We start from the raw sequence: 56,964 nt of genomic DNA, 5'->3' as shown, positions 1-56,964 counted from the left end.
CGTTAAGCGTGGCGCTGCCGGTACAGAAGCAGGCTACCCGTAGCTGATCGATCACCACCTGGAAGTGTGCGGCCACTGCCGCGCTGGAGATGGTGGCGCTGCTCAGCACGCCCGCAGCCTGACCCACCAGCATTGCGCCCAGACGCAGCGCTTTCGCCACGTCGATGCCGTCACTAACGCCGCCCGATGCGATTAACGGCATCTGCGGCAGCGCCTGATGGAGATCGCTTAGCGCCTGTGCGGTGGGGATCCCCCAGTCAGCAAAGGCCATCGCTACGGCGCGGGCATGCGGCGTGGCGGCGCGTTCGCCCTCTACCGCCGCCCAGCTGGTGCCGCCTGCGCCTGCCACATCCAGCATTGCCACGCCCGCATCCGCCAGTTGGCGCGCAACCGTAACCGAGAGGCCCGCGCCCACCTCTTTTACCACCACCGGCACCGGCAGTGCGTTAACCGTTTTTCCGATAGCCGCCAGCACGCCGCGCCAGTCACGGTCGCCGCCGCTCTGCAACGCCTCCTGGAGGGGATTCAGATGGATAATCAGCGCATCCGCTTCGATCATATCCACCGCCCGGCGCGCATAGTCCAGCCCTTCCCGGCTGGCGATCTGCGCCGCGCCAAGATTCGCCAGCAGCGCGATATCCGGCGCGACCTGACGCAGTTCACGGGTCAGGCCCCAGTTATCAGGGCTTTCCAGCGCCACGCGCTGCGAGCCGACGCCCATCGCCAGCCCCAGCGCCTGCGCCGCCTGTGCCAGATGCAGGTTAATGGTTTTCGCCCGGCTGGCTCCGCCGGTCATGGAGCTGATCAGCAGCGGCGCATGCAGCTTTTTGCCGAACAGCGCGCTGCTTAAGTCGATCTCATCAAGGTTCAGCTCCGGCATCGCGCAGTGCTCAAAACGCCACTGCTCAAAGCCGGTCGCCTGTTTTTTCACGCTACGGGCCGCATTCAGGACAATATCCAGATGATCGTTTTTGCGTTGGGTTAGATCCTTCATTAACACTCCGGTAGCGATGAGATCCTGTTTTGGCTGAACAGCGCCATCTGTTTATCAAACCAGGCGTGCATAAAACGTCGCGTGGAGGCACCCCGATCGCAGGCGCAGGAGAGGTGCTCATCGGCGCTGCGCAGATGATCGTGCAGCCGCTGATGTACCGCTTCGGCTCCCAGCATCGCCACCAGCGTTGCTTTGCCGCTGTCTTTATTAATGTCTTTGCCTGTGCCGCTCAGGCCGTCGGCCAGGTCATCCATCAGCTGGAACGCCTGCCCCAGATCCTGAGCAAAACAGCGCAGCCGCTGACGTGCCTGCGGCGAGGCATTGGCGACGATCGCCGCCATTTGTAGCGTGGCATCGAACAGGCGGCTGGTTTTCAGTTCATTGGTAAGCAGGATGGTTTCGGCGCTGCGCGCTTCGCCGCTCTCATTAAGGTCAAGATACTGACCCTGCACCAGCCCTTGCAGGCCCACGGCGGTGGAGAGTTCGGCAACCGCCTCGGCTTTACAGGCGGGCGACAGCGATTGCGCCTCTGCCACTACGCCAAAGGCGCGACTGAGCAGCGCCACCGCCGCCAGGATAGCGACGTTTTCGCCATACTGCCGATGGATGGTCGGGCGGCCCCGACGCAGCTGGGCGTTATCCATGCAGGGCATATCATCCAGCATCAGCGAAGCGGCATGCACCATTTCCACGGCGCAGGCGAGGTCAAGCAGGCCGGGCTGTTCGATGTCACAACCTAAATCGCCGGCGGCCAGCACCAGCAGTAATGGACGCACTCGCTTACCCGATGCCAGCGTCCCTTCGCGCATCGCGCTGTAGACCAGATCCTGCTGCTCACCGGCAGGCAGCAGCTGATCGAGGCGGTGTTGCAGCGCTTCACGTAGCGTCTGCAGTTCATCTTCATGATTGGCGTTCATCGTTGCTGTCCCTGGTTCCTCATCGTAACTATGTCAACAGAAGATGCTGAATGCGCATGGTGACGGCAGATGGAGAGCCGCAGCGACCTGTATGACAGTGGACCAGAGGCAAAAACAGCCGCGGTTGCACGCGCATTTCTGCCTCGCTGTGTTTGCAAAGCGTAGCGCAATATCCAGAAATTTCCTTTTACGCAGCAATGGCATTACAACCTTTACATGCAGTTAACAGCCTTATGTCAGCAGCTGTTGCAGCAGCGCGATAACCTGCTGCACCTCGCTTTGGGTGAGCGCGCCATCTTTGGCAAAGCGCACCCGACCCTGCTTATCCAGCACTATTACCGCCGAGTCACCTTCGGTTAACTGCCAGGCGCGCCGAACCGCGCCCTCCTCATCCACCACGAACAGCGCGGTGGGCGTCTTCTGTTTGCTGCTTTCCAGGCTGCGTCGCACGAACATTGCGCTGCCGGGGATTGCGTCATCTGTATTAACGATAGTCGTTATCTGGAACTTTTCGGCGGGGAAACGGGCGTTTTCGATAGCGCCGATCACCGCCGCGTTGCGCTCTTTGGCGGAGAGGCGGCCCGCCATATGCAGCACCACGCCCACCTTGCCGCTGAGCTGCGCGCTGTTCCAGTTCTGCCAGGCGGGCTCGCCCTGTTGCAGCACCAGCTCGCCCCGATCCGTGACGCCAACCGGCGCAACATGCTCGCCGTCAATGAAGTTATGGGCTGAGGTAAAAAATGGCAGTGCGCAGAGCAGCAGCACAGGGAGACGCGGTGTCATGGGTTTCTCCAGGATTAAAAGGGAAGCTTCATGACTATAAGCAAAGGTGCCGCGTTTCGCCTGATGAATAGCCAAATAGTGATTTGCATATTATTGAACTGGCATGGTTGATTATGGGATGCTGTTACAGGTTGAGTTAACGCTTACTGTCCCGCTATCGCAGCATAATCAGGATACCCCATGCGCTTTTATCAGGCTGACCCGACGCTGGAGAACTACTGGCGTGGCGTGATCCTTTTTGGCAACAACGTCGCTTCCTATAAGTTCGCCCTCGCTCATGCGCTGTACGATTTGCATCCGCAGGGCCAGGCGCTGATCACCCTGGAGGCGCTGGCCGCCCCGTTCGCCCGCCATCTGTGCGCGCATTTACAGGATGCGCCGAAGCAGACCACCTCCAGCCGCAGCCAGTTTCTGGATGCCTGCATGCGGTTTAATCAGGGTGAGCTTAGCGAAGCGCAGCTCACTGAGATCACCGTAAAACGCGGTTTTGCCAACGTGATCGATGCTTTTCACCACGTGAACCGCGCCGAGATCGGCAAGCGCTTTTTTATTGATGAGCGTAAAACCGCTAAAGGCATCCGCCTGACCGATGATTTTTATCGCCTCACCGAGAGCCAGCAGTTCATGAATTTGATCCATGAGACCGATGCGCGCTGGAGGCTGGTAGAACAGGCGTGGGCGATGGGCGTTTCACGTAATCTGGTGGCGGTTGAGTATGACAGCGAGCAGCAGATGCTGTTTAGCCGCCCGCGCGACCGACGCATTAACATTACCAGCTGTCGCAACAGCCTGAACGGTTACCAGAAGGGCCGCTGTTTCTACTGCTATCGCGATATCAGCCTGACGCCCGGTGATGAGAACCTGGCGGACGTGGACCACTTTCTGCCGTGGAGCCTGCAGGATAAGGTGAGTAATATTAACGGCGTCTGGAACCTGGTGCTGGCCTGCCAGACCTGCAACCGGGGCGAGAACGGCAAGTTTGCGCGCATCCCTTCCCTGCGGCTGCTGGAGCGCCTGCATCATCGCAACGAGTACTTTATTAACAGCCGCCTGCCGCTGCATGAGACGCTGGTTAACCAGACCGGCAGCCAGCCCGCTCAGCGACACGCTTTTTTACAGCGAGCCTGGCAGACCGGCCTGAACACGCTGATCCATCAATGGGAGCCGGAGGCAGAGGGAGACGCGATATTCTGATGAGCATTAACTATTACCAACAGCATGCGCAGCGTTTTTTTGACGAGACGGTGCGGGTGGATATGTCAGCGTTACATGACCGCTTTCTGGCTTATCTGTCGCCCGGCGCGCGGATTCTGGATGCGGGCTGCGGCTCCGGGCGCGACGCCAGCGCTTTTCTGGCGCGCGGCTATGCGGTGGAGGCGTTTGATGCCTCATTTGAGATGGCGCAACGCGCCGCTGCCCTGACCGGCCTGCCGGTGTCGGTGATGCGTTTTGAGGATTTCAGCGCGCCTGCGCGCTATGACGGCATCTGGTGCTGTGCTTCGCTGCTGCACGTGGCCGAAGCGGATTTGCCGGCAGTGTTTGCCCGCCTGGCAAACGCGCTGAAGCCGAACGGGGTTTGGTATCTTTCATTCAAGCTGGGGCGCGGCGAACGCGAGAAGGACGGCAGGCGGTTTACCGACATGGACGAGGCGCGGCTACGGGAGCTGATGCGCGCGCTGCCCGAGCTGAAGGTTAAAGCACTGTGGCAGACGGCAGATAAGCGCGTGGGCCGGGATGAGGCATGGGTAAACGGGCTGGTGATGAAGGTGGGTTGAGCGGCGCAGGAAGCCTGCAGTATTGGGGGCAAGATTTAGTTTTTATGTTTTGTGTCACACGCCCCTCAATAAATATGTCTCGTTTGTTTCCTGGCCTGCCGGTCAATGTCAGCCTGACAATCTATATATTTATCTCTAAGTTAGTCGCTTACCCTGTTAAGGATATTGTCCAGATGCGCTGCAAGCTGGTGCTTCTGCAGATAAGCGTTGACCTCTCGCGCCCAGGCCTGGCCTTCGCCGAGAACAGCGCGGCAATGGGTTGAAGCATAAAAATAGCGTGTATCAAAAAGGTTAATCAGCGTCTGGTTGACGCCTTCAATACTGCACTGCGAATTTTTAAGCTGCTGCTGTTCCAGCGCCCGGATAATACGCGCCTGATGCTCAGGATCGGAGTGATACTCCCTTTCATTGAGTTCGCTCAGCACCAGGAACATTGGTGGAACGCCTTCTTCAATGGCAGCCTGCAACCGGTAATGTCCATCAAGGATCACGAATGATGCCAGGCCACCGATATACCAGACCAGCACCGGAGGCAACGTGCCCTCACGGCATTTTTTACGCCACCACTTCAGCCTTCCTGCATCGACGTTAATTGGATAGCGCCCGAGCAGCAGATTTCCGCCCCACCACCAGTCCACCAGCCTGACTTTTTCCGGGCTGGCTAAGTCAGGTAAATCTTCCCCATAAAGCATCCAGTCACAGTTGATATTGCCGTCGCTGGCGGGCGAGTGAAAGCGCCAGCTCTGTACGGGTCCTGGCTGCCGATAAGGATAAGGCGCGGTGGGTTTAACCGGCATCATTGGCCTGAGTAACCAACGACGAGCAGGTAGTAAAGGCGCTGGCGCATTCATTAGCTGACGAGCAAAGTAGCGACACCACTCCCCGGTCCAGCTATGTGCCTCTTTCTTTCCGATCGATTCGATATCGCCTGAGGTGACCGGAGGCAATAAGCTGCGCTGGTGAGGATGTTCGCTGTTAAACACCAACCATGCTCCGGAATGATCTTTCAGCATCGTGGCCCAGAACAGGGTCTCTTTTTGGAACTGGAGCGCCATACGTCCATGATGCCCGCTGAGCATTTCCATGGCATGTTCGGAGGCTGCCTGCTTCTGAACTGTCAGCTCCAGACCCTGCCAGGTATTGTTTCGATCAAGAAGATCTTTCCACCAGTATTGCGCCATTGGTTCTTCCCTGAGATTTGTCTGCGAAGAGTGTAAAACAGAATGGAGATACTGCCTATGCCAGATAATGGGGGCATTTTATCCGCTATAAAGGTTAAATTGCGTTTATCCCTTCTAGCGGTTAATGTGGATTTATCCTCTATAGAGGGTTTTATCTATATATCCGTTAGAAGGGATAATAATGAAAGTGACATCTCCGGCTTTATTGGCGAATGCGGTTAAAGACCAACGCAAAATTAACAAGTTGACTCAGGCAAAGACAGCTGAGCTTGTTGGGATCAAGCAGGCAACCGTCTCTGATTTTGAAAACAGACCTGAATCCACCAAATTGGAGACATTGTTCAAGATCCTGTCAGCTTTGGATCTGGAGCTACAGGTGGTGAAAAAGGGATCGACGCTGGATAAAGAAAAAATCTGGCCGAAGGAGTGGTAAAAGATGCGAAAACAAATACTGACCGTCGCAATGAATGGCGACGTGGTAGGCAACCTATACCGGGACGGCAGCGGTGCAATGTCATTTCAGTACGCCCCCGAATGGTTAGCTGAACCTGGTTCACGCGCAATCTCATTATCACTTCCTCTCCAGCACAGTAGACTCAGAGGAAAAGAGGTCTTCAACTTCTTTAGTAATCTGCTGCCAGATTCCGAGGCGATTATTACCAGAATGCAGTCGCGCTTCCATGTGGAAACGGCACACCCTTTCGATTTATTAGCCAGTGTCGGGCGTGACTGCGTAGGCGCTATTCAGCTTTATCCACCCGAAAATGAAATGCCCTCTGTAATGGAAATGCAGGCGGAACCGCTGGATTGCGCACAGATTGAAGCGCTGCTCGATAGTTATCAAATGGCGCCTTTGGGAATGGAAGAAGGTGCTGATTTTCGTATCTCATTAGCCGGAGCACAAGAAAAAACGGCTCTGCTCTGGTATCAGGGCCGCTGGCAAAGGCCGAAGGGCAGCACGCCAACCAGCCATATTTTTAAACTCCCGATTGGCAGAATAGAACAGAACAATATTGATCTGCGCGAAAGCTGTGAAAACGAATGGCTTTGTCTACGTATTGCCCGGGAATTCGGCTTTCCAGTGGCTAATGCAGAGCTGGCCATATTTGGTCAAAAAAAGGTGTTGATTGTTGAGCGTTTTGACCGCAGGTGGTCCCATGATGGCTGGCTGATGCGTCTGCCTCAGGAGGATTTTTGCCAGGCGTTAGGGATTGCTCCGGCACTAAAATATGAAGCGCACGGAGGCCCTGGGATCGCGGATGCGATGAAACTGCTGTTAGGCTCACGTTCTGCTACTCAAGACCGCGCAATGTTTTTTAAATCGCAGATCCTCTTCTGGATGCTGGCCGCTATAGATGGTCACGGGAAGAATTTCAGTTTGTTCATCGAGCCAGAAACATCGTTTCGTATGACCCCCTTATATGATGTTATGTCCGCGTTCCCACTCTTTGAAACGGGTGGTATACCTCGAAAAAAAGCAAAAATGGCTATGGCATTACAAGGGAAAAATCGGCAGTATCATTTCGCGATGATTCAGCCGCGTCATTTTATTAGCACCTCCGCACATGTTGGATTTTCTCAGAATCTTGCTTCCAAACTCATGCAACAGATGGCTGTGCGTACAGAGGAAGTCATTGCTAAGGTTGCGACAGAGTTACCCATAGATTTCCCTGAACATATCAGCAGCGCTATATTCAATGGTTTATCCAGCCAGGCGGCGCGGATAATCAGAGGATAAATATAGGTAGCTCTGGGCTGAGAGTATGAATAAGAGAATTTATTAGTGCAGGGTGGAGACGATAGGGAACGTTGCCTCATTATTTGCTGAATTAACTGGAGTCAGCTGAATTCGCATCAGGATAAAAATATCAAATTAAATATTAAATAACCTGACATGACTAACCGAGGTTGTATCTAATATTGGGAAGAGCAATTTCTACCGAATAAAATTAGTAGTAATTAAATAATTTTCATAGTGTGGCGTAGCGATGTCGTAAGCGACCAAATAATGCTTGCCTGGATTAAACGTATAGTTAAAAACCGGCAGGCATTCGCCTTTAGCTGTATAAATCGGTTTATTATCAAACTGCTTGATAAATTTATCGCCTGTATCGCTGTAAATCTGTATGGCGGTGATTTTCTCTCCAGCGTTCATTTTTGATGCAATACACACATGATTGTCTTTAATTGTAGTCGTTGTGCTAACGCGTGGGGCGGCTCTGTCACCCTGCCCAGGGCAGCCTGTGAGGAGTAATACTGCTGTTAATACCAGGAATTTATTCATAGTTGCCTTAGTTCCTGCCGGTAACAATTTTTTGATAAAGCGAAGCTATATCGCGCAGGTTATCTTTTCCTTTATATCTTCCTGCACGCCCGGGTTGCTGATAATAATGCCATGTATCGATTCTGATACTCAGTTATTTAGCACCTTTGTCAACTCCACTTCCCTCGTGGTGGCGTTAAAGTACAGATAGAAAAGATCTCTATTTGACTGATCTGATTTCGACCAGATCTCCTTTTCACCCAAGCTACGTTTTTCCTTTGCGTAACCCAGCTTTTCAAGGTAATAGCGTAACGGTTCTGTCCCGGTAGCCCCTTTAAAGATAATACTACTCGAAGGCGCGTAACCATCGCCGGGGTGCGACTCGAAATAGAAATCGTCCGTTATACGTGGGGCGTTTTCAATGTCCTTGTCCGTCAGAGTGTGGTAGTTGAAGAAATCATTCTCTTTGTAGACTGTTGTTTCACCAGTGCCAGACGCAACGAGCCAGACAAACAGCCACACGAGAATAAATACGGTGACAGCTAACAGGGCGCACCACTTCAAGACTTTTAACAGGATTGTCATTTCTTCGCTCCCACGAAAGAGAGCGATGTTCCATCATTTGTAATGACTTTAACCATCCCGGATGTAAAATCGTCCCACGGTTTAAGCCATGTCATAAAATGAGGTAGGTTCACTGCGTACGGCTGGTGACGCATACAAGCATCATCAGGATCAGGAAATAGAATCGGACGGAATCCACGGTTTTTATGAGAGCCAATCGCCCCGTAGTAATCCCAGCGGCGGACGGCGGCATCATAGCTCACGGGTTTGAGCCGATAACCATACCGACCCGGTATGATAGCCCGATAGAATCCGAACAGGTCAGAAACCAAGTCCTCACCACTAAAGCCGCTGTCGGTATACCACGAGAATGACCGCAAGCTTTGCAGCCCTTCAAATCTGGATGCGGTGTTCATCATCATAGCCAGCATGATCCTGTTAATATCTTCGGTGCTCCGGCCACGCTTAATTTCCCAGCGAGAGAATTTTCCGACACCAAGCCGCGATGTAAACTTGATGATACCCATATCCTGCCGATACATGACTAAATAAGATGGCTTACCGCTACGCTCCCCCTCAACGAATTGATGTCTAAGCGCAGCCACGTCATTGCCACGGGCATGTCCCATATCAACCCAGCCCAGCACTTCGGTGTAAACTATCCCCCTATCGAGTACGTCAAATAACGCCCCATCCTTTATCTCTCTTCTGGTGCTCACGCTTTGATCTCCTTATCGACTCTGGCCGCCAATGTTATAGCCTGTTTTTCAGTCAGTCCAGACAGTGGACAATAAAGCCTTATTGCCTGTTGGTGGTAAGACAACGTGCGGAGCCGTCAGGCGACAACATCAGGGATATGTCAGACAGTGAAATTTATCAGGATGACCATGTACCCGAAGGAGCGAGGCCGAACCGCTGGCAGAGCTTGCATGTGATCTGCAAGTACCTTGCTCCGCTGCACTTCGCAAGGAGCGTACCACCATAAACCTGTTTATTCCCTGCAACGTCATCTCGACGTGTGGCATAGGGGGAGCATCGGCGAAAAATGCGCTTCACTGTAAGTGTTTGGTATGCAGTTTAGAGACGGCGGCGCGTCTTCCGGCTTCAAAGGGAAATGCGATACAAGGTTGAGCCCGTAACTATTTGCTACTGCGTGCTAACATACCAAAGCCATTAACAAACACAGTGGCTTTTATACGTGATGAAGAATTAACTTTTTCTAATGATCAATGAGACAGGGCTTTAACATTAACTAATTGATTTAAAAATAAAGTACTGAATGCGAAGGCCGGGCTCGAATAACCAATTAAACTATTGTTTTATACTGTAATTACAACAATTAATTTATTGAATGCCTCCTTTTGTGCCCCCTGGTTTTTTTAAGCGATCGTCTGCTGCCAGATGCTCTATACAATTGAAAAACACCCTTTTAGCAAACTTTTCGGCTTATAGGTTAGGATCCGATGAACGGAACCTAACCGAAGAATGTGCTTTCCGACAGGGAGATGTTGTCAAACTGATTAGCTGAAAAGCCAACGACCAGCTTTTGCTGATTCAATGAGCATACGAAGCGTCAGAGGCTTTGGTTCAACACTGGGGACTTTATGAGATTTAGGTCTTAAGAAGTTAGGCAGCAAGCCTTTTTCATAAGGCCAATATGCAATGAAGTCGAATTCGCTATTATCAACGTTAAAACGTTCAAAATAATCCTTCATAATTTCATCACCTGTTTCCCTGGCCCAGGGATATTTTCCTGTCGAGAGGCTGGTTTCAAGCGTTAACTCAGGCTTTTCTCTTGAGAAAAGGGGTTTAGAATTATAGTTATTGTCATACCATTCCAAAACAGCGCTTTCTGTCGTGTCTTTTACCATAGCTTGTCATCTTTCTTTGCAATCAGGTTATAGTTATGGTTCGTTTTCCATGCGATTTGAGCCACATCAGTCATTATAAAACCTATCCCAAGTATAGGTATCCAGCGTCCAGCAAAAGCACCCAAGTTAGTAACGTAAGTAAACTTTAGCCGTTTAATGCTCTCAGTTGTGAGGGTGTGTAACCATCCCGCATAATCATCCCATTCACATTCAGAGATCTTCCGGCATACTCACTCTGCCAACGAAGGTGATCGCTATGCGTAAAGCCCGTTTTACTGAGCATCAAATTATTACTGTGATTAAGTCAGTTGAAGCCGGACGAACAGTGAAAGATGGCTGCCGCGAGGCCGGAATCTCTGAAGCCACGTACTACAACTGGAAGTCTTAATACGGTGGCAGGGATACCCGTGGAATCACAACGGATCCAACGTATTTACTGTCTGCTGAAGCTGAATTTTCGTTGTAAAGGCAAACAGCGTCTACCGGTGCGTAACCCATCTCCGCTGGCTACACTGTTTCTATCACTTTTCCAGCTGTATGCTATGCGAGAAGTTTATCCTATATATTGTTATATTATTTGCCATTTAAGATTCTTACCCCTGATATCTCAGCAAAATACGGATTTCTACGCAAGGAGAGCGAAAATGACATTTCCAAGGCAGTTTTCAAAGGATGTTCCGGATTACGGCTTTGCCCGTAGTCTTGGTCTTGCCTCAGGCGGTGATATTGATTTTACTGCTCTGGCCAGCCAGCTGGACTGTAGCCGGAACTTGAGTCAGGTCGGAATTATTTATTCAGACGGTGCACGCCAGTGGTTAGTAAGACCATCAAGGCGGATCGCGACACCAAACGAAAGTTCAGTAAGTCATGTAGTGGTAACAAAAGTTAACCCCTCATTGAATAATCCAGTTCAGGCAACGACTAATACAATACAGTCGCCATCATTAGCGACTGAAATTGGTTCGACGGCGATCTCTTGCGGGGCCGCAATTCTCACTGTCGTGCTTGCTGCGGGTGCGGGAATGGCGGTTCCTCTCACCGCAGGCACTTCTGGTGCAGTTGCCGCTGTGATTATCGCTGGTGGTGTAGCGACAGGAATTCAATGTGTAAATGGAATCGGTCGGCTTTCGCTCATTACCATGAATCATAATGACTATGTCGTATGGATGGATTCTCAGGAGTGGTACACGGCAACGAGTACTGTTCTTGATGCGATTTCTCTTGCCGGGGCGACTGCAGGTCTAAAAAGCGCAGCATTAACTTACCGACTGCTTAATCGTTCGACGTCTGAGAGTTTACTCTCTCTACTGCAAAAAATGAGCCGAGCCGATCGCACCCGATTGACAGAAGAACTTATTCGTATCCGAAATCCTGGCATTTCTAATGCAGGTATAAAAGCGGCATTGAAAGCTGGCGTTTACCCTAAACGTTATCCTTCAGAAGCATTGCAGTTGCTCTTACAACGTGAGTTAATGAATGCCATTGCAAACTCGTCGGCATTTGTCGGTAGCGCAATCTCGGGTACTATCAGAAACCCTCAGAATATTACGCAATCCGGTAAATATATTTTTGGTTTGATTCAGTCGTTCTCATTTACAGGAAGTTATTGACCCGAGCATGTTGAAATATATTAAAAAAAGCCTTGCGTTAAGTGCTGTTGTTAAAACTAAAATGGCGACCGATGAGACGCAACGACTTGAGTGGCTAAAAGAGCGGTTAAAAAGCCGGTTCGGGGCACCCTTTGGTGTATATATGACAGGTATCCCCCTGGCTATCAGTACGATACTTTCCATTTTCTCCTACGCTATGCCGCAGGCCTCTGTCTGGATGCTGCTGTTTCGTTGGTTAGAACTACCTGAATATAAAGTGCTGATGGGGTTATTTCTTGCGGCAGTAGTGTATTGCGTGGTTATTATTAGTACGATGTTACTGACTGCGCGCGGCTCTTTGGTTGGATTCAAGTTGCACCTTGCCGTTATAACACTGACAGGCATAATAGCTATTTTCTATTTTATCTCTGCCTGGTTTTCTCTCTTATCCGGCTCCGTTAATAATTACACGCCGCAAATAACATCTGTCTTAGGGCTGGTATTCTTCATTCTGAATATAATGTGGATGAATTCGCCGGTTTTCTTCCGGTCAATAGCGTTGACGTTACATAATCGGGTATGGCGCAAGCAGCTGAAAACAGAGGCACAGCATATAATAGGAGGCAAAGGTTAATCTTGTACTTTAGCGTTAAGCTACTGGATGCTGCAGATATTTTCACTGCAGCCAGTTCAGCTCTATTCATTTAATATCACTCGCCGGAAAGCCTACTGCAAGCAGTTTCAGCGCCAGTCTGCGCACCGTCAACAAGAAATCATAAGCTGTCGTTTCCCAAAGCTCCGGTAAGAAATCGTGGCCATATCGATTTTTAAACTCCTCATCCAAATGGTCTTTGTAGCAATCTATAAAATCATCAACTTCTACTGCCAACTCGTTCAACATCCATTCCGGCGCAACCTTTATGAATAACCCGATGATACCTTCAACCGTGTCCTCATCATCATTAATGATGTCGTAATCCTGATTAAAATATCCCTGAATCAACTGATCGAGGTGATGGAAGTTTTGCATAATTCACCTATGGGGTTGGAAAGGCAGTAAGGATATAGTAAGGCTTTCCGTTATATTCCTGAATATCAATGACGATACGGACAGCATGCATACTGATTCGCTGAGTATTTCCACGCGCGTATCCATAGCCTATTTCCCGCCCGGCAGGATAGTTAATAGTAAGACGTACACCATGCTTACCGCCAGCCAGCGCAGATTTGATGCCATCCCGGTTAATATAAAGCGCTCGTGAAATAACGTTCTCAGCAACATCTAAATTTTAAATGTTGACGACATTGTGAGACGTTTATTTTGTTCAAATCGAGCCAACAGTTCATTATCTGTTTTGCCTACATGATTCGCCAGGGTATGACCGCCTCACCGTCATACCTATTTTTAATGCTGTATCTTCATCAGCCCCTAGCTGTCGAGCTGCACTCACTGCTAACTGATATGTAGCTGAGCGCGTATCCCTTCCTGATATCATCTGCTGAGCTGCGGCATGTACACTATCCAGGCTATGAGCACCGACGACCACACATCCCGCTTTAGTAAGACCTGTCGGTTCTGGTGCTATACATAGCGTTACTGCTCCGGCCATCTCGACGCCTCCAAGCAAAACGCCTAATCCACCAAGCAGTCTGTTACTTAGAGTCTCGGCTTCAGTTACTGTCTTGTCTGAAAGAACGGCCGCCAGCTGTACAGGCGACATTACAATTCTCATTCCACCATCATCCATAATGACCTTCCTCAGATTGTTAGAGCCTGAAACTTTCTTTAAAACGGAATGAAAAAGATTTTAGCCAGAATACTTCATATTTCACACCCTTAATTAACACCTATAAAATCAAAAAATTAAATAGAAAATATTAGCGAGGAATGAAGCATATCTTTCACTGCGGGTATGTATCAGTAAGTTGATGTAGATTGAATCAGGTTGACTTAGGTTGAGTGAAAAAGCGGTAAAACCTTGCAGATACTGGATTTCAGACACAAAAAAAGCCCCCCTGGGCGACTTAGTTGCATCATTTGGTGCGAAGGCCGCACCGCTATTCTCGACATAACCACCTGAAATAATTGAAATTGAAAAATAAGAGAACCGCCATATATACTCACATGTATACTCAACGCGATTCTCTGAAAGTTCGTTTGCCTTAAAATTACTCCTCATCATCTTCCACAGGTTCTAACGCATCAAGCGCGACTCGCACCATAGCAATAGAACCAATACGGATGAAAGCATCTTCTCCATCTATGTCAGTTAACTGATACCGCTCGGTTGATTCCGGCTCTGATTCAAGAATGTCAAAAAATGCATTCAACTGACCGATATCGCCATCACTTTCGTCCTCGGACTCATCTGGCTCACAGTAAAGCTCAATAACCGGACCACCATTCACCATGGTGATATGGACATTCCCATATCTTTCTTCATTTGCCTCTTTATCAGGGATAGGTGGAAAACCATCAAACAAGAATTGGTGGAAAATCACCTCTCGGGCATTTAAGGCATAACGATGCTGTTCAGAGTCGAAAACAAAGAAATGCTCATAATCAGGCGCTGCTCTTTCCTGAAAGTATGAGAAAAAACGACGCTTATCAGCCGGGGAAATGGGTAACAGCAAATAATCTTGCTGCCCTCGTAACCAGAGTTTCACCGTCCAAATGCAGCCATCCATTTCAATACCACTAGCGGCGATGCTTTCCAGATCATCATCACTACGGCTACTTTGATTGCGCACTTTTTGCAATAAAGTATCGTTACCAGGAAAAACTGCATTCAATGGTTTCTTTAAGACAGCGCTTATCGCTTGCGCCAGCCCTAACTTGGCCGCAACTTTCCCTGTCTCTATACGCTGGATCTGCTGTTGGCTGGTACCAACCATATCCGCCAATTCACGCTGAGTGATTGATAGTTGAGTACGAAGTTCTTTGATTTTGTTTTGCATGATGCCCTCCCTACTTACCAAGAAGCAATGGATATCATTAAAACACAATAAAGAGTAAAAAACACAAAAATGAGTTTTTAGTCAGTGAGAAATACTCGCTAATGTGAAGAGCATCTTTTCATCGTTCTTCTCTGGTATGCCAGAGATCCACGATATAGATGTCATTGTCACGAAGTTCGTAGTGAACCTCGTAATCATCGAATAATACTTTTCGGACTTCCCGAGGTTCATACCGAGTCTGCTGTACGCCAATTGCCGGATGCGCTGTAAGACCAGCACAACCAGTAATCAGACGATCCAATACGTCATCGGCGTGCTGGCGGCTGTACTGAAGGGCGAAACGGTAGATACGCTCCAGGTCATCCTGCGCTTTAAGCGTCCAGTAAATTTCCATTTATCAGGATTTCTTTAAGCGATTAGCAAAATCCACCACATCCGAGTGGCTCACCACGCGACCGGCATCCACATCGGCAAGACCGGCCTGGATGCTCTGGTGACGCCGTTCTCTTTCGGCCAGCATATTGGTCAATGCTTCTTTAATAATCCAGCTCTTAGAACGGTCCAACTCAATTGCCAGATTCTCAACAGCAGCAGCCAACTCAACGGGTATCTGTGCGCTGATGGTTTGTTTAGTAAGCGAACCCATAGGGATTACCTCGTTTAATAACATTTAATAACTCCTATTAAGATTAGCATAGAGGTGCCTATAAAAACATCACATTTCATTTCGCAGGCAACATCCCCGGAAAGTGCTTCGCCACAATGTCATTCATCCTCTCCACCAGATCCAGACGCTTAAACGTGATATGTCCGCTGCCCTTCTGAAAGTAGCGAATGGTGAACATATCGTCTTCGAAGACCTGTTGATGCGGATTGCCGCGCACGAAATCCATAAATCGGATGGAGACATCATGCCGGTTGTCGGGAATGGTTTTCCCATCCAGCAGGTAGAACATCCGTTCCAGATCGGCTAACTGGTCGCGCCGCCAGCCCCAGTTCAGACTGAAGCCCCATCTGTCATGCTTCACCAGATTATTGACGATAATCTTCTTACCGAAATAACAGGGATTATTGGTTTTGTAGTCCCAGCTTAACCCTTTAAATACATTGATAATCCCACGCTCGAAAACATCCTGCTTATTGTGGTGGAGTTGTTCAAAGGTACTCAGGATGTTGGCTTCACTAATAGCCGGGAGATCGCCCTCCTCCAGGTTCTTTGCCCACTGACTGCGGGCTTCGGCATCCATCAGAGTCAACATCCCGGACTTCAGCATGAGATCGCGCCAGATACTGCGGTCGATATTGCGGGTAATCACCGGCATCGCTTTATCTACTGGTTGCATCAGCCAACAGTCAAAGGAATGGCCCTGTCGCATCGCCCAATGCTCCGCCACATCACCACCGATGCTGGAGGTTAGCCGTGAGATATCATCAAGCTTATGGATCAGGATTTCTATCAAGCTCAGCGCAGCATCACGTCCTGTGACGATGCGTTCGATACTGGTTGAGCAAATTAGCTCATTATGATCAGTTAAGACTTCAGCTTCTGTTTGCATGATTTTTGTCCGTATAAAAGCAAACACGCCTGCCGGGAGTGGCAGGCGCATTATGCAATGAGTAAATAAGGAAGACAGATCGGGAATGTAATTTGGGAAGGAGGCTCGCAAGATTCAGCGCGTCGAAGGATGATGACTTCGCCGCAACAGGCCGGTTGCCTGCCGCGCCCGCAAAATGTCTACAGCCCGCAGATAAGGCGATTGTTCCTGCCAGCTAAACCCTCTGCGATCGATACGAACCAGCTCGTACTTTTCCACCAGAAAGTTAACGGCATCAGCCAGTGTGATACCGGCGTTAATATGTTCCTGAATGACTGTTTCATCGCAGAATGGCGTGTCATTCAGAGTCAGGCCATAGTGTTGCTCCAGCAGACGGGTAAGTAGCGTTTGCCAGACAACCACGGGCGGCGGACATGGCTTAGCCGCCCGCTGAGTTGTTGCAGGTAAGGTTTTCATGGGGTTGTTCTCGTTAAGGTTGAGGCTAAAGTCGGTCAGCGTTGAGTTGGGTAAATGACGATGTAGACGTAACCATAAGAGCCAAGCGTGTCAGCTTCACAGGTAAATCCATCATGGTACAGGGTGACACAGTGCGCATAACGGGGGTTTAGTTCCCCAGAAAGTAGCATTAACTCCATCTGCTCCACGAAATGCGGAAATGCTGCATTCAGTTTGCGGCTCTCAGCTTCATTAAAGGTGCCGGTGACACCGGCCCGGTCAGCCAGGTAATGCAGTTGATTTCCTTCCTGTGCCAGTCGTGCTCCTACACGCGGCGTGATATCGCGTCGAAGCCCCCATTCGGTGGGATCGTGTTTCTCCATCATTTCCTCCTGTTTTATATCCGTTAAGTAGGTGAAATTTTTCGCTACAGCCAGCCCCGTTCAGTAAAAGACAATATTTCGCCATTACCTATAATGAAATGGTCCAGCACCCGAACCTCGACCAGCCCCAAAGCGTTTACGATTTGGGCGGTGATGGTTCTGTCTGCCTTACTTGCATCCGTAATCCCGGATGGATGGTTATGGGCGACTATCACCGCTGCTGCGTTATAGCGCAGTGCAGATTTTACAATTTCACGGGGATGAACTTCGGTATGGCTGATCGTGCCGAGAAATAGCGTTTCATGTTCCAGCAGGCGATGTTGATTATCGAGGTAGAGTACGACAAAGACTTGAATCGCCACAGGTTTAACAGACACTTCAGAGTCATTTAAAATGACTTGAAGAGAGGTGCCCATGAGCGGTAAGCGTTATCCCGAAGAGTTTAAAATTGAAGCAGTCAAACAGGTTGTTGATCGTGGTTATTCTGTTTCCAGCGTTGCAACACGTCTCGATATCACCACCCACAGCCTTTACGCCTGGACAAAGAAGTACGGTCCGGATTCTTCCACTAATAAAGAACACTCAGATGCTCAGGCCGAGATCCGCCGTCTTCAGAAAGAGCTGAAGCGGGTTACCGACGAACGGGACATATTAAAAAAAGCCGCGGCGTACTTCGCAAAGCTGTCCGACTGAGGTACGCCTTTATCAGTGACAACACCTGTTGCTGGCCTGTTCGCCTGCTCTGTCGGGTGCTGGATGTTCATCCCAGTGGCTTTTACTCCTGGCTTCAGCAGCCGCATTCACAACGCCATCAGGAAGACCTGAGACTGACAGGACAGATTAAACAGTTCTGGCTGGAATCGGGATGCGTCTATGGTTATCGCAAGATCCATCTGGATCTGCGGGATAGCGGGCAACAGTGCGGAGTCAACAGAGTCTGGCGACTGATGAAAAGTACCGGGATAAAGGCTCAGGTCGGATACCGGAGCCCGCGGGCACGTAAAGGCGAGGCCAGTATCGTGTCGCCCAACAGGCTCCAGCGACAGTTCAATCCGGATGCTCCGGATGAGCGTTGGGTAACGGACATAACCTACATAAGAACCCACGAAGGCTGGCTGTATCTTGCCGTGGTTGTTGATCTGTTCTCACGCAAAATTATCGGCTGGTCAATGCAATCCCGGATGACAAAGGCCATTGTCCTGAACGCATTACTGATGGCTGTATGGCGGCGTAATCCTCAAAAAAAGGTGCTGGTTCACTCGGATCAGGGCAGTCAGTACACAAGCCATGAGTGGCTGTCGTTCCTGAAATCACACGGTCTCGAGGGCAGCATGAGCCGTCGCGGTAACTGTCACGATAATGCGGTTGCAGAAAGCTTTTTCCAGTTGCTGAAGCGTGAACGGATAAAGAAAAAGATCTACGGAACGAGGGAAGAAGCCCGCAGCGATATTTTTGATTACATCGAAATGTTTTATAACAGTAAGCGTCGGCATGGTTCTAGCGATCAGATGTCACCGGCAGAATATGAAAACCAGTATTATCAACGACTCAAAAGTGTCTAGATTATCCGTGGCGATTCAACTTCTCGTTCCTGTCGCGCCAGATGTAGTTGTAGCCATGTTTTCGTACAATTCGCGGCAAGAAACTGCTCACCAGGCTGGCGCAGGTATTTCTCCAGCAGGCGCATGGCGCGGCGGATAATACGCTGTTCATTCACCGGGAAGGCTGGGGGTAAAATCAGTTCAGGCATCGGGGGTCCTTTAAAGCAAAAGCCCCGCAACCGGGAGTTACAGGGCTATCAACAAACTCGAATAAGCGATTCATGATGCAAGTTGCAGCATATTTTCAGCCATCACCCACAACGCGCGATTGAGCTTCAGATCGCCGTCGATTCCTTTCACAGCACGAGTATGGGTGCGCTTTCCTTTGGTCGTTCGTCCCAACAGGCCACCTTTAATCAGGTTTTCCTGAATACGTTGATAAGTGGTCCACAGGTCGTTGCTTTCGTCCTGCCAGCGGCGTGAAGAGAGTATCTGCGATTCCGTCACCGGTTGGTGATCTTCACCATAACGATATGTCAGCGCTGCTTTTGCCAGTGCCTGCTGTGCTGGTGGAGGTAACATCAGCGACTGCATGGCATCGCGCCTCTCCTCCACCCGGTCAAATATCCCCAGCACTTCATAAGCCCCTTCAATGACTTTCTCCACCACATTGCCTTTATGTGGCACACGCACCTCGCCAAAACTCTCACCACAAATCAGTCCATTTTGGCAAACCGATCTGAATAGCCCCGGCAGCATCTGGTACGAGCTGGAACCATCGTGGCTGTTTAGCAGAATGATTTCCGGCACCTGCTTGCCGGTGATTTTCCCCTCTCGACGCAGGCGCAGCATGTGTTTAGTGTGCTCTCTCTTACTCTGGTCGCGCACACGGGTCTGGCAGGCAAAGAACGGCTGAAAGCCTTCACGTTGCAGGTTGTCGAGCAGGGTAATGGTTGGGATGTAGGTATAGCGCTCACTACGGGATTTATGCTTTTCTTCGCTGAAAACACTCGGTACATAATGTGCTAATTCGTCGCGGGTTAACGGGCGATCACGGCGTACCAAGTTAACCGCACCAAAGCGGCTGGCTAATCGGGTCATGGCTATTCCTTATTTAGAGATTAAAAACGAAAAGGCCATGCTTCCCGAAGGAGGCATGGCCTGATGTGTAGTGGGGTGTTGTGCTAAGTTGGGACTTGGCAGAATCAAATCTAAGCCAGTTATGATGCCTTCTTCCCGGCAACCGATACTGACAGTGGCTGGTAATACTGTGGGTCGAAAATGGACAGTGGCAGCCTGACCTGGTAGCCGTTGCGCTCTTCAGTCGCCTTTATGATTTCAACAGTGCTGACGTTTTCGACACATTCATGCTCCAGAAAAGCATCCTGAGAACGAGTGGCATCACTGTCACCAAAGGGGGCAACATCCATGGTTCCCGTAGCCAGTGTGTTGCCCGACTTGTCTTTCAGCCGCAGCGAAACAGCCAATGGGCCAAAACCCATACCACTACCGCCGTTATCCAGGCGGAACTGATACGAACAGATATTACCAGGAGTCCACACCGTATCGGTGTTGCGGATGCTGATATAGCGTTGTTCATCTGCGTAAGCGGAGGATGGAAGGCACAACATTAAACCGACAATGAGAGATAAAGCTTTAGCAGTTCGATTAACGAGTGGCAGGATATTGCTGCAATCAGGTTTTGCAAATATCTTTACCATTGTGGGAGAAGGTATAGCGATAACCATCTGATAATCCTTTTCCATCATTTTTTCCTTTGATGGTTATTGAGAAGAAATTAGCAGTTGCCTGTGCGACGACACAATTCCGCCAGGCTTTGCTGCGCCACCCATTGCTGTAGCTTCCGATCCTCTTCCGAGCGCTTAGCCGCCAATGCGGCCTGCTGTTGTTTATTTACGCAGTTATCCGGAATGACCGTAACGACTTGTGGGCTGAATTTCTGCCTGACTTTAGCCAGTTCGTTATCAATATTATCGACCTTAGGATAGCTGTAGAGAACGCTCTCCTCTGCTTGTAATCGGACTGAGTACTTGTTGTCGATGATAGCGAAATAACAGCCTTCGCCTTTGTCTTCTCCCTGATAAACCGTTTCAATGTCATTGTAGGTTTCACCGACAGGACTCAGTTTTAGTTGACGAATAGTGTGGGTTTTCTTGTCGGCCAGGAAAATGGGACCGCCGCCACGGACACGTAACAGAAACTGCTTCGTCCATGGGTAGTTATCAATCACGCTGGCCTGATAGAGCATGTTGTGCAGCGTATTGTCATCCATACCATCAGCTGATTTCCAGCCGTTAGCCTGCATGTACTGCCAGGCTTTGACAGAGCCGACGATATTTCCAGCATCAGCCGGAAAAACTGTCCCCAGGCAAATGCTGGCAGCCAGCAATGTAGTGGTAAATAATTTCATCGTGGTTATTCCTTCTGAGGTATAAGCCCGTCTTCAGTTGCGACAAGCAATGAATGGAAAAAACGAAAGTGTGGTAAAGCCTGAAGAAAATCTGTGCGGGACAGGATGTCGCGCACGGCGGTATCCGGGGTAAAGCTGTCGTTGTGGAGCGTGACAGCCCTGATATCTGCAAGTGGAAATGCGGCAACTCGAGCCTGATACTCACCCGTCAAATACCACTCTCCTTCACGTAGAACCAGCCGATAGGGAGCAAGACCTGTACAGCGGCAACCGTTACTGAGTAGTGTCACCTTTCGATGCTCCGATACCGCGCTTACTAACCGAGTGAATACGCCTGAGTCTGGGGATGAAAACTGGGCTGTTCCCTGCCAGATAAGGCAAGGAGACTCCCCTGGTCCGCTCAACAGTGAACTGACCAGATGGTTATCCATATCAGGAAACAGAGCTTCAACGCCTGACTGGCGGGCAAATGTCATTACCGCCAGCTCTCTCTGGCGGCTACCGGATAACAAACGGCATCGGCCTTTGCGATACTCCAGATCCAGATACATCAGACGTTCCCGAAAGTCCCGGCGTAGAGTTCGAACCGACACACCAAATTCAGTTGCCAGCGCTCGTAAATCCAGTGTTTCGCCAGCCACCAGGCGGCTGATTATTAACGACAGTCGGACGGCAAGCCGATCATGACGACGTTCAACCTGAGCCATGACGCAGGTTCTCCAGTGAGATAATTAGCTGAAAATAAAATGATTATTGTAACGAGGGGGTGGGACAGGGAATGGACACCAGAAGACGTATTTTTTACAGTTGCCAAAATCAACCATGACAGGGTGTAAAGGGGAACTCTCGAAATTCAGTAGCTTATAAAACATTAGAACGGACAGGGTATGTCCCGAAGATAATGGCAGGTAAGCCAGCTCAGAAGAAAATCCAGTCCCAAACGGCACGGGCAACGGATGCTACGGCATCGCGAACTGTACGAATGACCGCTTTTAGTGGCGCGGCAATAAATGATGCCGCTTCCGCAGAATCAAACACCTCACCTACTGCCCTGCCGAAACTCTCACGTGCCTGCTTTTTTACCGGCTCATTGCATAGCCTCCCATGCAATTGCGTCGCCACTGGGCTAGTGGCACGATCCGGAAGGCAACGCATCATGGTTTCTACCATTGATGGTAGATTCCATTCTGTTCTCGCTGAGACAGCACACACCGGATGGAGCGGTGAAAATAACTGACGAATGGATGCCAGCCTGGCCTCAATATTCACCAACTGGTGCGGTGATGGTGCATTGCCGGTGACATACCACTCATGGCTTGGCTCAATTTTGTCAATCTGATTAACTACAAACAGTACCCGTTGTTGGTAGCCAGTCATCACTCGCCGATAGAAGCATTCATCCACAGAGAAGGCTCGATCATCGGCTTTTATAACCCACAAGATGAGATCGAGCTCGGGGAGAATATTGCGATATAGAGATTCATATTCTTCATCCCGTTGCTCGCTCTCGCCTAGTCCGGGTAGGTCTACCAGTATCAGGCTATGCTGGCCCCTACTCAGGCGAAATCGTAGTACGTCACGAGTGCAGGCGTGGACATCACTGATGGGAGTAACCTCACTTTGGAAAAGCGCATTACAGAGCGACGATTTACCTACACCTGTTTTACCCATGATCCCGATGACCGGTTCGTAGAGAGTGAGCTTGTAAATATGGTCAAGAATATGTTTGCCAATGGCATGGGGGAGTGACGCCAACGGTTCCTCGATGGCTTGCAGACCTTCTGATTTTTTCATGAAACGACCTCAGACAGAAAAACACCCCCCGAGTCAGAATGGCTTCGGGGGCATTCAATGAAATAATATCTGTCTGAATTTTTTTAAAATGTTATCACTGCTTTGATCTTTTATTTTTGTATGCAGCCATAATTGCATGTTCAACTACTTTATCGTTTGATATGCATTCGTCTAAGGCTAACATCCTTAACATACGGTGAGTATCTTCAGAGATGTGAACATTGAGCGGCTTAAGCTTTTTGGTTATTTTGTTTTTTATTCGATTCTTTTGTGTTGACCATGCACTTTTAAATTTTAGGTTAAATAAACTTACTGTGTCTGGTGATTCTGAATTCTTCTTTTTCCATTTAAAATAAACGGTATAACACCACGCAATAATTTCGTCATTAGCCTCACCACAGATATACTCACTTGAAGAAGAAATGTTATTTTGTAGATATTTTTTCAACCAAGAAGAAATTTTCTTATCCAGAGAAAGAAAATCACTAAACATATCATCTTTCTCAATTAACCTAGCCCATTCCACCCCTTTATTTTTAATATACTCCGCAGGCGTGCTATTTAACGGCCAAGCATGTATTACTTTCCTGATATTTTGTATCCTAACAGAATGATTAGGTTGTAATGAATCGGGGGACAACGGCTCAAGAATACCCAACCCTAACTTCATTTCGTTTAATTCAGAAAATAGCTCGCATGCCAACCACAAGCTTGCGCGAATATCATTTACAAACCACCCCTGATCCACTTCGGAGGGGATGGTGATTTCATGGAATTTATCCACAGTGGCGAAATAATTTTCTATTTCCTGTTCTTTACAACCAAGAGACAGGCAATGTTTTCTGACTCTATCTTGATAGTAGCGATAATTTTTATCTCCTGTATGCGGTGGACAGTGAATGCCCTCTTGTAATAGTGCATTTCCCAGAAACTTTATCATCTCTTCATCACTGCGTAGTACCCTAACCATTTCATCTTCCTTTTCTTTGAACAAAAATCACTTAGTGATTAACGGTGGTTTCAGGTTTAATTAAAGTGGTTTTACAGGCATTTACAGTATATTTCAAGTAAATAAATAATATAAATTACCTTTTAAGATACGCAATCAAAGGGTTAACTGCATCTACTACTAGCATCTGTTGAGTGGCGTTATTGTGAAAAAGAGTCATGCAGGAAAGTATGGCTACCTAAGGGGTGTAGGTCTGCTTAGAATGATGCCCAGTAAAATATATGAGCAGGGTGAGAAAAGTGTTTACAAGTATGTATCAAATGATGTTAAGACTGAGGGAGTTCTACGGCATAAATTTCTGGTAAACACTACATTGACTTGTGACTCGACCATCAATTTGCATTGAGCCTCTCAATCATAATCCCGCATGGTGCTCACTTATCATCCCAGTAGCGGAATATGCAAAAAACTCAATAGTAAGGAATTAAGGTTAATTAATATTATTAAAGGAAGTTAATAGAAGAGCCTCTTATTGCATAAGTGGATTTATAATGAAAAATATACAGGAAATGATAATAGGCTGAACTGACTGAAAATTACAGAACCACCTCTTCCTTTGAATCACTACTGAGGAAGGAAAATGAAAAGACCATATAACGCCAACCCAAATTATAAAATGGATGGACTATTGCTGACCGATATCAATACGCATATGGAGGCGATGTTCCAGCGTTTCGCAAAATTACTACCTTTCAGAATCGATTTTTCCTATAAAAAGAACTCAGCAAGCTTTGGACATGCCTGCAAACATTCAATGTATAACGAAGTCCAAATATTGATTAAAGAGTTCGAAAAATCCCTTCCGATTGTGGGCTATTACTGGGTGATAGAGTACACGAAGAGAAAAGGACTGCATGTCCATTTTGTTTGCTATCTGAATGGGCAGTTTCAGAACTGTCATTATCCTGTGTCCCGAGCAATGGGGAATATTTGGAAACAAGTGACAAATCATGATGGATATCATCACCTTTGCGTCCCCAAAGATATTTACGAAGTCAAAATTGGCAAGGTTATCCGACATTTTGATACGGACGAGATCGATGATCTGCGTTATGTCATTAGCTATCTGGCTAAATGTGAGCAAAAGGAAAATGGCATCATCGCGGGTAAAAGCGTGATACCGGTAAGAAGCAACCGAGGTAGACCACGCATACGCTGAACAACCTTCACTGACTTTTTACAGATTCACCGGTTGGTATGTCGGAGCTGGCATAAGTAATCATTAACCACGACTCCGGCTAACCCAATGCTACCGGAGAACTCAATCATGACCATCAAACCTTCCTTACTTGAAGACCAATTTGTCGATATGGCTTTCATTACCCGTCTATTAAGCGTCAGTGATAAGTGGATATACCGACTCATCAAAGATGGTGTCTTTCCGAAACCCATCAAGCTGGGGCGCAGTTCCCGCTGGCTACAAAGCGAAATAGAGTCCTGGTTGCAGGAGCGTATCAGCCAGTCCCGTCAGTAATCACCTTTGCGAAAACCATCAGCGTCATCTCCCCAAAGCCAATATGACGCCAGTTTGAATACAGCACATACGGATAATCCCCCCATGCAAGATACAATCGCTCGCTATGATTTTTTACTCAAAACCTACCAAAGCTGGCTTACCGATCTGACCAAACTGACTGTCAGGCATGGAATATGCCATCAGAATATTTATCCCAGCCATTACCTTACGCTGTCGACACTCTACTTCCCGGATACCGGCCCTGTACCTGGGATCGTGCCACAGTGCCTGTACCGAATGATCTATAACAAAACCAAGCCAGAACCGCTGAGTATTCAAAATGATTTACGTCTTAGCCTGGAGACTGACGGGCAGTTACTTTTTACTCACGGAGGCCTTGAAGGTGTATTGCTTAGCGAGTGTGTCAGGCTCAAGCAACGCTCACTTGCCAATAAACTGATAAGCCTGCTTCAGCAGTTCAATAACGTGGAGTATCGCCATAAGCTTGTTTGGCTTTTCTGGTATGACCGTATGCTCGGAGCGCCTCTTGACGACTGGCTGGAGAACCTTAAGAAAATGAATGATGAAGAGTTCTGCTTTTGGCTGTTACAGCGTCAGGAAGAAAACTCAGAGTTAACCCATTTAATGGATGAATATGTGAATTTTACGCACTACTGAAGTTATCCTGCCCCGCACCAAGTGTTCATTCTTCAATGCTCTGAAGATGTACAAGCTCACTTTGTCTGCCAAATTAGTGTGATATTCTTTCCAGAAATGCTGTTGTATCCACGACATAAGGCGATGATTGATGGAGCAGTCTCTCAATTTTGAAATGTTGCGCAGCCAGTGGCCGGAACTGGCTGAACTCGCGAGTATGGCAGAACGCTATGTTCACTCTGACCCGGAAAGCTGCCTGGTGAAACTGCGCAACTACACCGAGTTGATGGTACGCTGGTTGTACCGTCAGGAGCGGTTACCGGAAGGTATTAAGGCGAATCTTTACGATTTAATGAATGCCGATGTCTTCACCGGCATGATGCCGGAAGCCATCATCATGAAAATGGATGCGCTGCGTATCCACGGCAACCGCGCCGCGCACGGTGGACGTATCAAAGCCAAAGATACCTACTGGCTGCTTAAGGAAGCGTATTTATTAGGTGTCTGGCTGTATGTTCGTTATGCCCATGGTAATGTTGATGACTGCCCCAAATTCTCTCTCCCTCCGTTAACACAATCTTCAGGTCGTGCAGATGAAAAACGTCTGGAAGATGCAATCAGAGCTCAGGATGAAAGCCGTGAGCGCGAATTGGCATTACAACGCGCACTACAGCAGGAGCAGGAGAAGGCTGAACACCTCACCCAGCGCCTGAATGAAGCCAGAGCTCGCAACCAGCATGTTGCCGATATTCTTTCTATTGATGAAGCGGAAACCCGCCGCCGCCTGATTGATTCTCGCCTTCTTGCCGCTGACTGGAATGTAGGGGAAGAGCTTAACAATACCGATCAGGTTACGCAGGAACACCCGGTTAAAGAACAACCTACTGCAACCGGCGACGGTTATGCGGATTATGTCTTGTGGGATGAGGCGCATAAACCGCTGGCAGTGGTGGAAGCAAAAAAAACCAGCGTCAATGCCGAACAAGGACGAATTCAGGCCCGACTGTATGCAGACTGGCTGGAAAAAGAATATGGTCAGCGTCCGGTCATTTTCTACACCAACGGCTACGACATCTGGCTGTGGGACGACCATAAAACTCATGGTTATCCTCCGCGCCGGGTATTTGGCTTCTACAGCAAGGAAAGCCTGCAATATCTTATTCAGCAGCGAGAAACCCGTCTGCCACTGAACAGTGTGCCGCACGTAAAAGACAACGAAGGTAAGGCCGTTGCCGGACGTTTGTATCAGCTTGAAACCATTGCCCGCGTCAGCGAACGGTTTACCAATAAATATCGTCAGTCATTAATCGTTCAGGCCACCGGCACTGGTAAAACCCGTGTAGCGATTGCACTGAGCAAACTGATGATTGATGCCCGTTGGGTAAAACGCGTTCTGTTCCTTTGCGACCGTAAAGAGCTGCGCAAACAGGCGGCGAATGCCTTCAATCAATTCACCAATGAGCCGCTGTATGTGGTCGGGAAATCGAAAAAAGCAGACAGGCAGAATGCCAGGATCTACATTGCCACTTATCCCGGCATGATGAAAATCATGGACCATTTCGATGTCGGTTATTTCGATCTGATCATTGCCGACGAATCCCACCGCTCGATCTACAACGTCTACGGCGATCTGTTTAAGTATTTTGATGCCCTCCAGATTGGCCTGACGGCCACGCCGATCGACATGGTGAGTAAAACCACTTTCGGCCTGTTTGGTTGTGAAGGACGTATCCCTACCGCCAACTACAGCCTGGAAGATGCCATCGCCGATAACAATCTGGTTCCCTATGAGGTTGTCACGCACACCACAGAATTCCTGCGCGAAGGCATCAAACGGGAGAAATTAAGCGACGCACAAATCCGCGAACTTGAAGAACAGGGTATCGATCCTAATACGCTGGAATTTGATGGCAAGGCGCTGGATGAGGCGATCTACAACAAAGACACCAACCGCTATATCTTGCGTAACTTGATGGAAAACGGCCTGAAAGATCAGGACGGCCAACTGCCTGGTAAAACCATTATTTTCGCCCGTAATCATAAACACGCGCTGTTGCTGAATGAGTTGTTCGACGACATGTACCCGCAGTTTGCCGGACGCTTCTGTCAGGTCATCGACAACTATGACCCCCGTGCCGAGCAACTGATCGACGATTTTAAAGGACTGGACGAAAGCACCAACAAAGAGCTGACTATCGCTATCTCTGTTGACATGCTCGATACCGGCATTGATGTCCCGGAAATTGTGAATCTGGTCTTTGCCAAGCCGGTCAAATCGAAAGTGAAGTTCTGGCAGATGATTGGCCGTGGTACGCGCCTCTGCGCGGGGCTGTACGGCTACGATGACAACGGCAAACCGCTGGATAAACAAAAATTCCGTATCTTCGATCACTGGGGCAATTTTGAGTATCACGAGCTGCATACCGAAGAGGCCGAAGTCACAGCGACAAAATCGCTGGCGCAAAAACGCTTTGAAGCGTGGGTTATGCTGGGGGCTACTGCGCAGCGTAAGTTCGACAAACAGGCGGTGGATTTAGTCGCTCACCAGCTCCGCGAGCAGATCAACGCGCTGGATGAAAAGTCGATTGCCGTGCAGGAAAAGTGGCAGCAAAAAGCGCAGTACAGCGATGAAAAAGTGCTGCGCCAGCTTTCCCCGAAAACACAACAGGATCTGCTATCTGTCCTGGCCCCTCTGATGCAGTGGCTGGACGTTCGCGGGCAAAGCGATGCCATGCGCTTTGATATGGATATTCTGGCGGCGCAAACTGCCCGTTATACCAACCCGGAAGAGCTGGATGTGCTCTGGCCGGTCATCATCGAGAAAGTGGAACGTCTGCCGCCGCATCTGACTCAGGTGCAGCAACAGGGACAACGGATTAATCAACTTCGTGATTTAGGCTGGTGGAAGCAAGCCAGCCTGGAAGAGCTGGAGGATATCCGCATTCATCTGCGCGGTATAATGCACCTGATGGAGAAAGATGCGACGCCAAAATTTGGTTCGATACAGGTGGATATTACCGAAGATGCGAACCTAATCCAGACGGAAACCCGCAAAACCAACATCCGCTCGATTGATTTCAAACTGTATCGTCAGCAGGTTCAGGGAGCGCTGGAGCCGCTGTTCCAGCAAAATCCGGTACTGAAGAAAATCCGCAACGGGGAGCCGGTGACGCAAAGCGAGCTGGATGAACTGGCTAAGCTGGTGCTGATCCAGAACCCTAACGTTGATATTCGGGCGCTGAAAGAGTTCTATCCGCAGGCAACCGCCAGCCTGGATAAACTTTTACGTACCATCATCGGGATGGACAGCGACGCGGTAGAAGTACGTTTTGCACAGTTCGCAGCTGACAACAGCCTGACCAGCCAGCAACTGCGCTTCCTGTCATTGCTGAAAAACCACATCCGCGATTACGGCACCATTGAGATGCGGCAACTCTTTGAACAGCCGTTTACTCATATCCACAACGAAGGCGTTACTGGCGTATTCCCGGATCTAGAGCAGATCGTCCGGTTGCAAAAGATAGTCGAAGAGCTGGGTGTTGTGACCGACGCAGCGACGGTATAATACACACATGACAAGCCCCGGCAGCGGGGCTTTTGTATTTATAACAGGGTATAGACGTTAACAATGATCACCGGTGACTTAAAAAGTAAAATCGACGGGCTGTGGGAAGATTTCTGGGTAGGTGGTATCACAAACCCGCTGACCGTTATCGAACAGATCACCTACCTGATGTACTCCAGGATGCTGGATACCCAGGAACAACGGGACGAGAAGCGTAAGCAAATCGCAGGCGTTGATTTTAAACCACGCTTTGCGCCTGAGCAGCAGGAGTTCCGCTTCAGCCACTACAGCAACCTTGGCTCGGACGAGATGATGGAAGTTGTGCGCGACGGCGTGTTCCAGCATTTCCGTCAGCTTGGGCAAGCTGAAGATACGAAAGTGACGCTGCTGGGCAACTTTATGAAAGATGCTCGCCTGGAGATTGTTAAACCGTCACTGCTGACCAAAGCCGTGGAGGTGATCAAAAACCTGCCGCTGGATCGTGGCGACACCAAAGGCGATCTCTACGAATACCTGTTAAGCAAACTGACCACCGCCGGAATCAACGGTCAGTTCCGCACGCCACGCCACATTATCCGCACAATGGTTGAAATGATGGAGCCAAACCCGGCACGTGGTGAAACGATCTGCGATCCGGCCTGTGGCACTGGTGGTTTTCTGGCAACCAGTTATGAGTACCTGCTGGAGAAATACAGTTCACTGGAGTCCATTCATACCGAGATTGGCACCAACGAACGCGGCGAATTAGAAGAGCAAAAAATCTTTACCGGCGATCTGCTGACACCGTGGCGTGACCATGTGGATAACAACATGTTCCACGGTTACGACTTTGATACCACCATGCTGCGTATTGCCGCCATGAACCTGATTATGCACGGAGTTGAAGAGCCGGATATTCATTATCAGGACACCATGAGCCAAAGCTTCAGCACCAATTTCCCGCAGGCCAGTAGAAACGCATTCAACCTAATTCTGGCGAACCCGCCGTTTACTGGTTCACTGGATGAGGAAGATATCGACGCCACGCTGTCGGCGATGGTGAAAACCAAGAAAACTGAGCTGCTGTTCCTGGCGCGCATTCTGCAAATGCTGAAAGTTGGCGGACGCAGTGCCACTATCGTGCCGCAGGGCGTATTGTTTGGTTCCAGCAAAGCGCACCAGTCGCTGCGTAAAACGCTGGTGGAAGATAACCAACTGGAAGCGGTGATCAACCTGCCTTCCGGTGTATTTAAGCCTTACGCTGGCGTGGCAACGGCGATCCTGATCTTTACCAAAGGCGGTCAGACGGATGAGGTCTGGTTCTACGATCTACAAAATGACGGCTACAGCCTGGATGATAAGCGTAACCCGATAAAAGATAACGACCTGCCGCATCTGCTGGCAAGCTGGAAGCATTACCGTACTTTGCGCGGACTACCGGTTGATAACTTTATGGGCGAGAAATTAGCCTCGTTGCTGAAACAGCAGCAACCGGAAGGGATTGATACTGACGTTGATTTTAAAGATCGCACTCAGGCGGCGTTTGTTGTGCCAAAGGAGGAGCTTGCGGCGCAAAAATACGATCTCTCTATAAACCGTTACAAAGAGGTGGTGTATCAGGCTGAGGAATATGAAGATCCGAAGGTGATACTGATACGCCTGAAGGACTTGGAGAAAGAGATTCTGGCGGATTTGGATGAGCTGGAGGGGATGCTGTGAGTTGGCGTTATTTAAAAATTGAGGATTTTTGTAGCACCGGTAGCGGTGGAACACCCAGTAGGTCAAAGCCTGAGTATTATGAGGGGGGAGATATCCCTTGGATTAAATCAGGAGACCTTAAAGATTCAACAATTTATGACGCAAATGAGTACATTACAGCCGCAGGGCTAGAAAATAGCAGCGCTAAAATAGTTGAGAAAGACTCAATCTTAATAGCAATGTATGGAGCCACTGTTGGCCGCTTAGCAATTTTAGGAATTAATGCAGCCACGAATCAAGCTATCTGCAATATTAGGCCAGATACGACAATTGCTGATATGAAGTATCTCTATTACTTCTTGAAGAGCAAGTTCAGCTATTTTGTCGAAAATGCGGTTGGTGGAGCTCAACCTAATATTAGCCAAGGATTGATTAAATCATTGGAAGTTCCTCTGCCTTCTTTAAGTGAACAAAAGCGTATCGCGGAGATTCTTGATAAAGCTGCTGATATACGCCAAAAACGCGAACAAGCTATCAAATTGGCTGATGATTTTTTGCGCGCTACCTTTTTGAAAATGTTCGGCGATCCAGTATCAAATCCCATGGGATGGGATGTTAGACCGTTAGGTCAACACATTATTCATGCAAATAATGGATTATCACGCAGAAGGAAAGAAAGCGAGAATACTGGGGAAGTGGTACTTAGACTGCAAGATGTTCATTATGAAGGGATTCGCTTCGATAATAATTTGAATAGAATCAAATTAACAACTCCCGAAAAAGAGCGTTTTTTAGTTGCTAACGGGGATATCCTTTTTATTCGTGTAAATGGAAATCCAGATTACGTTGGACGCTCTGCCGTTTTTGAAGGATATAAAGAAAATGTTTATCACAACGATCATTTAATAAGATTAAAAATCAGTAAAGAATATGAACCAATATTTTTATCTTATTTTTTCAATCATGAAAGTGGAAAAAGAATAATATCAAGGAAAATCAAAACATCTGCGGGCCAGTATACTATTAGCCAAGGTGGGATTGAGTCACTTGATATTTACATGCCTCCAATATCCCTACAAAAAAAATTCGTTGAAATTAGAAATTCAGTCATGAATCTCCCGTATTCTTGCAATTCGTTCACAAAATTATACACAATGTTAAACCAAAAGATATTTTCAGGATATCTATAGGAGTAAGTTCAAATGGAACTCTTCGACCTGTTAACAATTAAAATCACCTTGCCTGCGCAAGCTGTTCCTGCACGAAAAGTTGGTGGGAATTTAGTTCATAAGTTACTTTGCCGCTCAACAACAGTATCGGCTCAAGTCAGAAATGCACGTTTCCCAGGATATTTTGAACTTGTTACGGGTCTAAAGCCTCCTCTAGACTATATCTATTTGAAAGATCCAAATTCCAGAGGGAAATGCTCAGATGGTGTAGCTTCTCTTAAAGCTAAGGAACCATTTACATTCGAAAAATGGCGAGAAGATACTGAATTAATCTGGGAGCAATTTCCAGAGCAAGCATTTAGCACTTCACCTGATGAAATTAATGAACAATGGCATCATCAATTTCAGTTTAGAGAAGACGATCCAGAGCGCCATTATCCAGGTCTTAGAAAACCCCAACTGGGTGCACTTCATGCAATCGCAGGCTATTTCGCTACTGATTTGCAGGTAGAACCAGCTACCGTCGTACTGCCCACTGGAACGGGAAAAACGGAAACAATGCTGGCTACCATGATATACCAGCGATGCGAGCGAATTTTGCTCATAGTCCCATCTGACTCCCTCCGAACACAAATATCCAAAAAGTTCATAGATTTAGGATATTTACCAGAGCTAAAAGTCGTTCCGCCTAACATTGCACTCCCTAATGTAGCTATTATTAAGAAGGGAATTCAGGTAGCGGAAGAGGCTAAGCAATTAGCTTTAGAATCAAACGTCTTGGTTGCTACGACCAGCGTTTTGTCTGCCTGCTCCGAAGCAGCATTAAATACACTTTGCGAGTCGTGTAGCCATCTTTTTGTTGATGAGGCTCATCATATCTCAGCCTCATCTTGGCAAACAATTCGTGAACGATTTAAAGACAAACGTGTTGTGCAGTTTACAGCTACCCCCTTTAGGAATGATAAGAAGTCCCTTGGTGGAAAAATTATCTATAACTACACGATGGGGGAAGCCCAACGAGCTGGCTATTTTACAAATGTAAATTTGCTGCCTGTAGAAGAGTATTACTCTGACCTTATGGATCACGCAATCGCAGATACAGCCGTTGGTCAACTGCGCATAGACTTAAATAATGGCCTTGATCATTTGATTATGGCCCGTACTAGCAATAAGCAGCGAGCAGAACAAATATTTACTATTTATCAGAATATTGTACCGAATTTTAATCCAATCGTTGTTCATTCTGATTATCCTAAAACGGAAATAAAAAAACGTCTTAATAAATTATTATCAAGACAATCAAGAATCGTTATTTGCGTAGACATGTTGGGAGAAGGTTATGATCTACCCAACCTGAAAATTGCAGCTTTACATGATCATCATAAGTCTCTTGCAGTAACTTTGCAGTTCATTGGCCGATTTACTCGTGTCAATAAAGCACAGAAAATTGGTCAAGCCAGTGTAGTCATGAATGTTGCGGACCCTAATGTTGAAGGTGAATTACAGCATCTATATTCAACAGATGCCGATTGGGATAACGTATTAAGGCGACTCTCTGAAGGACGAATTGCTAGAGAGATTAGGTTGCAAGAGGTCGTGGATGCCTTAAAAAGGAAAGGTGATTTACACGATCAGATTTCTCTCTGGAATATTGAGCCAAGTTGTTCTGTCATGTTATTTAAAACGTACTGTGACAATTGGGAGCCTGAAAGATACAAGGAGAAACTGCCTAGATTCGATGAATCCTGGCATGCAATAGCTGAAGATGAGAATTTGCTTGTTGTGCTAGCTGTCCAGGCAACTTCAGTCCGATGGGGAAACTACAAAGATCTTAAAGATACCAATTATAAAATTCTAATTGCTCATTGGGATCAAGACAGATCCGCCTTGTTTGTATTCTCAAATGACTATAAAGCATTCCGAGTTGAGAATCTAGTCAGTACTATTTGTGATGATAAATTTGAAGTTGTCAGTGGTGAAAAAGTCTTTAATGTATTTAATGGTATTGAATATCCTTTGGCAAGAAATTTAGGCGCATCCCAAATTGGGGCAATCAGCTTTACTCAATACTTTGGCCCAAATGTCACTGAGGGGCTATCACTAATTGAAGCATCTCAATCAAGCTTAAGTAATATTGCTGCATTAGGTTATGAATCCGGAAACCGTGTAATCTGGGGATGCTCGCAACGCAGAGGTAAAGTCTGGTCACCACAAAAAGGTGGCAGCATTGCTGATTGGTGCAACTGGGTTAAGAAAGCCTGGGACAAGATTTTTAGTTCTGAACCGGATCCAAACAATCTTACGCGTAACTTTTTGCGTCCAGTCCCATTACTTGAACCCTATAATGAATATCCAATATCAGCTCAATGGGGTGAGTATTTGCTTACTGCGTTCGAAGATAAAGTTATTTTTCATTTTGATGCTGTATCTGCGCATTTATATTTAGTAGAGGTTAGGACTGCCGGAAAGTTTGACGATGGTAATGTACGACTCATTTTCTCTACAGATGAAACGTCATCTGAATATAAATTATCTCTCACGGGAAGTGCTACAGCAAAAGGTTATGCCTATCAGTTGATATCTGGCCCTGAAGTTTTTGTACAGCGTGGTGAATCTGAACCGGTATCACTATCAGAGTATATGGAAATTGATCCAGTAATGATTCATTACTCCGATGGTTCATTTTCATACAACGCTCATATAGTCCATGTAAGCCAAAATATTGGCCTTTATGACAAAGACGAAATTGTAGCTTTTGATTGGCAAGGAACTGATGTTCGAGTGGAATCAATGGGCTATACTCGTGATCCATCATCCATCCAATGGCGTTGGTACTGTGAAATTAAAGATAATTACGATGTCATTATTAATGATGATGGGAAAGGTGAATCAGCAGATTTAGTGGGGTTGAGAATAGTTGATGACTGTATTGTTCTCTCCTTAATCCATTGCAAATATTCAGGTTCAGAAGAAGCAGGAGCCAGACTTAAAGACCTTTACGAAGTATGTGGGCAGGCACAGAGATGCATTCGTTGGAAACACCTAAATCTTTCCTATCTATACCACCACATTAAGCGTCGCGAGGAACAGTGGCGATCGCGTGGTCATTCTCGCTTTCTGAAAGGCACTATAAAAGACCTTGCTGCTATGAAAGAGCGCTCCAGAATCACACCTCTTAAATTTCAAGTTGTTATTGTTCAACCAGGGCTTAGAGTAAGTAAAATTAATGAAGAAGGCCTTAAGCTACTTGGCAGCACAGCGCTGTTTATCAAAAAAACAACGATGGCAGATTTAGTTGTTATTGGTTCTAAATAGGGCTGAAAATTGACAATGTTCGACTTTAGCCATATTAAAGAACGAATCGAATATGCTATAAAAACGATAGAAAAAGTAAGAAAAGAGAGTAAATTATGATCCTATTCTTTTATCCCTACATAATGCTTTGCTACAGCGCTGGATACGCCTTATTGCAAACACTGGATGGGATGGGAGCGATTAGTACCAACTTTGTAGAAACGAACGCACAAGGTGCTCTTTTGAGCAGCTACTGGTCTCCCAATAAAGTTGCAGTTGTCTTAGGAGGCGGTTTTCTTGAGCTCTTTATTTTATTATTACCCTTCGTTTTCTTGAGCTCATGGATACTTGCCAGAAAAAAGGGGCTCATCATTTCCTTTATGCTTCTTATAACCCCAGGACTACTATCACTCTGTCACCTTCTTCCTGCTATTCAGTGGTTGCCATTGACCTATGCAATAGGGGGGACAGGTGTAACGGGTAACGCAGCTGGACTCGCAAGTCTGAGTTTTATAGGACTATTGTGCGGATGGATATTGGCAATAATCATTAGTGATGTTTTTGCTACAGGAGAGAAATTCAGACAGTGGACAGATATTTTCCTCATCTTAACAGCGGTTGGTAACGGTATTTTCTGGGTATCAGACAGAGAGGTGGCTGTCGGTAAAACAGCATATGAGGAAACAATTACAGATATTAATGATGCAGCCAAATATCTTCTTGTTCAGGTGAAAGACTACAGCCGCATGTGTGACAATAGCGGGCTTTCCGAAATGTCATCTTGTCAGTGGGCATCGTACATTCAAGAAACGCTAGAAAATATTGCCAGTACGAAATCATCTGTTATTGAATATGTAATACCTGAAAATCTTGACACCTTTTATCGAATTCCTGAGTACTATGGCGATCAAGTATCTCCGGATAAAATCAGACAGGAATTTCAAAACTACAATAAAAAACTATGTCCAAATAAGGCTCTTTCAAAAGCAATAACACAATTGCCACCACCTTCCCGATGGTGCCAAACTCCCCCTCCAGCGTACTGTAATGCCATTCAAGAGGGGAAATTTAAAACAGGCATGTCAGACCGTTTCGCTGTCGCCAATGAATGTGTAATTACATCATTATTAATGTACCGCCAAGGTTTATTGAAAAAACAAGCTCGATTATCCTTAAGTAAAAATGCCCCTCATTATAGATGGATGTGGTTTATTGCTATGTCTTTTTTTATTGGTGGGAAAATTGCCAATGTAATGACAAAAATAGGCAATTTAGAGAATCGTGGCATAACTGAAAAACATAGAGTTAAATTTATCCTTTTAAAAATACTTGGCTTTATTGTGCGTACATTAATAAGATGTATCATCGCATCTCAAAAAATATTTTCTTCAACGACCAATTTTATCAAAAAATTAAAGAAAAGAAAGCATGATACTTAAATAAAATAGTGACAAATGTTCAATTGCAAGGTTAATCTTTGTGTTACAAGGAATAAATAACAAGGGGTACTTTTCCCTGTACCCCTAGAGTTTAAGTTGGATGATACGTATGAATCTACTGTGGAAATTCACGCTAGCGGCAACAGCGTTTCGTACTCAGCCGTTTATACATTAGCACCCATAGTTAATTGAGCGTGAAGCTCAGTAATCTTATTGATTATCTACTTGTTGAAAGATCTCGTGGTTCGCTCTTGCCGATGAAATCAGTGAGCATATTGCTCTTAGTGATAATGCCATTGGGTAAAATTACCAACCGGCTACCCCCTTAAGGCGTGTCGATTAACTTTAATTAAACTAATATGGCATTCAACTCAATCGCCATTCCCCCGGTTGATCTTCGCATAGTCAAACGGCGTAATCGCTCTCTCCCTATTTGCATCCAGAAAGTCCGCCCACCACTGCAACATCAGCTTGCGCTCATCCAAGTGTTCCGCTTTATGGATATACGCCGCCCGCACCGAGTTACGTTCCATATGGCTCATCTGGCGCTCCACCGCATCCTTCGACCATAGCCCTGACTCAATTAACGAACTACAGGCCATCGTACGAAAACCGTGACCACAAACTTCAACTTTAGTGTCATAACCCATCACCCGTAGCGCACTGTTTACCGTGTTCTCACTCATTGGCTTACGCGGATCGTGATCGCCAATAAAAATCAGCTCATGTTCCCCGCAGAACTGTTTTATCTGCTTCAGGATCGCCAGCGCCTGCTTTGAAAGTGGCACCAGATGAGGTGTACGCATCTTTGAGCCTCGCTGAGAATGTTTCACGCCGGGAATAGGCTCTCGCTCAGGCGGGATGGTCCACATTGACGTTTCAAAATCGATCTCTGACCAGCGAGCAAAACGCAGCTCACTGGACCGAATAAAGATAAGCAGGGTAAGTTCCGTTGCCCAACGGGTTAGCGGCCTGCCAGTGTAACCATCTATTTTCTGGAGTAACTCAGGGATACGCTTTAACTCCAGCGCCGGACGATGCTGTCGATTACTGGAAGCAACCGCCCCCGCCATCTCCTGCGCCGGGTTGTAATCAATCAACCCGCTTTGCACCGCATAACGCATGATGGCCGTGGTGCGCTGTTGAAGACGGGAGGCCACTTCAAGACGGCCAGATGTCTCGACGGCTTTAATGGGAATTAACAGATCGCGGGTACCCAGTTCAGCAATATTGCGAGTACCAATTGCCGGGAAGATATTCTCCTCAAGGCTCCTTTTTACGCGATTAGCATGATCTTCCGACCATTTCTGATTGGTAGTGAGCCACTCTCTGGCAACCTTCTCGAAAGTAATAATCTCTTTCGCCTGCTCTTCTTTCACGGCACGTTTATGCTCACGAGGATCGATACCAGCAGCTACCAGCTTTCTGGCCTCTTCTCTTTTCTTCCTGGCATCAGCCAACGAAACATCCGGGTAAACGCCGAACGCCATCAAATGCTGTTTACCGCCAAAACGGAAACGAAATCGCCAATACTTTGAGCCGTTAGGTTTTACAAGTAAGGACATGCCGTCGCCGTCAACAAGTGAATACTCTTTCTCCTCAGGTTTCGCAGAACGAACTTTAGTATCCGTTAGGGCCATAGTGGTCCTCCTTCCATTGGTATATCGTGAGTATACAAGCAATATCGAATCGACAAATATACTCATTAGTATACTCACAAGCTTATTGATGTGGGTTGACTCAGGTTGATTTCAGTTGAGGGAAAAAGCGGTTAAGGCCTTGTGTGGCGCGGATTTTTGGCATAAAAAAAGACCTCAATTGAGGTCCATTTGCATGCTTTTGGTGCCGAAGGCCGGACTCGAACCGGCACGTATTTCTACGGTTGATTTTGAATCAACTGCGTCTACCGATTTCGCCACTCCGGCACGGAAGGGATGCGGAAAACGTTGTGGATTATACCTTTACCTGTCACCTGTGCAACCTCAATTGTCTGTGCTGTGCGCTAAGTGCCGAAAATTTCACCTTAGCCTACAGACAATTCTCATTCACCGCCTTTCAAGCCGCGAATGGCGCGCGTTTCGGAACTCTGGCCGCCGTGGGCAGTCCCAACTAGCTGATAGCGGGCGCGCCGTGGTTGACGCGCCAAATTAATCGAGGTTGGCAATGAAAACAACATTACGGCGCCTGGCGCTGACAACGGGCATGCTCTCTCTTATGGCAACGGGAACGGCGCTGGCGGCCAGCTGGCAGGATCAGCTGAATAGTGCGGCATCGCAGCTTAGCCAGCAGAACAATACCAACACGCAGAGCACCACCAGTCAAAATGGTCTGTCGCTCTCTTCCCTCTCCGGGCTGCTGAACGGCGGCGATAAGGCGGTCAGCAGTACCAGCATGACCAATGCCGCCGGAGTGATGGAATATTGCGTGAAGAATAACGTGATTAAAAATAACGCCACCAGTATCAAGGATCAGGTGCTGAGCAAGCTGGGCCTGCAAAACACCACCCAACAGGCGCAGCAAACCGATTATCAGCAGGGGCTGATGGGCTTGCTGAATACCGGCAGCGGTCAGCAGCTTAACCTGAAAAGCCTGAGCAATACGCCGATGGGCGAGAAGCTGAAAACCAAAGCCTGCGATGTGGTGCTGAAACAGGGCAAAAACTTTATCTCCTGATACGCCCTCTTCTTCGCGTCCTGCCTGGCAGGGCGTGGAGTCTCCCCTCCCCGTAGTTCCCCTTCCCTAGTTCTGCGTAATGGTAAACGTAATCGCTGCACGTGCCGTGCCGGGCGTCACCTTGTTGCCAAGCGGCGTATAGGCAGCCAGCAGCGGAATGGCAATCTCCCGTTCGCCCTGGTTGTGATAGGTGCGCGGCGTATCAAAATAGAGCGGGCTGCCGTCGCGATACATAATCTTAATCGCCACGCCGGTGGCCGCGCCCGGGATGTTATCGATCGGCACTATGCCAGGCTCCGGCGACGGCACGCGGCTGGCGGAAGAGAAAGAAACATTGACCGGCAGATCGCCCTGGCACAGCAGCTCAATTTTAAATGCCGTAGGCGCCACGCTGCTGCCGTAGCCCACTGCGGCGCTGCGGCTGATGGTTCCCAGCTGCACCGTCTGATTGGGGGTTTTGGCATAACAGCTTTTGATGCGTACATCGCCGGATACCAGCTGCAGGCTCAGCACGCTGGTGAGGTTGCCGTTGCTGTCCGGCAGCGAGAAGTGCGCCACCTCACCACCGGGAAAGCTGCCCGGCGTGATATCGCCGGTGCGGTAAAACAGCAGTTGAATATCGGAACCCAGCACCGGTGCATCACCTTCTGGCGTCAGCGTGGCGCTCAGCGGCACAAAGCGATCGGAGAAACGATAGTCGGTAATTTTAACGCCGACGCCCGGCACGCCGGTGTCATAAACTCCCGACATTACCGCGCTCGGCCTGCTCCAGCTGCCGGTCATGGCAGAGTGATAGGGCACGCTGCCGCTACAGCTCTGCGCCATCCATCCCGCTACGTTGATGATCTTGCTATCCAGCAGGCTGCCCGGCGGCAGGTTAGGATCGATAATCAAGTCGGACAGCGCAATGCGCTGCGTTTTAGGTGCGCCGATATCGCAGCCTGCGGCCAGGCCGCTGGTTGCCGTAACAGTGCCTGCGATAAGCACCAGCACGTTCGTTAGCGTGTTCATGGCATCTTCCTCTTCGCGCCGGTTACTGGCAGATGGTCTGTAGCTGCGTCACGATGTCATCTCTCTCTTCTGGCAGGGTAAAATCAGCGCGGCACTGGCTTCCGGCGCGGCTGCCCCAGTTCACCTGTAGTGATACCTGCTCAGAAAGGCCGCTCAGCCACACCTCGCCGTTATCGCCAACAATGCTGCTGTAGTCCCCGCTATCGTCGGCAAGCGTGACCGTTGCGCCGAAGGGAACCGGCAGGCCGTTACGCCGGATCAGCGTGATCAGGGCGCGCTCGCCCACTCTGCCGCTGAAATCCGCCCGCACTACCGCGCCACGCGTTGGCACCACCTGTTGCGTGGTCTGCTGTAGCTCAACCGTATCCGGTAGCGACAGCGGATCGAGCATGATCTCGCTTATGCGATAAGCGCGCAGATAAGGCACCAGCGTATAGCCACGAAAGTCAGTGCTGACGCCGGTCTGATTAAGTACGGAGGCGTTGGCGATGCCCGGCGCTTTGACCAGCGCCACCGTCTCGCCCAGCGGCTGGCTGAGCGTGATGCCATCCCGATGCGCCACCAGCGCGCCGCTCAGGCCGTAGCTCAGACATCGGCTATGGCGATCCCAGGCATAGCCCACATCCGCTTCGCCATAAGCGCCGCGAAAATCGATCTCACCGCTGCCGCTGCTGCCTTCGTTGCGGCTGGTGTAGCCCTGGCGCAGGCTCCAGCTCAGGTTATGGTCAGCAAGCGCGGTGCCGCTCAGTCCGGCCGAGTGGCTGCTGCTGCCGTGGCGGGCGCTGTTCATCTGATAGTTGGCCCAGGTGTGGTCTGCCCAGCGGCTGAGCGGTACGCTAAGCGATAACGCCAGCACCTGATCTTCGCGCGCGCTTTTGTCGCGCCAGGCGGGCTTGAGGGTGTTGCGGTTATAGCTGTAGTTCAGGCTGACGCTGATGCCCTGCCAGCTGTTGTTGTAGCCAAGGTTCAGGGAGCGCGTCTGATGCTGGTTATCCCAGTACTCTTCCTTGATCGCACTGAGCGTAAGCGACCCCGCTCCGGGCCACAGGCTCTGGGTAAGCGTCAGCTCGGCCCGCTGTCGCCGACGATCCCACTGCCACAGGCGATCGCGCGTATCACTCTCCATGACATCGTTCAGACTGTAAAAACCGCTGGTGGCATAGCGGTATCCCGCCAGCGCCACGCTGGTGCCGGTGTTGATAAAGTTTTTGCCATAGCGCAGTCGCCAGGCGTGCCCCTGCGATCGATCCTGATGGGCAGGCTGGCTATGCGCCAGCGTGGCATCCAGCGAGAGCGCCCCCAGCGAGCCGAGGTTTTTACCAACGCCCGCCACCAGCGAGCGATAGTTCTCCGCCTGCTGCGTGCCGCCATACAGCGTAAATGCCTGCGGCAGGCCGATGATGCCGGTCGCCTGGAAAAAGAGATCGCCGCCGTGATGGTTGCCGTAGCCACGGTACTCGCCGCCGGTGATGCTGTATTTAATGTGTCCTTCGCGCTGTAACACCGGCACCGAGGCAAAAGGCACCACCAGCTGTTGTTCGCTGCCGTCCGCTTCATTAATGGTAACGGTTAAATCGCCGCTGCCGCCGGTAGGATAGATATCGGCAATGGCGAAGGCACCGGGCGCGACGTAGGTCTGATAGATGATCTGACCGTTCTGATAAACGTTAACCTGCGCGTGGCTGCGGGCGATGCCGCGTACCACCGGCGCATAGCCTCTCAGGCTGTCCGGCAGCATATCCTCATCCGACGCCAGCTGTACGCCACGAAAGTTAACGCTGTCATACATGTCGCTGGGGGAGCTGCTCTCTCCCAGCGTAAGCTGCGCCTGTAGCGGCACAATCTCGCGCTGCGCCAGGGTATAAAGGTTGTTCCAGTCGCCCTGCCGATGACGGCTGCGCGACCAGGTGCTGTAGTTGCGCACCCGCCACGGCCCGATGTTAAGGCCGGGACGCAGGCTCAAAAACTGGCTGTCGCTGTTATGGTGATGCGCTTCCAGCGCTTCGCTGTGCGCGCCGCTGAAGCGGTAGTTAAGCAGCAGTGCGTTGATGCCGTTATCCCACTGCTCCGGCGACACTGTCTCTCGCGCCTGGTACTGTAACGCCGCCTGCGGAATGCTTAGCAGCAGGCGCTGGGCGTTAACATCCAGCCGCGCCGCCGCATCATGAATCTGCGTCAGATCGGCGCAGCCGTCGCTCTGCTGTAGCTCAGGGTAGCGCGCAATGTTCACGTCGTAGCGTGCCAGATCGTCCACGCTCAGGCAGGGCATCAGATCCTGTGAGTCTGACCAGCGAAAGGACACGTCACGCGTCTCCTGCGGCTGGTTATTTACCACAACCTCAACCCGATAGGTGCCGGGTGGCAGCAGGTTGTTCTCAAAAGCGGAGAGATCCACCGCTTCGTTATCCAGCCCGTGGCGCTCCAGCAGCGCCGGATTAAAGGTGACGGCATAGCTGCTGTTGGTCTGAATAACCGCCGTAATCATGCACGGCAATAATAAGTGGCGTAATTTTCCCTCCGCCATATTCTTTTCCTTAACGACAGCGTCGTTCTTTTACTGGCTGTGTGGTGAATAGGTCGCCTCAAAAGGTTGAGTGATCGCGCCATAATCATTTATCAGCCGCCAGCTTACTTTTCCGGAGCGCGCCGGCTGCGGTAAGGCGTACTGTTTATTGGCAAAGGGCGCGACCCATCCCGGCCCGGCAATCGCGTTGCCATTAACCTCAAGTGAATGGAAGTTCATGTAATAGGGCGTGGGGTTGGATACCTGCAGTTTTCCCTGCTGCCAGCGCCAGCTAAGTTTGGTCATCTCAGCACGGGTAACTGTTTTTTCCAGGGCAACGGGACGCCAGATAAGTTTGATCTGCGTTTTAATCGCAATCTGCAAGACGTTCTCATCGTCTGCCGCGCTGGGGATCGATTTTATATTGGCCCAGAACAGGCTTTCCCGATCCTGCGGCAATGGCGCGCCGGTATAGATCAGGCGTAACACGTTCTTTTGCTGGCTATCGAGGCGAAAAAGCGGTGGCGAGAAGATAAAGGGGGCTTTGCTTTTATCCGGGCTTTCAACCCAGGACTGAATTAACCAGACGCTGTTATCCGGATTGGTTACGCTAATAGCGGTCTCTTTTTTTGCGCCGTGGAAAATAATCCGCGTGCCGCCTACGATAACCCCTGCTGTCGCAGTGCTATTCAACAGCGTCAGCATAAGCAACCAGCCAAAAATCCATTTATACATTCCGGCTATCCCTGCAAGAAGCAATGGGCCTGAGCCGACCCATTGCAGGTTGGATTAATTATAATTCATGGTGAAGGTGGCAACGGCGTTAGCCGGGCCAGGCGAAACGCTTGCAGACGTCGCGATGTAGCTGGCATAAAACTTCAGGTTGTTAGCCACCTTTTCCTGCAGCTCATAGGGACTGGAGGCGGTAAACAGCGGCAGTTTGGTCATGTTCTGATCGTAAAGCTGAATACCAACGCCCGATGCCACGCCCGCGCCAGCATTAAGCGCCAGCACATCCTGATCGCCATCATAGGTAGGGCCATCAAACTTCACGCGTGCGTTAACCGCCGGGCAATCGGTCAGGGTCAGAACAAACTGAGTGGTTGAGGCGATGGAGCCTTTACCGGTAAAGCTGCTTTTATTTACCGAACCCATAGGGACTATCAGGCTATTGCCGCTGTCGCCCAGTGAAACTACACAGGTATTATCAATAACTTCACCATTAAAATTTACCGTCCCGTCGTAGGCCAGCGTTGAAGCCGAGGCGAGCAGGAACGCCATCCCTAATGAGATTTTATTAAGACGTTTCATATACATCCTTATGAGCTGATTAAAGGTGATAGACCCGAATGCCCGGAATGGGCACTCTTCTTTTTATTCCCTGGTGCAGTCATGAAAAATTATTCGCAATGCCGGTAAAAGAGTAGACAGGCATAACAGAGGTACAGAACGACTGTGTTATAAAGCATCATCCAGGTTATTAATTTATTAGCTGGCGCCGCATCCGTTGCAGTCATAATTACGTAAAGAATCAACCACAGCAGGTGAATTGCCCAGCAACAGCAAAACTACAAGAAAAACGGAAAATGGAAAGTGAAGAATGCATAATTCAGGAAAGCGAAAAAAAACTTCATAATATAAGAAAACAACAGCGCGACATCAGGCTGAATCAGCAACTAAAAATGATTAAAATCAAAAAATTAAATCAAAGTGAATAGGTAATTAAAAATTGAAATATTTAAAAAATATGAAAAATAAGATTATGCATCCTTTTAATTCACTCTGCGTCTGGTAAGGGGTTTGAATGAAAAACAGCGTTATGTTAGCTTGACGCTCTATTCACTCGTTGCGTGTTGTTACTCATGGATTAGGTTACTGAGGGATTAACCATGCTCTACTGCATTAATAATAACGTTATCTTCGATCCATTAAAACATACTTTAACCTCAAGTAAATTCTATCCTGAAAAGGATACCAGGCTTAATCAGCCAACCAGCCGCTGCTTGTCATTATTAATTGAGAGAAAAGGGAGCGTTATTACGCAGGAGGATTTCATGAATGAAGTCTGGCGTAAACATGGAATGGAAGTCACCGTCAATACGCTTTATCAAAATATCTCTATTCTGCGGAAAACATTAAAGCGCGTCGGTATTGATGAAAACATTATTATCACCGTGCCCAAAAAAGGAATTACTCTTTCAGCGAAAGTTGAGACGGTGGCGGATAAAAACTTTCTCACCACGTCGCCTCATTTAGTACTGGAACAACAGGATGATATCCCGCTCAACAGAAAAGGCAGCCTGAGCCTGTTTTTAGTGCTGTGGATGGCGCTGCTGTTAAGCCTGTTTGCCTTATGGACGGCGTTTAATCAGTGAGGCACGATTTTCTTAACGCGCTACGCTATGCTGGTAGCATGCAGAAAATAAACGAACTTAAACGAGCCAAGCGCCTGGCGCTTTCACTGCTGCTGATGGCGGCAGCCACCTTTATTGCTACGCTGTTTATGCCGCCCCGGCTGTGGGTGAGCGGTTTGAAAGCGGTAGCGGAAGCCGCAATGGTTGGGGCACTCGCCGACTGGTTTGCCGTGGTTGCGCTGTTTCGGCGCGTTCCGGTGCCCTTTATCTCTCGTCATACGGCCATCATCCCCCGTAATAAAGATCGCATCGGCGAAAATCTGGGCCGCTTCGTACAGGAAAAATTTCTTGATGCGGAGTCGCTGCTGGCGCTGATTCGTCGGCACGATCCGGCACAGCTGATCGGCAACTGGCTGAGCGCGCCGGATAATGCGCAACGGCTGGGTCAACACCTGCTGCAGCTGATGCGCGGATTTCTGGATCTTACCGACGATACGCGTATTCAGCACTTTATTCGCCGCGCCGTACATAAAGCGATCGATAAAGTTGACCTGACGCAGTCAAGCGCCCTGCTGCTGGAAAGCCTGACCAAAAATAATCGCCATCAGGCGCTACTGGATGCCGCCGTGGAACAGCTGCTGCGCCTGATCAATCGCGAAAGCACGCGCGACTTTATCGCCATGCAAATCGTGCGCTGGCTGAAGCGCGAGCATCCGATTAAAGCCAAAATGCTGCCAACCGAGTGGCTGGGCGAGCATAGCGCTGAACTGGTCTCCAGCGCGGTGAATTCACTGCTTGATGATGTCAGCCAGGATCAAGGTCATGAGCTGCGTATGGGCTTTAATCGTGCGGTGGAAAAACTGATTTCCCGGCTGAAAAACGATCCTGATATGGCGGAGCGCGCAGAAACCATCAAAGGTTATCTGAAGGAAGATGAAGCGCTGAACCGCTATATCGGTGAACTGTGGGGCGATTTACGTGAATGGCTGAAAGCGGATCTGAATGCGGAAGATTCGCGCGTGCGACAGCGCGTGGCGGAAGCAGGTTTGTGGCTGGGTGAAACGCTGGTGAATGACAGCGCGCTACGCTCTTCGCTGAATCAGCATATGGAACAGGCGGCGCGTACCGTTGCGCCCGACTTCGCCGCATTCCTGACGCGTCATATCAGCGACACGGTAAAAAGCTGGGACGCGCGTGAGATGTCGCAACAGATCGAGTTGAATATCGGGAAGGATTTACAGTTTATTCGTATCAACGGAACGCTGGTGGGAGGCTGTATAGGGCTGCTGCTGTGGTTAATAACGCAGCTGCCCGCGCTGTGGCAAATGCTCAGCGCGGGCCAGAGTCACTGATTACTTCTTCAGGCCGGTAAGACGATCTTTTTCAAGATCGCTGCCGGTACCGGTCAGGTTATCTTTCTCCAGGCCGGTGGTGCCGGTAAGCGGATCCTGATGCAGGCCGGTGGTACCCGCCAGTTTATCTTTCTCCAGGCCGGTAGCGCCGGTCTGCTCTACTTCCACTTCCTGACGGCGAACGGTATCTTTCACCGTTTCTACACGTTCTGAGGTTTCGTTACGTACACCCACCTCTTCTTTAATGCGTGCAGTTTTGCTTACCGTTGGGATCTCGTGGGACTCTTCCACTTCAATGGTTTTATCGGACCAGTCAACGTCGCTCAGATAAGCGGGTTCATCAACAGCGGTACGGAAAACGTCGGCGTGCTGTTCAAATAGCGATACGTCTTCAGCAACTTCATCTTCAACGGTATAACGACGCAGACGTACCACGCCATCGCTGACCTGACGTTTACCAATAGCCACTTCTTCTTCAGCCAGCTTCAGCGCTTCGGCGTTCTCGCTGCCGGTAAGCGTTGCGCCAGCGGTGGTGCCTGCAATGCCGGTTGCCGCAGCGCCTGTCGCGCCAGTACCGGTACCGGTTACCACACCGCTGGTGGTGGCATCATTAACCAGATCGGTTGCGCCCGTTTTACCTGCGGTGGTGTTTTTATCATCCAGTGTGCCCGGCACGCCTGATGCCGGATTGTTGTTACCGGTTACGCCGCTGGCACCGGCAGTAAAGCCTGCGGAGGTGGTGCGCCCGGTAAGATCGTTGGTTTCACCCAGGTGTTCACGATGAGCGCCAGTGGTGTCTGCAACGCCAGAACGATTATAAGAGGCGGAGTAATCGGTGGAATATTGATCCAGCAGCGCTTCAACACGGTCGGCATCTTCTTTCGGTGCGCGTACGGTCAGCAGCACGCCGCCGCCCTGAATTGCTTTGTTATATTCAGTGGCGTAATCATCATCAACATCATCGCCAAACAGGCGCTGCCAGAAGCTTGGATGACGGATCTCTTTACCTTCTACGCGTAATCTTTCACCTGAAATAATATCAATATGATTTTCCGCAATACCTTCGGCAATTAGTTTTTCTTTAGCCACTTGCGCCTGCTGTATCTGATTAAAAGCAGTTACGATTTTTTCGTGTGCCATATAATAGTCTCCTCGTGCTTAGGTTGACGGTTAAGTATCTTCCTTGTTGATCTCTATCTCCTGGCTACGTAATGTCACTTTTTGCTGAAACTGTTCGCTTTTCTTCAGCTTGTGAATATGTACTTCTTCTTTCAATATATAGTGACGAATAATTTCCACCTGCTCTTCAATTACCGGCACAATTAACACATCGCCTTCCTGACGAACCTGTGGGAAATAGCCTTCCTCCACCGGTTCATTTTTTTCGATGTGTTCTATCTTAACTTCTTCATGCCAGAGCTCGGTTTCTAACAGCTTCTCTGCCGTTGTCGTGGAGCGGCTAATACGGATGCGACGGTCAACCACGCGCTGCGTGCTTACCTCCGCCTGCTCTTCTGCTAACGGAATGGCTTCATGCTGTTCCGTTACTCTCTCATGCGGCGCAATTTTCTTCGTCATACTCGCCCTCCATAAAATAGCGCCGTTCAGAATATGCATCGATTATCGAACGTTTCCGATAACTTACCGTAATAGTTATAAAGCATAGACCAAACGGGAGCTTATGTAATAATCGAGCACGGCAAATTGTTAAGAAATATAAATCCTGTTAATAATGAGCGGGTAAACGGCCCTGATTATTGCCGCTTTTTCTGGCTTAACGGCCTTTTTGTTTTTCCTTTTATCCGCGCCAGATTTTCTTTAGCGCCTAACTTGTTATAAATGCAGCAAATTAAACAAGCGTTACGCGTCGAGAAAAAAATCACGAGACTATTTACATTTACCTTATCAGGGCCGTAATAAATTATGAGCAGGCAAAAAATCAGATATTTCGCAATAAAATAAATTTGCAAAAATTAAAAGTCATGACCCCAGTTAATCTTTATAAAAATAAAATCACAGCAAAGAACAGAGAAATAAGAAAGCAGGAAGCAGGAAGCAGGAAGCAGGAAGCAGGAAGCAGCGTAAAAGGGGTAGAAAGGTCGTGCAAGAACAACAGCAGCCCGTCAGGCTGCTAAGCCGGTGCGGCAGTAATCTGCCGCACCAGAAGCTTAACGTCGCTTCATCAGCATCCAGACGCTGATAGCAAAGAAGGCCGCGCTGGGCAGCACTGCGCCCAAAATCGGCGGTAAGCCATATACCAGGCTGAGCGGACCAAAGATCTGATCCAGCACATAGAACAGGAAGCCAAAGCTGATACCGGTGACCACACGCACGCCCATCGATACGCTACGTAGCGGACCAAAGATAAACGACAGCGCCATCAGCATCATTACTGCCACCGACAGCGGCTGGAAAATCTTGCCCCACATATTAAGCCGATAGCGTCCTGACTCCTGACCGCTCTGCACCAGATATTTAGAGTAGTTATACAGCCCACGGATCGACAGCGCATCCGGGTCCAGTGCCACCACGCCGAGTTTGTCCGGCGTCAGATTGGTTTTCCACTGGCCGTTAATGCTCTGCTTGCCGGTGATCTGTTTGGCATTGGTCAGATTGGACTCATCCACCTGCCCCAGATTCCAGCGCCGATGCTCTTTATCCCAGGTAGCGGTAGCGGCATAGCGTACACTCACTAACCGCCGCTGATCGTTAAAGTTGTAGATACTAACGCCATCAAGTTCATTATTGCCCTTCAGGCGTTCTATATAGATAAAGCTATTGCCATCTTTTGCCCAGAGGCCGGAATGGGTAGAGAGCAGCGAGCCGCCGAGCAGCTGTTGCGCACGGAAGTTACGCGCCATCTGCTCGCCCTGCGGCGCAACAAACTCACCGATCGCCATGGTGAGCAGCACCAGCGGAATGGCAGTTTTCATCACCGACAGCGCGATTTGCAGACGGGTAAAACCAGAGGCTTGCATCACCACCAGCTCACTGCGCTGGGCCAGGGTACCAAGGCCCAGCAACGCGCCAAGCAGCGCGGCCATCGGAAAGAATGTCTCAATATCCTTTGGCACGCTGAGCAGAGCGTAATAGCCTGCATCAAGCGCTGTGTAGGCGCCCTGCCCGGTTTTGCGCAGCTGATCGACAAACTTAATAATGCCGGAAAGCGATACCAGCATAAAAAGCGTCAGCATAATGGTGTTAAAGATCGTTTTACCGATATAGCGGTCTAATACGCCAAACATCAGATTGAGCCTCCACGCGTAAAGCGGGCGCGCAGACGGCGCATCGGCACCGTATCCCACACGTTCAGAACAATCGCCAGCGCCAGATAGCTCAGGTTAACCGCCCACATCCAGATTGCCGGATCGAGCCGTCCCTTCGCGCCGTTTGATTTTAGCGAGCTCTGTAACAGGAAGAAGATTAAATAGAGCAGCATAGCCGGTAACATGGAAAGCACGCGTCCCTGACGTGGGTTTACCACGCTAAGCGGTACCACCATCAGCGCCATCGCCAGCACGGCAAATATCAGCGTTAAACGCCAGTGCAGCTCAGAGCGGAACTCCGGCGATCTGTTGCCGAACAGATCCTTAAACTCCGCCTGTTCGGCGTCGTTAGGATCGAGCGTGGCGGTTTTATAGCCGACAATCGCCTGATAGTGCGTGAAATCCGTAATGCGGAAATCACGCAGCAGCGCGGTGCCCTCAAAGCGGGTGCCTTTATCCAGCGTGACCACCTGCGAACCGTCCGGACGCTGCTCCATATAGCCGCTATCCGCCATTACAACGGACGGGCGCGCATTGCCTTTCGGACGCAGCTGCGCCAGGAAAACGTGACCGAACTGATTGCCTTTCACATCTTCAATAAAGAGAACGCTATTGCCGTCGCTGGAGGGCTGGAATTTCCCCGCCGCCAGCGCCGCAGCGCCAGGATTAGCTTTCGCATTCTGCGTCACCTCGCTTTGATAGCGCGATGACCAGGGGCCAAGCCAGACAACGTTGACTGCCGCCACCGCCGCCGTTAGCAGCATCAGCACCATCGCCGCTTTGACCAGCACCGCCTTGCTTAAGCCGCAGGCGTGCATCACGGTGATTTCGCTTTCGGTATACAGCCGCCCCAGCGTCATCAGGATGGCCAGGAACAGGCTGAGCGGCAGTATAAGCTGTGCCATTTCTGGCACGCCGAGCCCTAACAGGGTAAGAACTAAGTTTGTCGGGATCTCACCATCCACGGCAGCGCCCAGGATCCTGACTAGCTTCTGACAGAAGAAGATCAACAGCAGGATAAAGAGTATTGCCAGCTGGCTTTTGAGCGTTTCCCGAACCAGATATCTAATGATTATCACGCTTCGTATGCCTGTGAAAACTTGTCTTTTTGCTGGAAAATCGATAGTTTCAACGCTTATTCGCCATTTCTCATCATCAATGGCCGTTGTCATAGATCTATTGTATGACACAAGCGTTCAGGTGACGTCAAAAATAACAATGTCACTGAAACACAAACTGACGCCTGGCTACCAGGAGCGTCGTACGCAACGGCGTAAACGTTACGAAGCGGTACATTCTAGCCGCAGCCAGCGCCGTTGTCTTTAAGATTCAGGAGAGTGCATGGAGTTCAGTGTAAAAAGCGGTAGCCCCGAGAAACAGCGTAGTGCCTGTATCGTTGTGGGTGTCTTTGAGCCGCGCCGTCTGTCGCCAATCGCCGAACAGCTGGATAAAATCAGCGATGGCTATATCAGCGCCCTGCTGCGCCGCGGCGAGCTGGAAGGTAAAGTGGGCCAAACGCTGCTGCTGCATCATGTGCCGAATATCCTTTCTGAGCGGATTTTGCTCATTGGCTGTGGAAAAGAGCGAGAGCTGGACGAGCGCCAGTATAAGCAGGTCATTCAAAAAACCATTAATACGCTGAATGATACCGGCTCAATGGAAGCGGTCTGCTTTCTGACCGAACTGCATGTTAAAGGGCGCAACACTTACTGGAAAGTACGCCAGGCGGTGGAAACGGCGAAAGAGACCCTTTACAGCTTCGACCAGTTGAAAAGCAATAAAGTCGAACCGCGTCGTCCGCTGCGTAAAATGGTGTTTAACGTGCCTACGCGCCGCGAGCTGACCAGCGGCGAGCGCGCCATTCAGCACGGCCTGGCAATTGCCGCCGGCATCAAAGCGGCAAAAGATCTTGGCAATATGCCACCGAATATCTGTAACGCTGCCTATCTGGCTTCGCAGGCGCGTCAGCTGGCGGACGCCTGGAGCAACATCACCACGCGCGTTATCGGCGAACAGCAGATGAAAGAGCTGGGCATGAACGCCTATCTGGCGGTCGGCCAGGGGTCGCAGAATGAATCGCTGATGTCGGTGATTGAATATAAAGGCAGTCCGGACCCGGAAAGCAAACCTATTGTGCTGGTGGGTAAAGGGCTGACTTTCGATTCCGGCGGTATCTCCATCAAGCCTGCCGAAGGCATGGATGAGATGAAATACGATATGTGCGGCGCGGCTTCGGTCTATGGCGTGATGCGCATGGTGGCGGAGCTGAACCTGCCGCTGAACGTGGTCGGCGTGCTGGCCGGTTGTGAAAACATGCCGGGCGGCCGGGCGTTCCGTCCGGGTGATGTGCTGACCACCATGTCCGGACAGACGGTAGAGGTGCTGAATACCGATGCCGAGGGCCGTCTGGTGCTGTGCGACGCCTTAACCTACGTTGAGCGTTTCGATCCGGACGTGGTGATTGATGTTGCCACGCTGACCGGTGCCTGCGTGATCGCGCTGGGTCATCATATCAGCGGCTTGCTGTCGAACCATAACCCGTTGGCGCACGAGCTGATCGGCGCTTCCGAGCAGGCGGGCGACCGTGCCTGGCGTCTGCCGATGGCAGATGAGTATCAGGAGCAGCTGGAATCCAACTTCGCTGATATGGCAAATATTGGCGGCCGTCCGGGTGGAGCCATTACCGCTGCCTGCTTCCTGGCTCGCTTTGCGCGCAAATATAACTGGGCGCATCTGGATATCGCGGGCACGGCCTGGCGCTCAGGTAAAGCCAAAGGTGCGACCGGTCGTCCTGTCGCCCTGCTGTCGCAGTTCCTGTTGAACCGCGCCGGACTGAACGGCGACGATTAAGCCTTCCTCATGATAAAAAGTCCCTGGCGCTTAAGCCGGGGATTTTTTTGCCTGCCGGCGCACGCGTTGTATCGCCTGACGCAGGTTTCCTTACGCCACTCTGTGCCAGGCGGGCAAATCCTCACTCACTTATGGTAAAGTGCTTTTTCTTCCGGCATCCAAGCCCGGAACAAGAATTTTCTGTCACGCATAAAGAATCCAGACCATGAAAAACGCAACGTTCTATCTTCTGGAGCAGGTTCCGGACCAAGACTCCACCGCGGATGGTCTGAACGCCATTGAGCGGCTGACCTGCGACCTTGCTGCCGAACACTGGCGTAAAGGCCAGCGCATTTTGATCGCCTGTGAAGATGAACAGCAGGCGATTCGCCTGGATGAGGCGCTGTGGCAACGTCCGGCCAACGCCTTCGTTCCGCATAATCTGGCCGGAGAAGGCCCGAAATATGGCGCGCCGGTGGAGCTGGCCTGGCCGCAGCGCCGGGGCAACGCGCCGCGCGATCTGCTGATCAGCCTGCTGCCGCAGTTTGCAGATTTTGCCACCGCTTTCCATGAAGTGATAGACTTTGTTCCGAGCGAAGAATCTTTGAAACAGCAGGCGCGTGCACGCTATAAAGCCTATCGCAGCGTCGGCTTCCACTTGAATACGGCAACCCCGCCACAGCCGCAAACGACATAGCAGAAATGGAAAAGACATATAATCCGCAAGAGATCGAACAGCCGCTTTACGAGCATTGGGAAAAGCAGGGCTACTTTAAACCGAATGGCGATACCAGCCAGGAAAGCTTCTGCATCATGATCCCGCCGCCGAACGTCACCGGTAGCTTGCATATGGGTCATGCCTTCCAGCAAACCATCATGGACACTATGGTGCGTTATCAGCGCATGCAGGGAAAAAATACCCTGTGGCAGGTCGGAACCGACCACGCGGGTATCGCCACGCAAATGGTTGTAGAGCGCAAGATTGCCGCTGAAGAGGGAAAAACACGCCAGGATTACGGTCGCGATGCCTTTATCGACAAGGTGTGGCAATGGAAAGCGGAATCTGGCGGCACCATTACTAACCAGATGCGCCGCCTCGGTAACTCTGTAGACTGGGAGCGCGAGCGCTTCACTATGGATGAAGGTCTCTCTAATGCGGTGAAAGAAGTGTTTGTTCGCCTGTATAAAGAGAACCTGATCTACCGTGGCAAACGCCTGGTTAACTGGGATCCGAAGCTGCGCACCGCCATCTCCGATCTGGAAGTGGAAAACCGTGAAACCAAAGGTTCCATGTGGCATATCCGCTATCCGCTGGCGGACGGCGCGAAAACCGCTGATGGTAAAGATTATCTGGTGGTTGCCACGACCCGTCCGGAAACCCTGCTGGGCGATACCGGCGTGGCGGTTAATCCGGAAGATCCGCGTTATAAAGATCTGATCGGTAAGTATGTCGTGCTGCCGCTGGTGGATCGTCGTATCCCGATTCTGGGCGATGAGCATGCCGATATGGAAAAAGGCACCGGCTGCGTGAAGATCACCCCGGCGCACGATTTCAACGACTATGAAGTTGGCCGTCGTCATAAGCTGCCGATGATCAATATTCTGACCTTTGATGGCGATATCCGTGAAAGCGCCCAGGTTTACGATACCAACGGCGAAGAAACTGACGTCTACGCCACGACCCTGCCGGAACAGTTCCAGAAGCTGGAACGTTTTGCCGCGCGTAAAGCGATCGTCGCTGCCGTTGACGCGCTGGGCCTGCTGGAAGAGGTTAAAGCTCACGACCTGACCGTGCCTTACGGCGATCGCGGCGGTGTGGTGATCGAGCCGATGCTGACCGATCAATGGTACGTGCGCACCGCACCGCTGGCAAAAGTGGCGGTTGAAGCGGTTGAGAACGGCGATATTCAGTTTGTACCGAAGCAGTACGAAAACATGTACTTCTCCTGGATGCGCGATATTCAGGACTGGTGTATTTCTCGCCAGCTGTGGTGGGGTCATCGTATTCCTGCCTGGTATGACGCACAGGGCAACGTTTATGTTGGCCGCAGCGAAGAAGAAGTGCGCGCGGAAAACCAGCTGGATGCCAGCGTTGCGCTGCATCAGGACGATGACGTACTGGATACCTGGTTCTCTTCCGGTCTCTGGACGTTCTCTACCCTTGGCTGGCCGGAGAATACCGACGCGCTGCGCACCTTCCACCCGACCAGCGTGCTGGTCAGCGGCTTCGATATCATCTTCTTCTGGATTGCGCGCATGATCATGCTGACCATGCACTTTATGAAGGATGAAAACGGTAAGCCGCAGGTGCCGTTCAAAACCGTCTATATGACCGGTTTGATCCGCGATGAAGAAGGCCAGAAGATGTCGAAATCGAAAGGTAACGTCATCGATCCGCTGGATATGGTGGATGGCATTTCGCTTGAGGCGCTGCTGGAAAAACGTACCGGCAACATGATGCAGCCGCAGCTGGCGGAAAAAATTCGCAAGCGCACCGAGAAGCAGTTCCCGAACGGCATCGAGCCGGCGGGCACCGATGCGCTGCGCTTTACGCTGGCGGCGCTGGCCTCTACCGGTCGCGATATCAACTGGGATATGAAGCGTCTGGAAGGCTACCGCAACTTCTGTAATAAGCTGTGGAACGCCAGCCGCTTTGTGCTGATGAATACCGAAGAGAAAGATTGCGGGCAGAACGGCGGCGAAATGGTGCTGTCGCTGGCCGATCGCTGGATTCTGGCAGAGTTCAACAACACGGTGAAAGCTTATCGTGAAGCGCTGGACAGCTATCGCTTCGATATCGCTGCGAACATTCTGTATGAGTTCACCTGGAACCAGTTCTGCGACTGGTATCTGGAGCTGACCAAGCCGGTGATGCACAACGGTTCAGAAGCGGAGCTGCGCGGTACGCGTCATACGCTGGTTAGCGTGCTGGAAGCGCTGCTGCGCCTGGCGCACCCGATTATTCCGTTTATCACTGAAACCATCTGGCAGCGGGTAAAAGTGCTGAAAGGCATCAGCGACGATACCATTATGCTGCAGCCTTTCCCGGCTTATAACGCGGCACAGGCAGACGATGCGGCGCTGGCCGATACGGAATGGCTGAAGCAGGCGATTGTAGCGGTACGTAATATCCGCGCCGAGATGAATATCTCTCCGGGTAAACCACTGGAGCTGCTGCTGCGCGGTGCCAGTGCCGACGCTCAGCGTCGCGTGAGCGAGAACCGTAACTTCCTGCAGGCGATGGCGCGTTTAAGCGACATTACCGTGCTGGCGCAGGGAGAGAAAGGTCCGCTTTCCGTCACCAAGCTGGTGGATGGCGCTGAACTGCTGATCCCGATGGCGGGTCTGGTCGATAAGGAAGCGGAGCTGGATCGTCTGGCCAAAGAGCTGGCGAAGCTGGAAGCCGAGATGGAAAAAATCAATGCTCGCCTTTCCAACGAGTCTTTCGTTGCCCGCGCACCGGAAGCGGTGGTTGCGAAAGAGCGCGATCGTATGGCGGAGCTGGAACAGGGCAAGGCCAAACTGATTGAACAGCAGAGCGTTATCGCCGCGCTGTAATCCGCTAAAGCAAAAAACAACCGTGGCAGGGCAACCTGGCCACGGTTTTTTTATGTCATCATCCTGTGCCATTGCATCAGGCGGCAAGCGATGTTATTACACTCTTTTTCCTTTTCT

General features: G+C 49.7%; 54 protein-coding genes, 1 tRNA gene and 4 pseudogenes (1 of these 59 cut by a window edge). 23 read left to right on the top strand and 36 right to left on the bottom strand.

The window, feature by feature from the left end; translation table 11 throughout:
• The 3 genes from fni to ACQE32_RS17250 form a co-directional block, all read right to left on the bottom strand.
• Positions 1-994: the 5' portion of a type 2 isopentenyl-diphosphate Delta-isomerase gene (gene fni / locus ACQE32_RS17260; protein ID WP_427022154.1), read on the bottom strand. 35 nt of this gene lie to the left of the window's left edge; the window shows 994 of its 1,029 coding nt (coding positions 1-994); the start codon lies at positions 992-994; its stop codon lies beyond the left edge, outside the window.
• Complete coding sequence (locus ACQE32_RS17255) at positions 994-1,911, bottom strand: polyprenyl synthetase family protein (RefSeq protein ID WP_426974777.1); 918 nt, start codon at positions 1,909-1,911, stop codon at positions 994-996. The genes fni and ACQE32_RS17255 overlap by 1 nt, the downstream gene beginning before the upstream one ends.
• A gap of 231 nt (positions 1,912-2,142) precedes the next feature.
• Positions 2,143-2,694 (bottom strand): YtfJ family protein, encoded by a 552-nt coding sequence (locus ACQE32_RS17250; protein WP_427022153.1) that lies wholly within the window; start codon positions 2,692-2,694, stop codon positions 2,143-2,145.
• A 180-nt stretch (positions 2,695-2,874) separates the two neighbouring features.
• Here ACQE32_RS17250 and ACQE32_RS17245 point away from each other — a divergent pair, with 180 nt between their 5' ends.
• Complete coding sequence (locus tag ACQE32_RS17245; RefSeq protein WP_427022152.1) at positions 2,875-3,888, top strand: HNH endonuclease; 1,014 nt, start codon at positions 2,875-2,877, stop codon at positions 3,886-3,888.
• Positions 3,888-4,469 (top strand): class I SAM-dependent methyltransferase, encoded by a 582-nt coding sequence (locus ACQE32_RS17240; protein ID WP_427022151.1) that lies wholly within the window; start codon positions 3,888-3,890, stop codon positions 4,467-4,469. The genes ACQE32_RS17245 and ACQE32_RS17240 overlap by 1 nt, the downstream gene beginning before the upstream one ends.
• Positions 4,470-4,609: 140 nt before the next feature.
• On the opposite strand, the gene ACQE32_RS17235 is transcribed toward ACQE32_RS17240, so the two are convergent.
• Positions 4,610-5,650, bottom strand: coding sequence for a hypothetical protein (locus ACQE32_RS17235; RefSeq protein WP_426974781.1), 1,041 nt, complete (start codon positions 5,648-5,650; stop codon positions 4,610-4,612).
• Positions 5,651-5,831: 181 nt separating this feature from the next.
• Between ACQE32_RS17235 and ACQE32_RS17230 the strand changes: the two genes are divergently transcribed.
• Both ACQE32_RS17230 and ACQE32_RS17225 read left to right on the top strand, forming a co-directional pair.
• Positions 5,832-6,083 carry a helix-turn-helix domain-containing protein gene (locus ACQE32_RS17230; RefSeq protein ID WP_426974782.1) on the top strand — a complete coding sequence of 84 codons (252 nt, stop codon included), beginning with the start codon at positions 5,832-5,834 and terminating at the stop codon, positions 6,081-6,083.
• A gap of 3 nt (positions 6,084-6,086) precedes the next feature.
• Positions 6,087-7,388 carry a type II toxin-antitoxin system HipA family toxin gene (locus ACQE32_RS17225; protein ID WP_427022150.1) on the top strand — a complete coding sequence of 434 codons (1,302 nt, stop codon included), beginning with the start codon at positions 6,087-6,089 and terminating at the stop codon, positions 7,386-7,388.
• Between the two features lie 198 nt (positions 7,389-7,586).
• On the opposite strand, the gene ACQE32_RS17220 is transcribed toward ACQE32_RS17225, so the two are convergent.
• From ACQE32_RS17220 to ACQE32_RS17200, 5 genes and pseudogenes are all read right to left on the bottom strand, one after another.
• Positions 7,587-7,934, bottom strand: coding sequence for a putative T6SS immunity periplasmic lipoprotein (locus ACQE32_RS17220; RefSeq protein WP_427022149.1), 348 nt, complete (start codon positions 7,932-7,934; stop codon positions 7,587-7,589).
• Between the two features lie 129 nt (positions 7,935-8,063).
• On the bottom strand, positions 8,064-8,498 hold the full coding sequence (locus ACQE32_RS17215; protein WP_427022148.1) for a hypothetical protein: 435 nt from the start codon (positions 8,496-8,498) through the stop codon (positions 8,064-8,066).
• Complete coding sequence (locus ACQE32_RS17210; protein ID WP_427022147.1) at positions 8,495-9,196, bottom strand: hypothetical protein; 702 nt, start codon at positions 9,194-9,196, stop codon at positions 8,495-8,497. The genes ACQE32_RS17215 and ACQE32_RS17210 overlap by 4 nt, the downstream gene beginning before the upstream one ends.
• A gap of 801 nt (positions 9,197-9,997) precedes the next feature.
• Complete coding sequence (locus tag ACQE32_RS17205) at positions 9,998-10,348, bottom strand: DUF1493 family protein (RefSeq protein WP_427022146.1); 351 nt, start codon at positions 10,346-10,348, stop codon at positions 9,998-10,000.
• Positions 10,342-10,524, bottom strand: a pseudogene (locus tag ACQE32_RS17200) (STM2901 family protein); the annotation flags it as partial. The gene ACQE32_RS17205 and the pseudogene ACQE32_RS17200, both read right to left, overlap by 7 nt.
• Positions 10,525-10,604: 80 nt before the next feature.
• Between ACQE32_RS17200 and ACQE32_RS17195 the strand changes: the two are divergent.
• The 4 genes and pseudogenes from ACQE32_RS17195 to ACQE32_RS17180 form a co-directional block, all read left to right on the top strand.
• Positions 10,605-10,733, top strand: a pseudogene (locus ACQE32_RS17195) (transposase); the annotation flags it as partial.
• A 5-nt stretch (positions 10,734-10,738) separates the two neighbouring features.
• A pseudogene (locus ACQE32_RS17190) lies at positions 10,739-10,860 on the top strand (IS3 family transposase); the annotation flags it as partial.
• A 132-nt stretch (positions 10,861-10,992) separates the two neighbouring features.
• Complete coding sequence (locus tag ACQE32_RS17185) at positions 10,993-11,958, top strand: hypothetical protein (RefSeq protein ID WP_427022145.1); 966 nt, start codon at positions 10,993-10,995, stop codon at positions 11,956-11,958.
• A gap of 7 nt (positions 11,959-11,965) precedes the next feature.
• Positions 11,966-12,571 (top strand): hypothetical protein, encoded by a 606-nt coding sequence (locus ACQE32_RS17180; RefSeq protein ID WP_427022144.1) that lies wholly within the window; start codon positions 11,966-11,968, stop codon positions 12,569-12,571.
• Positions 12,572-12,637: 66 nt separating this feature from the next.
• Here the strand turns inward: ACQE32_RS17180 and ACQE32_RS17175 are convergent, their stop codons facing one another.
• From ACQE32_RS17175 to radC, 10 genes and pseudogenes are all read right to left on the bottom strand, one after another.
• Entirely contained in the window at positions 12,638-12,967 is a 330-nt protein-coding gene (locus ACQE32_RS17175) for a contact-dependent growth inhibition system immunity protein (RefSeq protein ID WP_427022143.1), read from the bottom strand.
• 7 nt (positions 12,968-12,974) lie between these two features.
• A pseudogene (locus ACQE32_RS17170) lies at positions 12,975-13,211 on the bottom strand (RNase A-like domain-containing protein); the annotation flags it as partial.
• Between the two features lie 8 nt (positions 13,212-13,219).
• Positions 13,220-13,276: a hypothetical protein gene (locus ACQE32_RS17165; RefSeq protein WP_427022173.1), complete on the bottom strand. Its 57-nt coding sequence runs from the start codon at positions 13,274-13,276 to the stop codon at positions 13,220-13,222.
• 830 nt (positions 13,277-14,106) lie between these two features.
• Positions 14,107-14,895, bottom strand: coding sequence for a helix-turn-helix transcriptional regulator (locus ACQE32_RS17160; protein WP_154902780.1), 789 nt, complete (start codon positions 14,893-14,895; stop codon positions 14,107-14,109).
• 118 nt (positions 14,896-15,013) lie between these two features.
• Entirely contained in the window at positions 15,014-15,289 is a 276-nt protein-coding gene (locus tag ACQE32_RS17155; protein ID WP_001683517.1) for a type II toxin-antitoxin system RelE/ParE family toxin, read from the bottom strand.
• Between the two features lie 3 nt (positions 15,290-15,292).
• Positions 15,293-15,541, bottom strand: coding sequence for a CopG family ribbon-helix-helix protein (locus ACQE32_RS17150; protein ID WP_154902789.1), 249 nt, complete (start codon positions 15,539-15,541; stop codon positions 15,293-15,295).
• Between the two features lie 76 nt (positions 15,542-15,617).
• Positions 15,618-16,451 (bottom strand): DUF4942 domain-containing protein, encoded by an 834-nt coding sequence (locus tag ACQE32_RS17145; RefSeq protein ID WP_427022142.1) that lies wholly within the window; start codon positions 16,449-16,451, stop codon positions 15,618-15,620.
• 114 nt (positions 16,452-16,565) lie between these two features.
• Positions 16,566-16,907, bottom strand: a complete 342-nt coding sequence (locus tag ACQE32_RS17140; protein ID WP_154902778.1) for a TA system toxin CbtA family protein — start codon at positions 16,905-16,907, stop codon at positions 16,566-16,568.
• Positions 16,908-16,942: 35 nt separating this feature from the next.
• The gene (locus ACQE32_RS17135) at positions 16,943-17,269 is read right to left on the bottom strand and encodes a type IV toxin-antitoxin system YeeU family antitoxin (protein ID WP_154902788.1); all 327 of its coding nucleotides are present in this window, start codon (positions 17,267-17,269) and stop codon (positions 16,943-16,945) included.
• A 44-nt stretch (positions 17,270-17,313) separates the two neighbouring features.
• A complete protein-coding gene (gene radC, locus ACQE32_RS17130) occupies positions 17,314-17,685 on the bottom strand; it encodes a RadC family protein (RefSeq protein ID WP_427022141.1) in 372 nt (123 codons plus the stop codon).
• Here radC and ACQE32_RS17125 point away from each other — a divergent pair.
• Positions 17,684-18,831 (top strand): IS3 family transposase gene (locus tag ACQE32_RS17125; protein ID WP_427022140.1). Its coding sequence is split into 2 segments (ribosomal slippage): positions 17,684-17,921 and positions 17,921-18,831, totalling 1,149 coding nucleotides; the frame shifts between segments, so codons are not numbered across the junction. The genes radC and ACQE32_RS17125 overlap by 2 nt on opposite strands.
• Here the strand turns inward: ACQE32_RS17125 and ACQE32_RS17120 are convergent.
• From ACQE32_RS17120 to ACQE32_RS17090, 7 genes are all read right to left on the bottom strand, one after another.
• Positions 18,828-19,019 carry a hypothetical protein gene (locus tag ACQE32_RS17120; protein ID WP_427022176.1) on the bottom strand — a complete coding sequence of 64 codons (192 nt, stop codon included), beginning with the start codon at positions 19,017-19,019 and terminating at the stop codon, positions 18,828-18,830. The genes ACQE32_RS17125 and ACQE32_RS17120 overlap by 4 nt on opposite strands.
• 70 nt (positions 19,020-19,089) lie before the next feature.
• Positions 19,090-19,911: a DUF932 domain-containing protein gene (locus ACQE32_RS17115; RefSeq protein WP_154902776.1), complete on the bottom strand. Its 822-nt coding sequence runs from the start codon at positions 19,909-19,911 to the stop codon at positions 19,090-19,092.
• 119 nt (positions 19,912-20,030) lie between these two features.
• The gene (locus ACQE32_RS17110; RefSeq protein ID WP_154902787.1) at positions 20,031-20,441 is read right to left on the bottom strand and encodes an IrmA family protein; all 411 of its coding nucleotides are present in this window, start codon (positions 20,439-20,441) and stop codon (positions 20,031-20,033) included.
• Between the two features lie 167 nt (positions 20,442-20,608).
• Positions 20,609-21,241 (bottom strand): hypothetical protein, encoded by a 633-nt coding sequence (locus ACQE32_RS17105; RefSeq protein WP_427022139.1) that lies wholly within the window; start codon positions 21,239-21,241, stop codon positions 20,609-20,611.
• A gap of 5 nt (positions 21,242-21,246) precedes the next feature.
• Positions 21,247-21,948: a WYL domain-containing protein gene (locus ACQE32_RS17100; protein WP_427022138.1), complete on the bottom strand. Its 702-nt coding sequence runs from the start codon at positions 21,946-21,948 to the stop codon at positions 21,247-21,249.
• Between the two features lie 211 nt (positions 21,949-22,159).
• Positions 22,160-23,035, bottom strand: coding sequence for a GTPase family protein (locus tag ACQE32_RS17095; protein WP_427022137.1), 876 nt, complete (start codon positions 23,033-23,035; stop codon positions 22,160-22,162).
• 94 nt (positions 23,036-23,129) lie between these two features.
• Positions 23,130-24,005, bottom strand: coding sequence for a hypothetical protein (locus tag ACQE32_RS17090; RefSeq protein WP_427022136.1), 876 nt, complete (start codon positions 24,003-24,005; stop codon positions 23,130-23,132).
• Positions 24,006-24,624: 619 nt separating this feature from the next.
• Here ACQE32_RS17090 and ACQE32_RS17085 point away from each other — a divergent pair.
• The 8 genes from ACQE32_RS17085 to ACQE32_RS17050 all read left to right on the top strand — a co-directional run bounded on the left by ACQE32_RS17085 (position 24,625) and on the right by ACQE32_RS17050 (position 37,301).
• Positions 24,625-25,203: a rolling circle replication-associated protein gene (locus ACQE32_RS17085; RefSeq protein WP_177952642.1), complete on the top strand. Its 579-nt coding sequence runs from the start codon at positions 24,625-24,627 to the stop codon at positions 25,201-25,203.
• Positions 25,204-25,311: 108 nt separating this feature from the next.
• Positions 25,312-25,518, top strand: a complete 207-nt coding sequence (locus tag ACQE32_RS17080) for a helix-turn-helix transcriptional regulator (RefSeq protein WP_024474298.1) — start codon at positions 25,312-25,314, stop codon at positions 25,516-25,518.
• An 84-nt stretch (positions 25,519-25,602) separates the two neighbouring features.
• Positions 25,603-26,178: a hypothetical protein gene (locus ACQE32_RS17075; protein ID WP_154902772.1), complete on the top strand. Its 576-nt coding sequence runs from the start codon at positions 25,603-25,605 to the stop codon at positions 26,176-26,178.
• Between the two features lie 130 nt (positions 26,179-26,308).
• Positions 26,309-29,722, top strand: a complete 3,414-nt coding sequence (locus tag ACQE32_RS17070; RefSeq protein WP_427022135.1) for a DEAD/DEAH box helicase family protein — start codon at positions 26,309-26,311, stop codon at positions 29,720-29,722.
• 63 nt (positions 29,723-29,785) lie between these two features.
• The gene (locus tag ACQE32_RS17065; RefSeq protein WP_019725280.1) at positions 29,786-31,420 is read left to right on the top strand and encodes a type I restriction-modification system subunit M; all 1,635 of its coding nucleotides are present in this window, start codon (positions 29,786-29,788) and stop codon (positions 31,418-31,420) included.
• Positions 31,417-32,589 carry a restriction endonuclease subunit S gene (locus ACQE32_RS17060; RefSeq protein ID WP_051959686.1) on the top strand — a complete coding sequence of 391 codons (1,173 nt, stop codon included), beginning with the start codon at positions 31,417-31,419 and terminating at the stop codon, positions 32,587-32,589. Before ACQE32_RS17065 ends, ACQE32_RS17060 begins: the two co-directional genes overlap by 4 nt.
• A 12-nt stretch (positions 32,590-32,601) precedes the next feature.
• Positions 32,602-35,883: a DEAD/DEAH box helicase gene (locus ACQE32_RS17055; RefSeq protein WP_427022134.1), complete on the top strand. Its 3,282-nt coding sequence runs from the start codon at positions 32,602-32,604 to the stop codon at positions 35,881-35,883.
• Between the two features lie 152 nt (positions 35,884-36,035).
• On the top strand, positions 36,036-37,301 hold the full coding sequence (locus ACQE32_RS17050) for a hypothetical protein (protein ID WP_427022133.1): 1,266 nt from the start codon (positions 36,036-36,038) through the stop codon (positions 37,299-37,301).
• A 371-nt stretch (positions 37,302-37,672) separates the two neighbouring features.
• Here ACQE32_RS17050 and ACQE32_RS17045 read toward each other — a convergent pair whose 3' ends face one another.
• Both ACQE32_RS17045 and ACQE32_RS17040 read right to left on the bottom strand, forming a co-directional pair.
• On the bottom strand, positions 37,673-38,941 hold the full coding sequence (locus ACQE32_RS17045; protein ID WP_427022132.1) for a tyrosine-type recombinase/integrase: 1,269 nt from the start codon (positions 38,939-38,941) through the stop codon (positions 37,673-37,675).
• Positions 38,942-39,141: 200 nt separating this feature from the next.
• Positions 39,142-39,226, bottom strand: a tRNA-Leu gene (locus ACQE32_RS17040).
• 238 nt (positions 39,227-39,464) lie between these two features.
• On the opposite strand from ACQE32_RS17040, the gene ACQE32_RS17035 reads away from it, so the two are divergent.
• Positions 39,465-39,974: a DUF2501 domain-containing protein gene (locus ACQE32_RS17035; RefSeq protein ID WP_426974818.1), complete on the top strand. Its 510-nt coding sequence runs from the start codon at positions 39,465-39,467 to the stop codon at positions 39,972-39,974.
• Between the two features lie 66 nt (positions 39,975-40,040).
• Here the strand turns inward: ACQE32_RS17035 and ACQE32_RS17030 are convergent, their stop codons facing one another.
• Genes ACQE32_RS17030 through ACQE32_RS17015 form a run of 4 tightly spaced genes read right to left on the bottom strand, consistent with a single transcriptional unit; the run spans position 40,041 to position 44,799 of the window.
• Positions 40,041-40,985, bottom strand: a complete 945-nt coding sequence (locus tag ACQE32_RS17030; RefSeq protein ID WP_427022131.1) for a fimbrial protein — start codon at positions 40,983-40,985, stop codon at positions 40,041-40,043.
• 22 nt (positions 40,986-41,007) lie between these two features.
• The gene (locus tag ACQE32_RS17025) at positions 41,008-43,509 is read right to left on the bottom strand and encodes a fimbria/pilus outer membrane usher protein (RefSeq protein ID WP_427022130.1); all 2,502 of its coding nucleotides are present in this window, start codon (positions 43,507-43,509) and stop codon (positions 41,008-41,010) included.
• 30 nt (positions 43,510-43,539) lie between these two features.
• Positions 43,540-44,223: a fimbrial biogenesis chaperone gene (locus ACQE32_RS17020; RefSeq protein ID WP_427022129.1), complete on the bottom strand. Its 684-nt coding sequence runs from the start codon at positions 44,221-44,223 to the stop codon at positions 43,540-43,542.
• Positions 44,224-44,277: 54 nt separating this feature from the next.
• Complete coding sequence (locus ACQE32_RS17015; protein ID WP_426974822.1) at positions 44,278-44,799, bottom strand: fimbrial protein; 522 nt, start codon at positions 44,797-44,799, stop codon at positions 44,278-44,280.
• Positions 44,800-45,377: 578 nt separating this feature from the next.
• Between ACQE32_RS17015 and ACQE32_RS17010 the strand changes: the two genes are divergently transcribed.
• Positions 45,378-45,863, top strand: coding sequence for a winged helix-turn-helix domain-containing protein (locus ACQE32_RS17010; RefSeq protein ID WP_426974823.1), 486 nt, complete (start codon positions 45,378-45,380; stop codon positions 45,861-45,863).
• Positions 45,864-45,901: 38 nt separating this feature from the next.
• Positions 45,902-47,194 carry a DUF445 domain-containing protein gene (locus ACQE32_RS17005; protein WP_250651640.1) on the top strand — a complete coding sequence of 431 codons (1,293 nt, stop codon included), beginning with the start codon at positions 45,902-45,904 and terminating at the stop codon, positions 47,192-47,194.
• On the opposite strand, the gene ACQE32_RS17000 is transcribed toward ACQE32_RS17005, so the two are convergent.
• The 4 genes from ACQE32_RS17000 to lptF all read right to left on the bottom strand — a co-directional run bounded on the left by ACQE32_RS17000 (position 47,195) and on the right by lptF (position 51,539).
• Positions 47,195-48,334: a YsnF/AvaK domain-containing protein gene (locus tag ACQE32_RS17000; protein WP_426982166.1), complete on the bottom strand. Its 1,140-nt coding sequence runs from the start codon at positions 48,332-48,334 to the stop codon at positions 47,195-47,197.
• A 30-nt stretch (positions 48,335-48,364) separates the two neighbouring features.
• Positions 48,365-48,772 (bottom strand): YsnF/AvaK domain-containing protein, encoded by a 408-nt coding sequence (locus tag ACQE32_RS16995; protein ID WP_250651638.1) that lies wholly within the window; start codon positions 48,770-48,772, stop codon positions 48,365-48,367.
• A 590-nt stretch (positions 48,773-49,362) separates the two neighbouring features.
• On the bottom strand, positions 49,363-50,439 hold the full coding sequence (gene lptG / locus ACQE32_RS16990) for an LPS export ABC transporter permease LptG (protein ID WP_427022128.1): 1,077 nt from the start codon (positions 50,437-50,439) through the stop codon (positions 49,363-49,365).
• On the bottom strand, positions 50,439-51,539 hold the full coding sequence (gene lptF / locus ACQE32_RS16985; RefSeq protein ID WP_426974828.1) for an LPS export ABC transporter permease LptF: 1,101 nt from the start codon (positions 51,537-51,539) through the stop codon (positions 50,439-50,441). Before lptF ends, lptG begins: the two co-directional genes overlap by 1 nt.
• A 262-nt stretch (positions 51,540-51,801) precedes the next feature.
• On the opposite strand from lptF, the gene pepA reads away from it, so the two are divergent.
• The 3 genes from pepA (at position 51,802) to ACQE32_RS16970 (ending at position 56,847) form a co-directional block, all read left to right on the top strand.
• Positions 51,802-53,310, top strand: coding sequence for a leucyl aminopeptidase (gene pepA / locus ACQE32_RS16980; protein WP_085068239.1), 1,509 nt, complete (start codon positions 51,802-51,804; stop codon positions 53,308-53,310).
• A gap of 205 nt (positions 53,311-53,515) precedes the next feature.
• The gene (locus tag ACQE32_RS16975) at positions 53,516-53,986 is read left to right on the top strand and encodes a DNA polymerase III subunit chi (RefSeq protein WP_427022127.1); all 471 of its coding nucleotides are present in this window, start codon (positions 53,516-53,518) and stop codon (positions 53,984-53,986) included.
• 5 nt (positions 53,987-53,991) lie between these two features.
• Positions 53,992-56,847 (top strand): valine--tRNA ligase, encoded by a 2,856-nt coding sequence (locus ACQE32_RS16970; protein WP_427022126.1) that lies wholly within the window; start codon positions 53,992-53,994, stop codon positions 56,845-56,847.
• Positions 56,848-56,964 lie beyond the last annotated feature (117 nt).

Origin of the sequence: Pantoea sp. FN0302, from assembly GCF_050113775.1 — a bacterium.
Lineage (GTDB): Bacteria > Pseudomonadota > Gammaproteobacteria > Enterobacterales > Enterobacteriaceae > Mixta > Mixta alhagi.
The sequence above is the reverse complement of the archived record's forward strand: the minus strand, read 5'-3'. Positions and strand labels throughout refer to the sequence as shown.

Excerpts from the sequence above, each read along its gene's own strand:
- ACQE32_RS17255 (WP_426974777.1), bottom strand. The coding sequence starts at position 1,911 with ATGAACGCCAATCATGAAGATGAACTGCAGACGCTACGTGAAGCGCTG.
- ACQE32_RS17250 (WP_427022153.1), bottom strand. The coding sequence starts at position 2,694 with ATGACACCGCGTCTCCCTGTGCTGCTGCTCTGCGCACTGCCATTTTTT.
- ACQE32_RS17245 (WP_427022152.1), top strand. The coding sequence starts at position 2,875 with ATGCGCTTTTATCAGGCTGACCCGACGCTGGAGAACTACTGGCGTGGC.
- ACQE32_RS17240 (WP_427022151.1), top strand. The coding sequence starts at position 3,888 with ATGAGCATTAACTATTACCAACAGCATGCGCAGCGTTTTTTTGACGAG.
- ACQE32_RS17235 (WP_426974781.1), bottom strand. The coding sequence starts at position 5,650 with ATGGCGCAATACTGGTGGAAAGATCTTCTTGATCGAAACAATACCTGG.
- ACQE32_RS17230 (WP_426974782.1), top strand. The coding sequence starts at position 5,832 with ATGAAAGTGACATCTCCGGCTTTATTGGCGAATGCGGTTAAAGACCAA.
- ACQE32_RS17225 (WP_427022150.1), top strand. The coding sequence starts at position 6,087 with ATGCGAAAACAAATACTGACCGTCGCAATGAATGGCGACGTGGTAGGC.
- ACQE32_RS17220 (WP_427022149.1), bottom strand. The coding sequence starts at position 7,934 with ATGAATAAATTCCTGGTATTAACAGCAGTATTACTCCTCACAGGCTGC.
- ACQE32_RS17215 (WP_427022148.1), bottom strand. The coding sequence starts at position 8,498 with ATGACAATCCTGTTAAAAGTCTTGAAGTGGTGCGCCCTGTTAGCTGTC.
- ACQE32_RS17205 (WP_427022146.1), bottom strand. The coding sequence starts at position 10,348 with ATGGTAAAAGACACGACAGAAAGCGCTGTTTTGGAATGGTATGACAAT.
- ACQE32_RS17185 (WP_427022145.1), top strand. The coding sequence starts at position 10,993 with ATGACATTTCCAAGGCAGTTTTCAAAGGATGTTCCGGATTACGGCTTT.
- ACQE32_RS17180 (WP_427022144.1), top strand. The coding sequence starts at position 11,966 with ATGTTGAAATATATTAAAAAAAGCCTTGCGTTAAGTGCTGTTGTTAAA.
- ACQE32_RS17175 (WP_427022143.1), bottom strand. The coding sequence starts at position 12,967 with ATGCAAAACTTCCATCACCTCGATCAGTTGATTCAGGGATATTTTAAT.
- ACQE32_RS17160 (WP_154902780.1), bottom strand. The coding sequence starts at position 14,895 with ATGCAAAACAAAATCAAAGAACTTCGTACTCAACTATCAATCACTCAG.
- ACQE32_RS17155 (WP_001683517.1), bottom strand. The coding sequence starts at position 15,289 with ATGGAAATTTACTGGACGCTTAAAGCGCAGGATGACCTGGAGCGTATC.
- ACQE32_RS17150 (WP_154902789.1), bottom strand. The coding sequence starts at position 15,541 with ATGGGTTCGCTTACTAAACAAACCATCAGCGCACAGATACCCGTTGAG.
- ACQE32_RS17145 (WP_427022142.1), bottom strand. The coding sequence starts at position 16,451 with ATGCAAACAGAAGCTGAAGTCTTAACTGATCATAATGAGCTAATTTGC.
- ACQE32_RS17140 (WP_154902778.1), bottom strand. The coding sequence starts at position 16,907 with ATGAAAACCTTACCTGCAACAACTCAGCGGGCGGCTAAGCCATGTCCG.
- ACQE32_RS17135 (WP_154902788.1), bottom strand. The coding sequence starts at position 17,269 with ATGGAGAAACACGATCCCACCGAATGGGGGCTTCGACGCGATATCACG.
- radC (WP_427022141.1), bottom strand. The coding sequence starts at position 17,685 with ATGGGCACCTCTCTTCAAGTCATTTTAAATGACTCTGAAGTGTCTGTT.
- ACQE32_RS17120 (WP_427022176.1), bottom strand. The coding sequence starts at position 19,019 with ATGCCTGAACTGATTTTACCCCCAGCCTTCCCGGTGAATGAACAGCGT.
- ACQE32_RS17115 (WP_154902776.1), bottom strand. The coding sequence starts at position 19,911 with ATGACCCGATTAGCCAGCCGCTTTGGTGCGGTTAACTTGGTACGCCGT.
- ACQE32_RS17110 (WP_154902787.1), bottom strand. The coding sequence starts at position 20,441 with ATGTTGTGCCTTCCATCCTCCGCTTACGCAGATGAACAACGCTATATC.
- ACQE32_RS17105 (WP_427022139.1), bottom strand. The coding sequence starts at position 21,241 with ATGAAATTATTTACCACTACATTGCTGGCTGCCAGCATTTGCCTGGGG.
- ACQE32_RS17100 (WP_427022138.1), bottom strand. The coding sequence starts at position 21,948 with ATGGCTCAGGTTGAACGTCGTCATGATCGGCTTGCCGTCCGACTGTCG.
- ACQE32_RS17095 (WP_427022137.1), bottom strand. The coding sequence starts at position 23,035 with ATGAAAAAATCAGAAGGTCTGCAAGCCATCGAGGAACCGTTGGCGTCA.
- ACQE32_RS17090 (WP_427022136.1), bottom strand. The coding sequence starts at position 24,005 with ATGGTTAGGGTACTACGCAGTGATGAAGAGATGATAAAGTTTCTGGGA.
- ACQE32_RS17085 (WP_177952642.1), top strand. The coding sequence starts at position 24,625 with ATGAAAAGACCATATAACGCCAACCCAAATTATAAAATGGATGGACTA.
- ACQE32_RS17080 (WP_024474298.1), top strand. The coding sequence starts at position 25,312 with ATGACCATCAAACCTTCCTTACTTGAAGACCAATTTGTCGATATGGCT.
- ACQE32_RS17075 (WP_154902772.1), top strand. The coding sequence starts at position 25,603 with ATGCAAGATACAATCGCTCGCTATGATTTTTTACTCAAAACCTACCAA.
- ACQE32_RS17070 (WP_427022135.1), top strand. The coding sequence starts at position 26,309 with ATGGAGCAGTCTCTCAATTTTGAAATGTTGCGCAGCCAGTGGCCGGAA.
- ACQE32_RS17065 (WP_019725280.1), top strand. The coding sequence starts at position 29,786 with ATGATCACCGGTGACTTAAAAAGTAAAATCGACGGGCTGTGGGAAGAT.
- ACQE32_RS17055 (WP_427022134.1), top strand. The coding sequence starts at position 32,602 with ATGGAACTCTTCGACCTGTTAACAATTAAAATCACCTTGCCTGCGCAA.
- ACQE32_RS17045 (WP_427022132.1), bottom strand. The coding sequence starts at position 38,941 with ATGGCCCTAACGGATACTAAAGTTCGTTCTGCGAAACCTGAGGAGAAA.
- ACQE32_RS17035 (WP_426974818.1), top strand. The coding sequence starts at position 39,465 with ATGAAAACAACATTACGGCGCCTGGCGCTGACAACGGGCATGCTCTCT.
- ACQE32_RS17030 (WP_427022131.1), bottom strand. The coding sequence starts at position 40,985 with ATGAACACGCTAACGAACGTGCTGGTGCTTATCGCAGGCACTGTTACG.
- ACQE32_RS17025 (WP_427022130.1), bottom strand. The coding sequence starts at position 43,509 with ATGGCGGAGGGAAAATTACGCCACTTATTATTGCCGTGCATGATTACG.
- ACQE32_RS17020 (WP_427022129.1), bottom strand. The coding sequence starts at position 44,223 with ATGTATAAATGGATTTTTGGCTGGTTGCTTATGCTGACGCTGTTGAAT.
- ACQE32_RS17015 (WP_426974822.1), bottom strand. The coding sequence starts at position 44,799 with ATGAAACGTCTTAATAAAATCTCATTAGGGATGGCGTTCCTGCTCGCC.
- ACQE32_RS17010 (WP_426974823.1), top strand. The coding sequence starts at position 45,378 with ATGCTCTACTGCATTAATAATAACGTTATCTTCGATCCATTAAAACAT.
- ACQE32_RS17005 (WP_250651640.1), top strand. The coding sequence starts at position 45,902 with ATGCAGAAAATAAACGAACTTAAACGAGCCAAGCGCCTGGCGCTTTCA.
- ACQE32_RS17000 (WP_426982166.1), bottom strand. The coding sequence starts at position 48,334 with ATGGCACACGAAAAAATCGTAACTGCTTTTAATCAGATACAGCAGGCG.
- ACQE32_RS16995 (WP_250651638.1), bottom strand. The coding sequence starts at position 48,772 with ATGACGAAGAAAATTGCGCCGCATGAGAGAGTAACGGAACAGCATGAA.
- lptG (WP_427022128.1), bottom strand. The coding sequence starts at position 50,439 with ATGTTTGGCGTATTAGACCGCTATATCGGTAAAACGATCTTTAACACC.
- pepA (WP_085068239.1), top strand. The coding sequence starts at position 51,802 with ATGGAGTTCAGTGTAAAAAGCGGTAGCCCCGAGAAACAGCGTAGTGCC.
- ACQE32_RS16975 (WP_427022127.1), top strand. The coding sequence starts at position 53,516 with ATGAAAAACGCAACGTTCTATCTTCTGGAGCAGGTTCCGGACCAAGAC.
- ACQE32_RS16970 (WP_427022126.1), top strand. The coding sequence starts at position 53,992 with ATGGAAAAGACATATAATCCGCAAGAGATCGAACAGCCGCTTTACGAG.